A 57671-nucleotide genomic window follows, 5' to 3' on the forward strand; every position below is an offset into this window, starting at 1 on the left:
ATGACTTAATTCCTTCACTTATTTTTTTCTATTTAATTTTTTATTAATCTCTATTAAAATGTACTATTTTTATGTTTTTTTATATATTAAATCAACTTTTCCCCAAAGTAAACATTTTCATAATTAAGACAAAAAAAACGCAACCCTTGGGGCTAGGTTGCGCTTTAGCAATAAGCAATAAGCAATAAATAAAAAGGGGGCTATATAATTCCTTTTATTTATCCTTGCAAAATTATTATAGGACATTCTATATTAAAATGCAAGTAATTTTACGAAAAATATTTACTCATGCGTCTAAAATGAATTATTTTATTGCATAATCTTTTAACGTTCGTTAATTTTTATTTAAAATAGCTAATTCTTCATCTGATAATTCTCTATATTCGCCTTCTTCTAAGCTTTCATCTAGAATTAAATTACCAAATTCTTCTCTTTTTAGATATACTACTTTTTTATCACGTGCTTCAAACATTCTTTTTACTTGATGATATTTTCCTTCTTGTATAGTAATTCTAACTTCTGAACCTTCTGGTGATGCAGATATAATATCTAATTTTGCTTCTAAGCATTTATATCCATCATCTAATACTACACCTTTTTTAAATGCCTCTTGATCTTTTTCATTTACTTCTTTATCTATTTTAGCATAATAAACTTTATCAACATGCCATTTAGGTGATATCATTCTATGATTAAAGTCCCCATCATTAGTTAATAACAATAATCCAACAGTATCTTTATCTAATCTTCCTACTGGAAATGGATTAAAAATTTGATGATCTAATTCTAACAAATCAATAACAGTTTCATCTTTTGAATCATGAGTTGCTGATATTACTCCTGTTGGTTTATTCATCATTAAATATATGTATTTACGATAAAATATCTCTTCTCCATTTATCTTAACTATAGATTTTTCAGGATCTATATTTACACTACTATCTTTAATTATCTTTCCATCTACTTCAATTAATCCTTTTTTTGCTAACAATTTAGCTTCTTTTCTGCTTCCATATCCTAAATTAGAAATTATTTTATCCAATCTCTCCATTTACTTCACTCCACTCTATCATTTTATATGTCTCTCTACACAATAGTATATTATCACATATGTCAAAATAAATATTCATATAAATAAAAAATTATGTTTTAAATATATATTTATATATGCAATAGGCAAAGTGGCATATATAAAATTCTTACTAAAATAGAGCCAATAAAAAAATGAAGTTATTACTAAACAACTTCATTTTTTATTGATTCATGCTAAATTCCACTTTTATAATATCCCATTACTTTTGGAATATAGTTTTGAGTTTCTTTAGGCATTTTATATAAATGTTCAACAGAGCTAACTCCTCTTTTTTGCATTGTTCCAGGTCCTGCATTATATGCCATAAGAGCCATTTCTACATTTCCATCATACCTATCAATATATCCCTTTAATTGCTTAACTCCACCATTAATGTTTTGTTCTATATTAAAAGGATCACTTACTCCATCTTCTTCACAATTTTCCGGCATAAGTTGCATAAGTCCCATAGCACCCGCACCTGAAACTACTTTAGGATTAAAATCAGATTCCTGTTTTATTATTCCTAAAATCAAATTAGAATCTACACCATATTTTCTTGATGCTTCTTCTACTGCTCTATATATTCTTTGTTTACTTTCATCATCAGTATCTATATCGACAGTTGATGTAGTACTAGACCCATTTAATTTAGATGTTAAATTCTCATTTAAAACCATTTTCATATAATCTAATCTTTGTCCAGGTGTTGTATTTGTATTTTCCAATGATTTCATTGCTTCTAATGCACTAGAATCCTTAGTTGATTCATTAGCTGATTCATTAGATTTATCTGTTAAAGCTTGCATAACTAAGGCAAATTCTAGTCCATTAGTTCCACTATTACTTTTATCATCACTACTATTACCACTATTATTAATTGCTGTTAATGCCATTAATTCATTTGAAAATGAATTTAAATTGTCTATACTCATAACTGCCCTCCAATTTTATTATGCTATATTTTAAATAATTGTTGATATATTCATTCTAACATTCCTAAGTTCAATTACTCAGTCCACTTTGCTTATTCATATATCAATGATTTGTTTAAATAGAATCTTTTATTAAAATCACAAACTTAAATTAATCTACTATATTTATTTTCGTAACAAGTTTATAAATCTTAATCTAATACCTTAAAAGATATTTCTGCATAATCTTCATAGTTAGTATTTTTATAATAACTTTTAGATAATACTAAAATCTTATACTTTCCTTTAATAAAAGGTATAAAGCTATAGTAATTTTTCTTACTATATGATTGAACTTTATTCCAGTTACCATGTTCCATTAAATAAAATTCATAGCAGACATCTTTTCCACCTGTACTCTTTACTTCAAATGATAATTCATGATTAATTTTAACCTTCTTTTTATTTATAATTATTTCTGTATTTATAACAGGTGATGCTTCATTTATATATAAACTAACTTCTTTTTTAGAATCATATTCATCTATACATTTTATATTTTTAGCATACACTTCTATTGTATATTTTCCTGAAGTTTTAGGAACAAATCTTAATTTTTTATTTTTAATAAATTCAGTTTCTTCAACTAAATGTCCATTAATTTTAGTTACATATTTAACCAAGACACTTTTTGTATTTTGAATTATTGATTCAAATTCTATGGTATCTCCAACTACATAATTATTTTTTAAAGGTAACATTATATAATCGATTTCTCCTGGTATATACTCATTTGCTTTTAAGTAAACAAAAGTATGTGCATCAAATTCTTTATCAGAATATCTGTCCTTAATAATAATCTCTATCTCATAATCTCCTTTTTCTTCGGGAGTAAAATTAATCCAATTTTTATTATTATTATTTATTTTTTCCACCTTTATTTTATTTCTATACACTACAAATGAATAATTTAATCTAGTTCCACCTTCTGCATTAACCATTATATTAACAGGTTGTTTAATCAAAACACTTTTTTCTTTATCTATAACAACATCAACTATTTTTACTGGCTTATTGCCTCTTTTTTCTATTTCAAATTCAATTTCTTCGCAAGCTTCATATTCACATTCAGATGATGCATCTTTGGCAAAAACTGATATACTATATCTTCCTGATTCTCTAGGTTGCCATATATATTCAGAATTTCTTATAAATCCAGTATCCTCTTCATATGAACCTTTTACTTTATATCTATATAGAATATTAATTCCACCCTCTACTTCTGCTTTGAATTTTATATCAGTTTCTATAATTTGAGGTGAACTTAAATCTGCTGCAAACCCTTTAATTAATATATCCTTATATGGTTTTATATTATATAAAAGAACTGCTCTATCATCATATTCTTTATTTGAAAATATATCTTTTGCACATGCTAAAAGTCTATAACTACCATGAGTATGTTCTTTGTAATTTAAATAATTTTTAGTAGAATAATCTTGCATGCAAATTGCTTTTCCATCTTTTGAAATCTTATAAAATTTATATAAAATTGTTCTGTTACTTTCATTTTTGGTTTCTAATGTAAATTTAAGATCTTGTCCAACTATTAATTCAGTATTATGACATATAAAATTAGTTATTTCAACATCTTCAATATCATCTACATTTATTTTGACAGTAGTATAATCATCAAAATTTTCATCAGAAGTAGCTCTTTTACATTCTATTAAAAATTCTTTTTTGCCTGCATTATTTGCAGTATATAATAATGTATTATCTGTTGTATAGTCTATAATAGGTTCCCATCCTTGCTCTCCCTTTACATAAAATCTGTAAAGTAGCTCTTCTTCCGCTGCTTTTACCTCTATAGAACACTTTTCTCCAACATTTAAACTAGTTTTATCAACCTTTACCTCATCTATAAGCCTTACTAAATCTTTGTTACTAATTAAATAATCTTCTTTAGCTACATAATCGAATGATTTTTTTCCTTCCTTATCTCTTGCTTGAACCATAACCGTATATTCCCCTTCATAAACTGGCTTCCAACAGCAATTATCTTTTTCTGAATAATCTTGTATAGTTGTCCATATACCATTTAAACCAATAATAAATTTATATTCTATGTCATCCTTAGGGTTATTAACCTGACTTTTTATATTTATTTCCGTTCCTCTTGTTTGCGGTTTTTCTTTATTAAATATGAGTTCTATATTCTTTAACTGAAGCTCTTGCATCCTTCTCAAAACCCCTCTCTATATTACTCCTTAATTATATTATACAATTATTCCATTTTTTGTAAATAACTTCAGCTAATTTTTATTTAAATTATATCATATTTATATAATTCTTATCATATACTGAAAAAAAAATAGAGGTATTCTCCTCTATATATTTTTATTAACTAATTCAATTAGTTTTATTAAGTTTTTTTCTAATCTTAAATTATCCTCATTAGTCCTTTTTTTAGGATTGGAAGTTTTACCTCCACCTCTCCTAATTTTTTGGGATAAATGTCTTTCTTCTAACAATCGATCTATATTGCTTTCATCATAAATAAAACCTTTTGGATTTATTACTTTTGCTTTCTTAGGCAAACATATAGCTGCTACCCCATAATCTTGAGATACTACAATGTCATTAGCTTTAGTTTCATTAATTACAAACATATCCACACTTTGAAAACCACTATCCACAATTTTAACTTCTGAGTAATTACTTTGTATAAAATGATTTATATCGCAATAAATTATTACTGGTATATCTCTATCTTTAGCCACTTTTTCAATAATGGAGATACCTGGGCAGGCATCTCCATCAATTATAATTTTCATAAATTAAAGTCTCTTCTCTAATTCATCTTTCATATCTTCATATCCTGGTTTTCCAAGAAGCGCAAACATATTCTTCTTGTATGCTTCAACTCCTGGTTGATCGAATGGATTTATTCCTAAAAGATATCCACTTAATCCACAAGCTTTTTCAAAGAAATATACCATGTGACCAAAATAGTAAGGTGAAAGTTCTGGTACATTTAATACCATGTTAGGTACTTCACCATCATTATGAGCTAATAAAGTTCCTTGGAATGCTTTATTATTTACAAAATCCATAGTTTTTCCAGCTAAGAAGTTTAATCCATCTAAGTCGCCTTCGCTAAATTCTATTGTAATTTCTTTTCTAGCTTTTTCGACATTAATAACTGTTTCAAAAAGATTTCTTCTACCATCTTGAATATATTGTCCCATAGAGTGAAGATCAGTACTAAAGTCAACTGCTGCTGGGAATAATCCTTTTTTATCTTTTCCTTCAGATTCTCCATATAATTGTTTCCACCATTCATTGAAATAATGAATACATGGTTCATAATTAACTAATACTTCTATTTCTTTACCTTTATTATATAAAGCATTTCTTGTGACAGCATATTTATAACAATCATTTTCCTTAAGTGAAGGATTTGAATATGTTTCTCTTGCATCTGCTGCACCTTGCATCATTTCATCTATATTTATTCCAGCTACAGCTATTGGTAATAAGCCTACTGGTGTTAACACTGTAAATCTTCCACCAACATCATCAGGAATTACAAATGTTTCATATCCTTCTGAATCAGCTAAGCTTTTTAATGCACCTCTAGCTTTATCTGTAGTTGCATATATTCTCTTTCTTGCTTCTTCTACACCATATTTCTTTTCTAAGTATGATTTAAATATTCTAAATGCAATAGCTGGTTCTGTAGTAGTACCTGATTTTGAAATTACATTTACACTAACATCTTTTCCTTCTATAGCTTCTAATAGTTCTGCCATATAAGTTGAACTTATGTTATTACCTGCATAAAATATCTTTGGCACTTTTCTCTTATTGTCATCTAAAACGTTATGGAAATTACTTGTTAACATTTCTATTGCAGCTCTAGCTCCAAGATAAGATCCACCTATTCCTATAACTATTAATACATCTGAATCAGATTGTATTTTTTCTGCTGATTTCTTAATTCTATCAAATTCTTCTTTATCATAATCTACTGGCAGGTCTATCCAACCTAAAAAATCACTTCCTTGACCTGTTTTACTATGAAGTCTATCATGTGAATCTTTTACCATTCCTTCCATGTAATCTAGTTCATAGTTTTTTACGAATCCTTGTGTTTTACTTAAATCTAATGTTAATCCTTTTTTCACAACCATACCTCCATATCTTAATTACGTAAATTTCACTTTTCAATTATATCACACTTTCATTAAACATTTCTTAAACATTTATGATATTATTCAAACCTTGGAATTTTATACTAAAGATAATAATTCTTAATTATTAAAGTAGATAGATCTATATAAATCTATCTACTTTATAATTAAAAATGTCTTTATTCTTTTACCTTATTATAATACTGTAATCTTATTATATGCATTTTCCCAATCATTAATGAATTGTTTTACACTTAATTCTGTTAATGGATGTTCTATAAGTTTATCCATTATGTCGCTTCCCACTGTTACTGATTGACATCCTCTTAAAGCAACTTCATTAACTTGTTGAACATTTTTAAAAGATGCTGCTAAAACTTTAGTATTTAAACTATTAAATTCTAACAATTTAATTATTTCTCCAACAACTTCTACTCCATTTCCGCTAATATTATCTATTCTATTAACATATGGTGCAACAAAGTGAGCTCCTGCTTTTGCTGCTATCAAAGCTTGTTGTGGTGTAAATATTGCAGTAGCTGTTATCTTATATCCAGCTTTATTTAATATTTTTATAGCCTTTATTCCATCTGGAGTTACAGGTATTTTAATATATATATTTCCTCCAACTTGCTCTGCTATATACTTAGCTTCTTCAATCATGTCTTCAGCTTTTAATGATAAAACTTGTGCATGTAACATGCTATCATTACCTATTATTTCTCTTATGTTTTTTAATATTTTTATAAAATCTTCTTTTTCTTTACTTATTATAGATGGATTTGTTGTGACACCTTCCATAGGATAAAATTCATACGCTCTTTTTATTTCTTGTAAGTTTGCAGTATCTAATATATATATCATTTTTTCCTCACATCCCTATTAATATTCTTAAAATTTATTTTTATAGCATTAAAAGTCCCTGATAATATTAGGAACTTTTAATGTTTATATTTATTTAAAATTTATGAGAGAGTACTAAATTGATTTAAAATACATTTTTTGATTTTTACTAAATAAAATTAACCTCTAGTTTTTCCGCCAGCTACATTATAAGTTACTCCATGGATGTAACTTCCTCTTTCTGATCCTAAGTAACAAACTAAGTCAGCGACTTCTGATAATTTTCCTGATCTTCCAAGTGGAGTAGTTGATGTTTTGCTATATCCAGCTCTTAAATCTTCAACTGTAATTCCTCTAGTATAAGATAATGCTGTTTCATATTCTATAGTTCTTAATCCTGTAGCTTCTAATATTCCTGGTGCTACACCTACAACTCTAACGCCTTGTTTTCCTAATTCTTTAGACCAAGATCTTGTAAATGAATTTACTGCATTTTTAGTTGCTGCATAAATACTTTGACCTTCTGATCCTTCTAATCCACTTTCTGAAGACATATTTACTATTACTCCAGAACCTATCTTTACCATTTCTCTAGCAACTGCTTGTGCACAGAAAAATACACCTTTTATATTAACATTAACTATTTTATCAAAAACAGCTTCATCTAATTCGTACTTACTATTTTCTTCTTTTGGATCTACTAATAATCTAGGTATATTTATACCTGCATTATTTACTAAAATATCTATTTTACCGAATGCTTCTTTAGTTTTTGAAACCATTTCTTTAACGCTATCATAATTTGTTACATCTGTATTTACATATACCATTTTTCCACTTGTTTCATTCATATCTAATTGTGGTGCATTAGGATTCATATCACATACAACAACATTTGAACCATTATTTAAAAATTCTTGTGCTACTGCCTTTCCTATTCCTGATGCTCCACCTGTAACTATTACTGTTTTTCCTTCTAAATTTAACCATGACTTTGTCATTTTTTATTCCTCCATTATTAAATTAATAATTTATATGAATATTGTTTCTCTATATCTGATAAATAAAATAGGTTTGATTATCTTTACTTATTTCCGATATAAGTACATTTATAATCAAACCTATTTAAAATTCAAAGAACAATTAATCCTATAAATTATTTAATTATTTATATATAAGTTTGAAAATACTTTAAAACTCTTCGTTAAATTGACTTATTGTATAAATTGACTTATAATTTTCTTAAATATTATTTTTTAAATATTTAAAATTAATTTCTTATTATTTTTAAAATTGTACCAACGGCAATTGGTGCAATTTCTTTTTTTTCTAGATATAAAGTTCCACCTACTTGTGCTTCTTCTTCTCCTAGAAAATTATATGTTATATGTCCTAATTCTTTTAAATTTTTATTTACTAATTCACCTACTGCTTTTATCTCATAAGTAACATCACCTATTGAAAGTATGTCTTTTGGCATTATCTCTTCTAATAAATTATTTTCATTGTGAATAAAGCAATAATCAATTAATTCTTGAGGAGCATTGTCCTTAAAAGTTATGAACATATTTGCTGCAAAAAATTCTTCAGCATTTTCACCAATTTTTTCTATTTTAGTGCTATAAATCGTCTTCATAAAACTGTTCCCTTCTTTAACAATTAGATTCTTTAATTAATACAATTTAGCTGTATAGTCCAAAACTTACAAGCCAAGCTACTACAACTGTTGGAGCTCCTGTTAAGAATCTTGAGTATAGAACTGATGGAACACCGACTTGTACAGTGTCTGGTTCTGCTTCAGCTAATCCTAAACCTACTGGTATAAAGTCTGCTGCTGCTTGTGCATTTATTGCAAATAATGCTGGTAATGCTAAGTGTGGTGGTATAGTTCCTTTACCAATTTCAGTACCTATTAAAACACCAACTATTTGTGCTATAACTGCACCAGGTCCTAAGAATGGTGAAAGTAATGGGAATGAGCATATAAGTGCTAATACAACTAATCCGCCTACATTTCCTATTAATGGTGTAAGTAAATTTGCAATAAAGCTTCCTACTCCTGATTCATTTATAATACCTATCATTACTGCAACGAAAGCCATGAATGGTAATATTGTGTGAATTACTGTGTCAATAGTATCTCTTCCTGCTTGGAATAATGTACTACTAAAGTTTCCTATTGCTATACCAATCTTTCCAACAAGTCCCCCTGTTTGTTGACTAATCTTTTTACTAGTATCGTAACTCATTAAGTCTTCCTCCTTTAAATCCTATTCTTTATATCTTAGAAAATAAACCTATTCTATTACTTCTACATTTGCTGGTTTTACTGCTGAAACATAAATATCTTCTTTTATAAACATTGCTAAAGGTCCACTTCTACCTGTTTTCATAATATTAACTGTTGGTATCTTCTTTTGAGGATAGATTCCACATCTTAATGTTCCACCACAATTTATTATTACACAAGCAATTTCATCATCTTTAACTCCTGTTGTAAATCCATCTATTAATTCACATCCTGTTAATTCTGCTATTGTAACTGCTGTTTCTGGTTGAGCTCCTCCAGTAATATATACTACCTTGTTTCTTTTTTCTGTAGGTTCTATTAATAATGGGCCACCCCATCCGCCTGATCCTTTGTTTATCTTAACTTTTTTGTATCCCATAATTGCCAACTCCTTAATCTTTTATTTTTTTATTTATCTTATTTAACTTTAATTTTTATTCAATTAATTTTTTTATTTAATAATTATCCTAATTTAACTTCTGTGTTTAATTTAACACCTTGTTGTTTTTCTACATATGAAGTTGTGAAATCTGTTATCCAACCTCTAAAGAAGTTTGTTATTATACCTACTAATAAATATCTAACTGCTAGATCTGTAGTTGAAAAACCTAATGTAGTAATACCTGCTGCTATTCCTAAGAATACAAATAATTCACCTGGATTTATATGTGGAAATAATCCATTCATTGTGTGGCAAGAGAAACTTGCTGCTGCATAGTAACTTGGTTTATACTTTTCTGGCATAAACTTACCTAATGATAATGTCATTGGATTCGCAAATACGAATGTTCCTATAACCGGTAATAATAAGTATCTAGTTATTGGGTTTTTAGCACATTTCATAGCTAATTTTTCTACTTTCTCATCCCCAATAAATTTTATAATTGCATTCATTGTAACTAGTAGTGCTATTAGTAATGGTATTATGCCTGTTACAAAGCCCATAAATTGATTACCACCTGCTCTAAATAGATTCATGAATGAATCTGCACCTCTAGCTAATAATTCTAACATTTGTGTCATAAGAAAACCTCCTCATTATATATTACAATTCTTAAACAACCACTTCTAAGTCTGCTTCTTTTTTACTTCCCTCCTCATGTCTAAACTTTTTATAGTTTTTAACAGCATCTAAGATTGCTCTTTTAAGTGGTTTGTTAAATTCTTTTAAATCGTTTTCCTCAATACTATCTATGTACATATTTTCAAGACCTTTAAATTGCTTAACTCTTGCTGCTACTGTTACTCCCTGCATTTTTCTAGATTCTAAAATTAATCCATCATCTTGAATTCTTATAAGAACTATAGTACCTGAGTTAATCATTCCTTTTTTTCTTCCTATTGCTACTTTTCCTAATCTTCTTAATTCTATATAATTTTTATTGAAATCCTTGATTTGTATTAATCCAAAGATAAAATTAAGTATCCAAACAGCAATTCCTATAATTATTAAAAATACAACCGAATTCATAATTTATCTCCTTCCTAAAACTTCTTTAAACTCTTTATAATTTTTACTTTTTATTAGCTTTTGAACTATCTTCTTATCACTTGATAAGTCTATAATTTCTTGATATGTTTTTACTATAATATCTTGACTATTTTGGCTTTCTGAAGGTATTACAAGTAATATTATGAGTCCTACTTCCTTACCATCAACCACAAGTAATTTATCTAGTATTCCATATGAAACTATTACGCTATTTACCTTTTCATCCACTGCATGTGGTAATGCTATATTTCCACCAAATGCTGTTCCTGCTTTCTTTTCTCTTGCTATAACTCTTTTCTTATATTCATTTGATACAATATTTGATTTTATTAAGCTATCCAACATATCTTCTAAATTGTCCATGAAATTGTTTTTGTTTAAATAAAATACTAATTTTTTATCCAACATTCCATTTAAAATATATTGTTCTGTATCATTTCTTTTCTCATTAGTCTTATTTAAAAATATTTGACTTTCTATTTCTCCTTTTAATTGACATTCATCAAAAATCGAAGTGATTTTTACTATTTGTGTTTCAGTCTTTATATCTAAATCTACAAGAGTAAATATCATATCATAATTACTTGCTATTTCTTCTGTAAAATCTAAATCAGAAAATGATTTGAACTTAATTTCTTCTCCAAGTATTTTCTTTAATTTTATAATTAGTAACTTTGCTGTTCCTAACCCTGTCCCGCAAACAATTGCTGCTTTTTCTATTTGAATAAAAGATTTGCCTGCTTTTTCAACATAAGTCCCAAAATGTAATGCTAAGTATCCAATTTCATCATCTTCTACTTGTACCTGATACTTATCTTCAATTACTGAAGCAGCTATTTTAGCAACTTCATAAGGCAATTTGTACTTTTCTTTTATTTCTTTTAACATAGGATTTTTATATTTTATATTTAGTACTATTCTATTTAGTGCATAATATAAATGATATTCTAATCCTTGTATTAATTGTTCATCTTCTTCTAAGCTTAATCCAGTAAATTCAAAAACCTTGTCAAAGATTTGTTTTCTTAATAAAGTTACATTTTCACCTATTGTTAAATTTCTTAATACCTCATGATACAAAGGTGCATTTCTTCCAAGTAAAGGCATTACTATAAAAATTATTTCTAAATCATCAATTTTTTCATCTTTTAATGTTTCAATTATACCTTTTATAGTTTTTCCTATTTCATACTCTTCTGATTCCTTTATTATTTTATATTGTGATTGTAGTGAAATTATATTTTTATTATTCTTCAATCTCATTAACATTACTGCTATATATCTTATTAAGTTATTTATTAAGGCTTCAGTTACACTAAATCTATTTTCTTTTAGATTTATTACTATTTGTTCTTGAAGTTTAATAATCTCTTTTTTAGTAAGAATATTATTGCTTTCTAATAAAATTATTGAATCATTATATGTTTTACATAAATGTTCAAGTATGATTAATCTTAAATTAATTTCATCGCCTTCAATTTTTATTCCTGAATTTGTTTTTCTCTTTAATATTAATCCATACTCATCTAACTTCTGATCTACTTTTTTTAAATCTTTAACTAAAGTAGTTCTTCCTACATTCATTTCTTCTGCTAAATCATCAATTGTCACAATCTCATTAAGTCCTACTAACCTGTTTATTAAATAATCAATTCTTTCTTCTGGATTATTTAATTGACAAAATTTTTGTTTTTGTCTTCTATTTAACTCTAGCAATTGCTTAAATTTTTCATCATCTTTCACATTTAGCTTATACTGAGAATTATTAGTCTTTACTATTTCCACAACATCCTTAGGTATTTCTTCCTGTAATTGCTTTAAGTAAGTTCTAATACTTCTAGTACTAACACCAAGTTCATCCGAAAAATCTTTTAAAGCTTTTTCTTTGCTATCAGCTAACATTTCAAGTATGGTAAATAACTTTCTTTCTAATGATTGTGTAATCATTTTCAACCCCTCATTCCATCTTACAATTATATAATAGTACATTAATGTAATTTATTTAATATTCACTTTTTCATTACAGTTTGGAAAAAATGTATACTAATAAAAAAAACTTAGATAAATGTGTTATAAAACTAATTTCGCAAACCATTTCATTTTTATTATAACATGTTTGTATACATTTATACTTATTTATACACATTTATACACGTTTCATAATTTTTCTCACATTAAATAGTCCTTTTTTTACTTAAATTAAAAAAGAAGAATTTATACAGAGTATAAATTCTTCTATGATAAGATTTTAGATTATTCTATTAAATTTAATATTATAGCTCAATTACGCTTTAAAAATTTAACAGCGTGAATTATTTCTATTTAAGCATTTCATAATATCTTGTATAGCTTTTTCATATCCTTCTCTAAAACCGGCTTTGCATCCTTCTTGGAAACCTTTTTCACGGCCCTCTTTAAATCCTTTCTTATATCCTTTTTTACAGCCATCTCTGAATCCTTCTTCATATCCTTTTTTACAGCCGTCTCTGAATCCTTCTTCATATCCTTTTTCACGGCCATCTTCATATCCTTCTTCATATCCTTTTTCACGGCCATCTTTAAACCCTTTCTTATATCCTTTTTCGCAGCCATCTTTGAATCCATCTTTATATCCTTTTTCACAACCTGCTTTAAATCCTTTTTTATAACATTTTGCACATACTGAATTATTATCAGTTCCTGCTGTGTCTGAGCAATTCATTTCATTATAATCTGCTTCTTCACAATCACTAACTTCATCAAATTTACAAACTAATTCATCTTCATTACAATAATAATCGTTCATCTGTTTATCTCCTTTGGTAAATAATTATAATATATAGTATGTTAAAATTAGTGTATTGGTTAATTTTAATCAGACAAAATTTAAATATAATTTTGTATTCTTTAATAGTACTCATCATACCCTTAAAACACGGTATTCTAGAAGTTATCCTTAAATTTAAGATTTTTATAATTTCCTAAAGAAAAAAATAGTTATCATTTTGTATAATTAAATACACAAAAATCTAACTATTTTTTAATACTTGTATTCTAGATTTTATAAATAATATTAATTATAAGTTAAATTAATATTATTTATAATCTACTATTTTACTTTAAATCTCTTTTTATATGTCTTGGTTTATAAGTATAATCAACTAATACTCTGTTTATTTCATATTGATTGTCACCTTTATGTGCTTGTCCCTTTTTAACGGTAAATGCCATACTATATCCTGCTTCTTTAACAGCTTTTAAAGTCTCATCGTTATAACTACCAGAAGGATATGCAATAAAGTTAATATTTTTACCTGTTATATTTTCAAGCTTAGTTTTAGATTCTTTAACTTCTTTTAATTGTTCATCATAATTTAAAGTTGAAAGCTCTCTATGAGTAAGTGTATGACCTTCAATATCAATCCCATAATCACTCATCTCTTTTACCTGTGAAGGTAACAAATATACATCACCATCTAAATAATTACCTATTATAAACATAGTTGCATTCATTGAGAATTCTTTAAGAATAGGAAATGCATTTGTATAATTATCTTTGTATCCATCATCTAATGTTATAACTACACTTTTCTTAGGAATTTCCGCTCCATTATATAGGTAATCATATAACTCATGTAATGTTATAGTTGTATAACCTGCATCTTTTATTGCTTGAAGATGCGTTCTAAACAAATCTTTAGATACAACTAATGGATCTTTCTTAAATTCATCTCCAATAGAATGATATCCTAAAACAGTAACCCCCATATCCTCACTTGTAACATCTATACCTTGAAATGGATTTTTAATATCTTTATTTTCTAATACATCTGAATTTTCAGTTTCTAATGCTGGAGTAATTTTTCCTTTAGTATTATTTTTAATTTGAAATGTAAATAAAGAAACAATTAATAATAATATTACTACTAATAATCCTTTCAAAATTGTATTTTTTTTATTCTTCAAAACTTGCCTCCTAAAAATATAAAGTTAAACTATACCTTTTGGTAATTAAAATATCTTTTTTATATTGACTTCTCTAAATAACCTCTAAGATACTAAATCTTTTAATTCATCAACATAGTCATTAGATTATTTAAGTTAAAAATTTTATTTGTTTCAAATATTTCTGCTAATGCTTCTAAATTTTCTTCTGAATGTTCAATATCTTTAGAGTACATATGCATTATATCTATCTGATCATCTTTATTAAATTTATATCCATTATCACACCATCGTACAACATCTAATTCTTTAATAATTAGATAGCTAATAAGTGCAAGTTTTACTTTTGCAATTACATCGTAGTCATAGATAGATTTCATAAAATATCTAAATATAAAATATACCATTAAATGTTCATATTCATACATTTTGTTTACATAATATTTATCAAATTCATCATGTTTATCCACATAAAACGTAACATTATGTTCTTCATCATAAAAATATTCTGTAGTATATTTTAAAACTTTAGGCCATTCTTCATTTATATGATCAATATCTTGATATACTTTTAAACACTTAAAAATGTTTTTATATTTTTCTATATTTTTTGCTTTGTAATTATCTAATTGATCTATTAATTTTTTTATAAATTTATCATCTGAATACTTATGTCTAATGCTTGTTATTTCAGATATTTTATTTGCATCTATTTTATCTTGAATTTCTTTTGCAAAATTAAGAATTATCGCCATTCTTTTATTTAATTCAATAGATCTATCCTGTAACATATCTATGAACATTTTTCTTGAGCTAATTATTTGAATAAACATATCATAACTAATATCATTATATGTACATACCATTTCATCATTTTCTTCTAATTCAAATTCAACTTTTTTAGAATTATTTAAGATTATTCTAGCTGCTTCTGGACATGATAACGAAATCCCTATTTCTCGTGTACTTCCATACTCTTCAATAAATCTTGGATATTGTTTGCATGTATTGCATAATCTCTCTTTTCCAAGATTAATATATATATCACATTTCTTATATTTATTTAAGAAAGAGCAATTATCTCCTTTTAATACAAAAATTTTTTCTCCGTCTTCATCTGTAACTATTTCATTTTTCAACCTATCTCCAAATTCATCATTTACAGTTTTATAATACTCATATGTTTCATCATCTATCACAATTTCCCATCCTGCACAACATGTATCTTCACACTCTGATGCAATACATTCAAAATCCTTATAATAATCTGGTACTCTTATCCTCATTTTTCTACCTCTTGTTTTTATATTAATAAATTTACTATATAATTCTATCATAACTTTCCAAAAGAACAAAATCGCTAAGGCGACTTTGGAGCCGTCGATTTTTTTAGCCATGCGCCCTTTCCAAACGCAGTGCAGGAATAATGGTGCGGCATATGATTATTTTTTATTCTTTAGGGGTACTCATAATACCTTTAAAACACATTATTTTAAAAGTTATCCACAAATTTTTTAATAATATAAATTCCTAAAGAATAAAAAAACATTTCAACAAACCTACTTAATTTAGATTTTGTTGAAATGCTTATTAACTTATTTAATGTCCCAAGGCAAACCCCATTCCTCTCAAAAGGCACTCTCAAACATTCTGCCCCTGCCTTCCCAAATCCTTCTCTAACGGACTATAAACACATAAGATTTCTGGTGATTTCACTCTTTTATTCTCTATCTTTTTCTCTATTATAAATCCTTGTAATCTCTCTATTTTTCAAGGTTCATCTAACTTCCATATCTAAAAAAATAAGACCTCAAAACTGCTTATTTGATATGCTCCCTTTATAGTAGACAGTTAAAATAATAAAACTGTTTTTATAAAGGGGGTATTTTTTATGTCAAGAAAAACCAAATGTTCTCTTGATGAAAAATTAAAAGGAATTAAGGAATATCTATCAGGAGAAAAATCCGTCGTAGAGATATGCGATGAACTTTCAATTAATGGATCTACCTTTTACGACTGGGTAAAAATATATAATGATCTTGGAGAATTAAATTTAATAATTTCTACAAAAAATAAATGTTATTCTGACTCACTTAAACTTAAGGCCGTTGAAGATTATCTTGCCGGGAAAGGTTCTTTAAGAAGTATATGTAACATATATGGAATTTCATGTCCTCGTGTTCTCAGAGATTGGATTAAGAAGTATAATGGTCATAATATAGAAGAATCTCGTAAAAGGCAAGGAGATAGGATTATGACTAATGGGCGAAAAACTACTTATGAGGAAAGAATTAAAATTGTTGCATTCTGCATTGCGAATAATGATGATTATCAGGAAACTGCAGATAAATTCAAGGTTTCTTACCAGCAGGTTTATGCATGGGTAAGGAAATATAAAAATAATGGATGTGAGGCATTACTAGACCGTCGCGGTAAGCGAAAAGAAGCTATTAATCTTAGTAAATCTGAAAAATTATCTATGCAATTAAAGCTTATTGAAGCAGAAAACAAACGTTTAAAAATGGAGAATGATTTCTTAAAAAAATTAGAGCAAATAGAAAGAAGGCGATAAATTCAAGAATAAGGCAAGAAAATAAATATATAACCATAAAAGAATTGAATAAAGAAAATTGCTATCCGATAGCGGAGTTATGCATTTTAGCTAATATTGCACGTTCTTCTTACTATAAATGGCTTAACCATAAGGATACTGAATTAGATAAAGAAAATTCAATTATATTAAAAGAAATAACTAAGATTTATACAGATGTAAATGATATCTATGGATACCGTCGCATGACAATGAATATAAATAAAATTTTAAACAAACATTATAACAATAAGAGAATTTATCGTTTAATGAAATCTGTTAATCTTAAATCAGTTATACGAAAAAAGAGAGCAACTTATATTAAAAGCACTCCTCAAATAACAGCAGAAAATAAATTAAATAGAGAATTCTATGCAGATAAACCAAATCAAAAATGGTTAACTGATGTAACTGAATTTAAGCTAACAAATGGTAAAAAAGCTTACTTAAGTGCAATATTAGATTTAGGTGATAATAGTATTGTGTCTTATGTATTAGGTTCATCTAATAATAATCAATTGGTATTTAACACATTAGATAAAGCTATAGATGATAATCCCGACGCAAAGCCACTATTTCATAGTGATCGCGGTTTTCAATATACAAATAAAATATTTAAGAATAAACTAGATAAAATTAATGCAACTCAAAGTATGTCTAGGGTTGGTCGTTGCATAGATAATGGTCCGATGGAAGGATTTTGGGGTACACTTAAATCTGAAATGTATTACCTAAGAAAATTCGATACATATGAAGAACTTGAACAAGCTATTGATGAATATATAGATTTTTATAATACAAAAAGATTACAGAAAAAGTTAAAAAGTATGACTCCAATAGAATATCGAAGTCATACTTTAGTAGCATAATTTTTTATTATTTGCCCTGTCTACTTGACAGGGGGCAGTTCAATTTAACAGTTTCAAGGTCTTTGTTTTTTCTTATTTTATTCTCTTTTTTTTACAGGCTCAGAATATTTTAAAGTGCCTTTTGGGGATATTCTGGAGTGCCTGGGGATATGGAGTTTTCTCTGACCTTGTATAAATATTATAATTCAAATATTTTTTAATGTCAGCCAAATATTTTCAAAATAATTGTAATTTTGATACCTTTTATTTTTTTCTTTTCTTTATTCTTCTTTGAATATTTCGTAAACTATTTTCTAATACTTTATTTTTATTTTCCAATTCACTAATAGTTTTTTCTTGCTTTTCTAAAGTGGCTTTTATCTCTGTTAAAAAATTCGTATCATTCTTATCAATACTATCTTCTCCACTTTCTTTTTTCTTAGATATAAATGCATCTATAGATGTATATATAGCAAATACATAGATTATTCTATCTTTTAATTGGATTAATATAAATTGTGTATTTGCATCAAAATTAAAATGTTCAATATTAACGAAATAAATAACAGCTGTTCCAAATGCTATTATTAAGAAATTATAAATATATATAATTTTCTTCATATATTTATAATCTTCTTCAAACATCATTTTCTTATCCTTTTTAATTTTTCCTACTATTTTAAAATACATCCATATTAAAAGTTTTAATACCATATAATTTAATATAAAAACAAGAAATAAAGTTATCGTAATTACATCTAGAAAAGCATAACGACCAACAATACCCAATATTAAAACAAATGAAAAACTATCAACAATCAAAACCACTATATATATTGCAAATAATAAAATATTATCTATATTTAATTTTAATAATCTTACCTTATTAATTCCTGCTAACATAACTGCTACTGGCAATGCTGTAATAATCATTAAAATTACAGATATAATAAACATAAAATATTTTATAAATTTATATTTTTCTGAATTTTTCTTTTTACAAAAGAAATAACTTGAACTAGTAAATATTGATGCAACTATATTGATTATAGGTATATATGCATATGCTATTAATTCAAATTTAGTATATATACCTTTATTTTTTATATATAACCAGCCAAAGAAAAGTCCAATTCCCAAAAACATTGCAGAAATTGCCAATATATACTTATCAATATTTTCTTCTGCTCCATACATTTTATTTAATTCATCTTTAATTTTAATAAGACCTCATTCCTTTCAAAAAAACTCAAATCATATTGTTGATATTGGAACCTCTATCCTATCTCTAGCAACGCAAACTCCATTTTTGACTAAATAACATTCAACATAATGCTCTCCTCTAAAATCCGTTGATTCATGATGCTTCTTATTATTAGTTCTTACTATCTGACCTCTAATCAAATCTCTTCTTTCTGCTTCATCTCCAACATTTCTAACCTTCCAATAGATATCATAATTACCTTTTATCTCAGTTTTATCTATAAAGAAATTGAGTTGTTTATTTCTGCTAAGCCAACTATTTTGTTTAATAATTGCGCTTAATAACTTATCTAAAAATCCATCTTGAGTTACTTTGCAATCAATGGTCAAATTATATCTAATATCGACTGGAAACAAGTCTTCAATAAATTGTTCTGTGTCTCTATATAAACTAGATGCTCTTGAGTTTTCAGATACGGTTTGCTTTTTAGGAAATTTACTTCCAAATATTTTTCTTAATTCTTTATTTAAACCAGTTGATTCTTCAGTTAAATCTTTTATTTGGTTATAAGCTTTTTTTGCTTTAGTTACAAATTTTCCATCATCACAATTGTTTACTTGTTGATTACTTCCTAATGCATACCAATAAGATTGGTCTTTATTTTGATTTTTTAAATACTTAAATAATTCTTGAACCATTTCAAAATAATCATCAAAATCAATCTTTTTATAGTCTTCATTATCATTTAAAAAATTGTATGATAATGTGTCTATTAATAATCCACCAAATTTAAAACCCTGCTTATTCTTCCAAGCTCGTAGCATATTTGCTATGTATTTAAAATTATTATCTGTATCTTCTGCTGTCTTTTTACTCTCTTCTTTTTCTGCTAATGGTTTAGTTGTTTTCCATTTTCCCCCATCATGTGTATCTGGATATTTAAAACTATCATCAGATTGTTTGAATCCTGGAACTAATTCTACAGTATAGTTACTAAAGTTAATTACTACTACTTGTCCATCACCACTTATGTCTGTCTTAGGATAACGTTCTTTTAAAACATTTTTTATATCTTGTAATAATGCTGATTGACCATTACTTTCACGGTCATCATATTGCTTATATATTTCATCTGGTAAATCAAATAATAAATCTAAATCACTTACACCTTTAATAGCAGTTTCTCTTCCTACTGACCCTACAATATACATATGTGTTTCTTTGTCATTCTCTAATTCATAGTAATTATTATTTAATTTTTTCGCTATTTCTCCAGTTGTGGTTTCCATGTCACTTAAATTATCTAATTGTATATTGTCAATAAAAGTCTTAAAATCATCTTTAATCGCCATATTTTCCTCCTTTATACTATTGATTTTTTCTTGCTAGAACAGGTAAAAAACTATCAATCTCATCATCAGAATAAGTATTATCTTGCCTATTTTTTAAATTATCTGATGCTTTATTTACTGCTTCTTCTTCAGTATCTAAACATTTTTTATAAATATCTATTTGTTTCTTTAATATTTCATCTCTCTTGCTTCTTAATGAATCTTCTGTATACTTACCTAATTTAATATCACATAATACTGAGATTAATTCTTCTCTTAATTCAAGTAAATCTAAAGCTGATTTTTTATGTTGTTTATGCAATGATTTTAAGTCATACGTTTTAAAATACGTATTAATAAAGAATGAAATTGCAGATATTATAGCTGTTACTACTTTTAATGCAAATTCATCAATAAAAACTACAGCAAATATTCCTGATGTAGTAATTGCAGATAAAGCTATTCTCGAATTTTCTAATTTTTTATACCTATCTAGGCATATATCACTCTGTTTTTCTTGTATTTTATGAGTCCATACTGTTCCTGCAAATATCTGCCTTAGTTGACCTTCAATAATATCTATATTATTCATAACTATATCCCCCCTTTTGTTAGCACTCACATAATAAGAGTGCTAATAAAAAATATTCTATTCCTATTTTTTCCCACAATCAACTAGCATTTATTCCACTTTATCTTAATTATTTAAATATTCCCCAGTATATCTTCCATATTATTTCTCACACTTGTTTTTCCTATATATTGTGGTTTTTATGCCACAATATACATGATATTGTATCAAAAGATTATTTTCATTCTAGTTACATATAAATAAAAAGTACTATCTCTTATAATAATAGCTATATTTTTTAACTATTATTCAAAAGATAATACTTTTATTTATCAGCATAAATTTACTTATATAGGCTTAAATTATATTTACTTGTGAATCTTCTGCAACACTATATTTACCAGAACATTTCAATTTTTTAACAACGCAATTATGACCTATCTCAGCATTGTCACAAATTAATTCATCTATTGTACAATCTTCTATAAATATTTCTTTTCCAATTGCTTTCGCAATCTGTAGACTATCACTTTTATTATCACTAAAATCTAGCTCTATTTTTTTATTTAAAACAAAACTTAATAAATTATTTAACTGAGTTTTGCTTTCTCCATTGTCCTTTGTTATTTTAGCTTCATTAAATAGAAATTCTTTTACAACAGAGTCCCCACTAAATTCCCATTTAATATTTTTTTTTACTTCAAGTGTGTTTGTATTAACACTTCCATACAATTTACACTCTTCAGCTTTTATTGAATCTTGTATATTTAAAGAACCTTTTGAATCTATAGTTCTTGAATTCAAACAAGATTTACATTCTACTTTTCCTTTTACAGTTAACTTTTCTATATTTATGTTTCCATCGGAATACAACTTACCTTTTATTTCAAGTTCATCTGTATCTATTCCGTCTTTAAACACTCCTTTTCCTTTTATAACCATTTTCATCATCCATTCTCTAAATTTATTTTTGCAATAAAATAATTTTCTTATTAATAAATGACTTCTATTAATTATCTATTATGCAATCTATGTCTACACATCCAATATCTACAGTGCATATATCATTTGATTCTAACTTGTCCATATCAAATTCATTAGCAACTATTACTTCCATTTTTATCTCTCCTCCACTTTTAACCATTAATCATTGTCGACAATGCATCCAATATCTACACATCCAATGTCTACATAGCAAATGTCATTTGATTCCAACTCACTCACATTATATTCATTAGTAACTATTACTTCCATTTATCTTTCTCCTCTAATCCTTTATTTAATTATCAACAATACATCCAATGTCAATATTGCATCAAACATCAAACGTGCAATCATCAGAATATATTGTTTTTTCAACATTATATGAGTTTTTCACTATTATTATCCTCTTCCCTTCTTATAACAATAAATTTCTTTCATCAATTCTTTTATCCCATATTTACTTTGTTGGCAATCTAATTGTTTATATATATTACTTAAATTAGGACATCCCCCTCCACATATCGGTAAAACATTGCACTTAATGCATTCTTTATTTTTATATGGATTCCAATCTGCATATTTATGATTGTTTCCATCATAAACATCTAATTGCTCAATTGTACACATCCTAGCATCTCTATTACCTATCTCATTCCAGCACTTATATATATACCCATCATTATCTATAACAAACGAATTATTTTTAGTAGCTCCACAATAGTTTATTCTTATTTTAGGATATTGCTTTTCAATTCCATACGTAAATTGTTTGTCTGTTATTTTTTTATAAAAATCAATATATCTTTTAGAGTATTCTTCTTTTGTCAAACACTTATTACTACAAAACTCCAACTTATTATTAAAACTTTGAATATATCCTAAATAAATATGTACATCATCTAACTTCTCACATTGTAAAAACTCTATTAAATCATCTAAGCAGTGACTATTAGCTCTACTAACATTTACTCTTACTATAGTTTTTATTCCATAAGATTTAACTTTTTTTATATTATTTAATATTATGTCAAAAGTAGGTTTGTCATTGTTAAATTTTTTTACTTTATTATGAAACTCTCTTGTTCCATCTAATGTAATTTGAAAAAAATTAATCTTATATCTTACTGCTTGTACCAAAAAATCATCATCTATTAAGCACCCATTAGTAATTATTCCAGCTTCATACTTTATATTATTATTTTCACACAATCCAATAAGTTTTTCTGATAAATCATATATTATATTCTTTGCCATTAATGGTTCTCCACCAAACCATTTAATTGATATTTTTTTTATTTTTCCATTAATAATAGTATTTTTTACAAAAGTAACAATATTATTAAGCGTATTTGTATTCATTATTCCCACTTTTTTTTCTTCAAAACAATAACTACAATTTAAATTACAGTTTAATGTAGGCGCTATTGTTAGTGATAATATAGATTCATTCTGTATTATTTCGTTTCTTTTTCTCTCCAATACTTTTATTTCATCTACTGAATCTTCCACTAATAATCCAACATTTTTTAGCTCATCTATGATTTTACTCTTTTCATTACTTACTTCTAAATTATTTAATATTTTATAATATTCTTCATTCAAATTTACAAGTGCACCACTAAAACTATTATAAATCAAATTATTGTTATAACCTTCATTGATAATAATGTTATATATAGATTTTTTCATAGTATTCTCCTATTATGAAATATATTATATATTTACATTTTATAACACTATTTGCTTTTATTCAATATACATAGCTATATTTTTACATTACATAATTTAAACCTATCTTTATAAACGAAAACATTTCTTTTCATTTATACTTTTTCAGATACTAAAATCAGCTCTATTTCCCCTTAAATCAGCTAAAAAATATAAACAAAATTATTAATCCCCTTTTGTTTACATATAATATATTAAAATTGAAAACAGGAGGTTATTTAACTATGATTTATGGATATGCTCGTTGCTCCACAAACGAAAATATGCAAGATATTACAAGGCAGATAAGAGAATTAAAAGAATTGGGAGTAACAGATACAACAAAAATATATAAAGAATACTGACCTACGGACAGTTATTTGTAATACATTTAAACAAAACCATAATAATTGATTAAATTACTTATTATGGTCTTAAACTTATTCTTCTAATAATATTTTATTACATAACTGAATTAATTTGTAAGTGAATAATTAAAACCATTCAAGTGTATTGTGTTAATGGAATTTTTAAACATTATTTTTCATAAAGTGTAAAGCAAAATTTTAGATAATAGTCATTTCTCTTTGAATAATAACATCTTTTAAACCATTTTAGTCCAGCTCTAAATAGGCTATAAATTCTTATTTTCTTACCATTTAAATTTTTAACAACTCCAATAATAGTGTTATTTTTATCTTTACCACAGGAAATTCCTAATGTTATTATGAAGCAATAAGCTATTGAAATACAGAAATAAAGCATCTTTATATATTGAATATTCATACTCCAAGTAGATTCTAAATTAAAACCACCACTTTTAAAGTCTTTAAACATTTCTTCAATTTGAAATCTTTTTTTATATTCTCTTATTGCAAAAGATTTTTCTAAATTATGTGCTATAAACCAAATTTCTTCCGCGTCTTTTGCAGGACAAACGCATGAATAAATTTTACTACAATATCATCCCTTCTCTATGATAAAATCATAGAGAAGGAAGGTGAATATTAATGAAAAAAATTTCAGATATAATAAGTTTAACAAAAAAAATTGAAGATCCAAGACAAATAAAGAAAGTCAAGTATCCGATCAACGAAGTTATTAGCATGGTATTATTTGCATCTTTAGGGAATGCTAATGAATGGACTGAAATAGAGGTCTTTTGCAATTCACATGAAGAATTTTTAAGAAAATATTTTAAAATGCAACAAGGTATATCATCTCATGATACATTTCAAAGAGTTATGGGTATTATTGATCCTACAGTTATTCAACAATTACAATTAGAATGGAATGAATACTTAGCTACTAATGATGGTGAAGGTTTAAAGAAAATTTTAAACATTGATGGTAAAACTATGAGAGGTAGTAGAACCGAAGATAAGAAACCGTTACACGTAGTGACAGCATATTGCGATGAAGATGGGTTTTGCCTTGGACAAAATGTAGTTAAAGAGAAAGAAAATGAAATAGTAGCAATTCCTGAATTGTTAGATACATTGCAAATAAAGGGATACGTGGTTACTATAGATGCTATGGGCACTCAGGTTAAAATTGCAGAAAAAATAGTAAAAAAGAAAGCTGACTACGTCTTAGCGGTAAAAGGAAATCAAGAAACTTTATACAAAGATTTGATAGATTACTTTAATGAAAATGATTTTAAAAAGGACATTGAAAGTGTTGGAAACTACAAAAAAACTATTGAGAAAAGTCATAGTCAAATTGAGATAAGAGAATATTATCAGACAGATGATATAAAATGGTTGACTAATAAAAGTAGATGGAAAGGGCTAAAAAGCATTGGTATTATAGAAAAAACTATAAAGAAGAATGATAAAGAAACAAAAGAAATACGTTACTATATAAGTAGCTTATCACCTGATATAGAGCTATTTTCAAAATCAGTAAGAGAACATTGGAAAATAGAAATAATGCATTGGCATTTGGATGTTACATTTAAAGAAGATCATAATAAAACTATTGAAGAAACAGCAAATAAGAATATGAATATTATCCGTAAATGGGCATTATCAATACTAAAACTTTTAGATATGGGAAAAAAGATGAGCTTAAAACTAAAGAGATTTGCAATATGTTCAAATCCAACTAACTATATAAGTAAAATTATGGAAATTTAGTTTTTTAGTAATTTTACTTATGTAGTTATAAACTTTCATGCGTTTGTCCTGCGTCTTTTGCTTTGCAAACGGATAAATTGCAATTATAATTTTGAGCAGTTAGTTTTATATTATAAAAGTTTTTTCCTTTATTATTTGATGTTTTTATATCTTCTAACTTCTTTATTTTAAGTTTTCCATTTATGGTTACACATAAATCTTTAGTACATTAATACAATATTTCCACTTAAGCTTTTCATCTATAAATTTAAATAAATCTACACTTTTAAATCCTCTATCTGCAAGTAGTGTTACATTATAACCATAAGGAGCCAATACTTTATGTGAAAAATTAAGACCTTCTTTTACATGTTTGAAATCTTTGTTACCATTTTCCTTATATCGAAACACTTTGTACCAAAGCGGAATAGTTCTTTTACCTACCTTTAGAGAAAATTGCAATATTACAAATTTATCTTCAATAGTGGTGTGATCAAATATTATATATATCGAATTTGAAGTACTTTTATATTTCTTTAGGAATTTATATATATAAAATTCATATAACTTTTCTGGATTAATAGATTTATTACTTATAAATCTTTGAAGTCTCTTAATTTTACTTTCTTCTGTGCCAGAAGAGTACGAATCTTTAAGTTCTTGAGCTATTTCAGATAATACAACTGTTTTTGAAATTATAATTCCAATAATCATATCAACTAAATTATTTAATCTTTTTGAAGATAAAGGTATCATTTTCTCTAGTGTTTTTTTCAATTTTGTAGTAATATATTCTTGATCATTGATCATAAATAAACCACCTTTCTTTTGTGAATTGGCTGTTGCAAATCAATTTTACACTAGAATGGGTGGTTTTTTATTATTTTCAGATTAATTTTTTTCTCACAATTAATTTTGGAAATTATCTGGTTATTAACTGTCCGTAGGTCAGTCACATAAATACTTTCTTACTGTCTGCTTTGTAACTCCATTTGATTCTGCAATTTTATTTATAGCATCTGCTCTCATTTCTTCGTTTGCTATAAAAGGTATAATCCCAGATATCATATTATATCTCTGGTATGCAGTCTTACGTTCTTCTACATACATATTTTCAAGAGTATTAAAAACATCTATTTCTTTTTCTTTTTGAAGCTCTATAAAATCATTAAAAAAATCAAAGTTTCTCCATACTGGCATATTCTTTTTAATACAATCAATAACAAGAACTTCTTCCGTCATATCTAGAACTCTGTAAATACATTTTGCACCTTCATCTTCTTTTATAATAAGCATATGCTTTTTAATTTCATCTTTCTTCATCAACATCAACCTCTCTCTCAACTACAATGCCCCAGTCAGATACTCCATGAGATATCCAGTAATTCCGACTGACATCAAGTAACTTAGCAGTTAAAGGTTTTGTTATATGATTTCTGTTGACACATTCTCTAACCATTATGTTTCCATCAGCTTTAGTAATAATAAAATCAGATGTATACTCTCCAATATCAAGCCCTTCAAGCAAAATATTTACCTGAAATGATTCAACCTCTTCTGATTCTGATAATAAATCAGCATACAGATACTGAATCTTATCAAAGGTACGACAGACATCTTCACATTTATTGACATTTCTCTTTTCAACCCTGCCTTTATAATTTTTCTTTCTCATCTGAATACCTCCAAATTTTAAGTTCATACAAGTATTTATAAATCTCCAAAAATAGCATTTCATTTTTGGGAAAATTCCCAAATTCATGATTTTTTAATTTTTGGGGAGAAAATGAGAAAAAATAAAATCTCTAAACCTCCTATTTTAGCCACCTCCCAAAAATGAAATTTAGGAATTTTCTCCTTCTCCATGTCCCAAGGCAAACCCCATTCCTCTCAAAAGGCACTCAAAAACATTCTGCCCCTGCCTTCCCAAATCCTTCTCTAACGGACTATAAACACATAAGATTTCTGGTGATTCCCCTCTTTTATTCCTCTTCTTTTTCTCTATTATAAATCCTTGTAATGCCTCTATTTTTCAAGGTTCATCTAACTTCCATATCAAAAAAATAAGACCTCAAAACTGCTGATTTAACAGTTTCAAGGTCATTAATTATTTTTCTTATTTTATTCTCTTTTTTTCCACAGGCTCAGAATATCTAAGGTTGCCTTTTGGGGATATTCTGGTGTGCCTGGTGATATTAATATTATTCAAATTCTATAGTTGCTGGTGGTTTTCCTGTACAATCATACATTACACGGTTAACACCTTTTACTTCATTTACAATTCTAGTTGTTACTTTTCCAAGTACTTCCCATGGAAGATCTGCGCTTTCAGCTGTCATGAAATCACTTGTAGTTACAGCACGAAGTGCAATTGCATAATCATAAGTTCTTTCATCTCCCATAACGCCTACTGAACGCATATTAGTAAGAGCTGCAAAATATTGACCAATTTCTTTATCAATACCTGCCTTTGCAATTTCTTCACGATAGATTGCATCTGCATCTTGAACTATTTTAACTTTTTCAGCTGTTACCTCTCCAATAATACGTATTCCAAGACCTGGGCCTGGAAAAGGTTGTCTGAACACTAATTTTTTAGGGATTCCAAGTTCTAATCCAGCCTTACGAACTTCATCTTTAAATAACAATCTAAGAGGTTCTATTATTTCTTTAAAGTCAACATAATCAGGAAGTCCTCCAACATTATGGTGAGATTTTATAACTGCTGATTTTCCAAGACCACTTTCAATTACATCTGGATAAATAGTTCCTTGGACAAGGTAATCAACTACACCTATTTTTTTAGCTTCTTCTTCAAATACTCTTATAAATTCTTCACCAATAATTTTTCTCTTTTGTTCTGGTTCTTCTACGCCAGCTAACTTTTCATAAAATCTTTCTTGTGCATTTACACGAATGAAGTTTAAATCATACTGACCATTAGGTCCAAATATTTCTTCAACTTCATCGCCTTCATTTTTACGAAGTAACCCATGATCAACAAATACACATGTTAGTTGCTTTCCAACAGCCTTTGAAAGCATTACTGCTGCTACTGATGAATCAACTCCACCTGATAATGCACATAATACTTTACCATTTCCAACTTTTTCACGAATTTCTTCAATTGTCTTCTCAACAAATGAATCCATTTTCCAATCTCCAGTACATCCACAAATATTATATACAAAATTTGAAAGCATCTTTGTACCTTCTTTTGTATGCATAACTTCTGGATGGAATTGAACTGCATATAAATTCTTATCTTCACATTCCATAGCAGCAACAGGACAAACAGGAGTATTACCTATTACTTTAAATCCTTCTGGTGCTTTTTCTATGTAATCAGTATGACTCATCCAACAAATTGTTGAAGGTGATACTCCTTCAAAAAGCTTAGATTCTACCTTTACATCAACTTTTGTTTTTCCATATTCACTTACAGGTGCAGTTGCCACTTTTCCTCCAAGCATATGAGACATAAGTTGAGAACCGTAACATATACCAAAAATAGGTACTCCTATTTCAAATATAGCTTTATCACATAAAGGAGAATTTTCACCATATACACTGTTTGGTCCACCTGTAAAAATGATTCCCTTAGGATTCATTTCTTTTATTTTATCAACACTTAAATTATAAGGATGAACTTCGCAATATACATTACACTCTCTCACTCTTCTAGCAATCAATTGATTGTATTGTCCACCAAAATCTATAACTAAAACTAAATCTCTCTTCATCATTTCCTCCTAAATTGTTCTTTATAAATTTAATTATCTAACAACTAAGAACATTACTCAATAAAAATTAATAATTATATATATTTTTTATTGTCCTACACTATAATTTGGAGCTTCCTTAGTTATATTTATATCATGTGGATGACTTTCTCTATATCCTGATGCTGTTTGAACAACAAATCTAGCAGTTTCATATAAAGTATCTAAATCCTTTGAACCTAAATATCCCATTCCTGATTTTATTCCACCTATTAATTGGAATATTGTATCTGAAACATATCCTTTATACGCTACTCTACCTTCAACACCTTCTGGTACTAACTTTTTGTTTCCATCTTGGAAATATCTATCTTTTGATCCACAAGCCATAGCTGCTAATGAACCCATTCCTCTATATACTTTATAACTTCTTCCTTGATATATTTCCATTTCGCCTGGTGCTTCTTCACAACCTGCAAATAATGATCCCATCATTGCTACAGATGCACCTGCTGATAAAGCTTTTACTATATCCCCAGAGTACTTTAATCCACCATCAGCAATTACTGGAATTCCATATTTTTTACCAACTTCTGCACAGTCCATAACAGCAGTTAATTGAGGTACTCCAACGCCCGCAACTACTCTTGTAGTACATATAGATCCAGGACCTATACCTACTTTAACACAATCTGCTCCAGCTTTTATTAAATCTTCTGTTGCTTCTGCTGTAGCAACATTTCCAGCTATAACTTGTAATTCTGGATGCTTATTTTTTATTTGTTTAACAGCTTCCATAACTCCTCTTGAATGACCATGAGCAGTATCTACTGTAATAACATCTACTTTAGCTTTTACTAATGCATCAACTCTATCCATCATGTCTGCTGTAACACCAACAGTAGCTCCACATAATAATCTACCATTTTCATCTTTTGCAGCATTAGGGAATTGTTTAGCTTTATCAATATCTTTAATTGTTATTAATCCCTTTAAATTTCCTTCTGAATCAACTAAAGGTAATTTCTCTATTTTATGTTTCTTTAAAATTTCCTTTGCTTCATTAATAGAAGTATTCTCTGGAGCTGTAATTAAGTTTTCTTTTGTCATAACTTCAGATATTTTTTTAGTAAAATCAGTTTCAAAAGTCACATCTCTATTTGTAAGTATACCAACTAATTTACCATTTTCAGTTATAGGTACTCCAGATATCCTATATTGAGCCATTAAGTTTTCAGCATCTTGAAGTGTATTTTCTTTTGATAAAAATATTGGATCAGTTATGATTCCATTTTCTTGTCTTTTTACCTTATCTACTTCTTTTGCTTGCTCATCTATGCTCATGTTTTTATGGATAATTCCGATTCCACCTTCTCTTGCCATGGCAATAGCCATTTTAGATTCTGTTACTGTATCCATTGCAGCACTCATTAAAGGTATATTTAAAGATATTTTCTTAGTTAATTTTGTCTTTACACTTACCTCTCTAGGTAATATTTCTGATTTATTAGGTACTAATAATACATCATCAAATGTATAAGCTGTTTTTATTATTGTAGCCATAATTATGCCCCCTTGATTTTTATATTTCATATTTTTTGTTTTATGAATTTTTTCTTGCATTTTTTTCATATTTTTATGTATAAAAAAAAACGCATCAACCCCGTAAGTGAAGTTAATACGTTAATATATTTTAAATATACTAATATATTAATATCACTCATAGTCAGAAATTTAAGGTTTCCGGTAGATACTCCTTGCCATATCCAAGGTATATACGAGTTTTAAAATATTTTCTTTGTTTGATTAAAAATATTATAATGTATGCTATGCCCAAAGTCAATGAAATTGAAATTAAAATTGCAAAAATAGAAAAATTATTTTATTTAACCGATTTCATTAATTAATTGTAGATAAATCTAATATTTCACTATCCGTTTTTAATTTAAATTCTTTTCCATTTAACACATCATAACAATTTTGAATTGTTGTAGTTAAATCCAAATTATTAAATTCAACACCTTCTAAATATTTACTTACACTTTTATCTTCTTTAATATTAGATATATTTTTAGTTTTTTCATAATTGGACGAATGTGTTAAATTATATGATTCTACTGCCATTACAACTTTTCTACATTGATCTAAGACCTTAGTTTTTTTAGCTTCATTTATATATCCAGTTACTTTAGGTAAAATAGCAGTTGCTAAGATTGTTATAATAGCCATTACTGCTATAAGTTCCAATAAAGTAAATCCCTTATTCTTCTTATACTTATCATTTAAACAAAATTTGTTTTTCATAATATTATCCTCCAATAATTAAAATATAATTATTTTAATTATTGCTATCTAAGTTAGTTAATATACAAATTTTGTTAATATATCTCTAAATAAAGCTATTTTCAAATAAATACTTACCTAAAACTAGATTTCATCAGCTTTTCAATCTTAAAAAGTTATATAATTTTCTATACACAAAAGAGACTACCAAAGTTAGGTAGTCTCTTTTTATTACATTAATACATGCCGTCCATTCCCATTCCTGGTGCTGGCATTGCTGGTTCTTTTTGAGGAATATCAGCAACTGCAGCTTCTGTTGTTAAGAATGTTGCTGATACTGATGCTGCATTTTGTAAAGCTGATCTTGTAACCTTAGTTGGGTCAACAATACCAGTCTTTATCATATTTACATATTTTCCATATAGAGCATCATATCCAGTTCCTACTTCACTATTTTTAACTTTTTCTATAATAACAGATCCTTCAACTCCAGCATTACTAGCTATTTGTCTTAATGGTTCTTCTAATGATTTTACAATTATTTTTATACCAAGTTCTGTATCTTGAACATCAGATGTTAATTTTTCAACTTCTTTTATTACATTAATATATGCAGTTCCGCCACCTGGTACTATTCCTTCTTCAACTGCAGCTTTTGTAGCAGCTAAAGCATCTTCTATTCTAAGCTTTCTTTCTTTTAACTCTGTTTCAGTTGCAGCACCGACTTTGATTACAGCAACTCCACCAGCAAGCTTAGCTAATCTTTCTTGTAATTTTTCTTTATCAAATTCAGAAGAAGTTTCTTCTATTTGAGCTTTTATTTGTGATATTCTATCTTTTATGTTTTCAGGATTACCTTTACCATTAACAACAACAGTATTATCTTTACTTACTTTAACACTCTCTGCTTGACCAAGCATGTCAAGAGTAACTTCTTTTAAATCTCTTCCTAATTCTTCAGCAATTACTGTTCCACCTGTTAATATAGCTATATCTTGAAGCATTTCTTTTCTTCTATCACCAAAGCCTGGTGCTTTTACAGCTACACAAGTAAATGTTCCTCTTAATTTATTTACAACTAATGTTGCCATAGCTTCGCCTTCAATGTCTTCAGCTATAATCAATAATTTTCTACCAGCTTGAACTATTTGCTCTAATATAGGTAATATTTCTTGAATATTTGAAATCTTCTTATCAGTTATTAAAATATATGGATTATCTAATAGAGCTTCCATCTTTTCTGTATCTGTAGACATATAAGGTGATACATATCCTCTATCAAATTGCATACCTTCAACTACATCTAATTCTGTTCCCATAGATTTAGATTCTTCTATTGTAATAACACCCTCATTACCTACTTTTTCCATAGCATCAGCTATTAACTTACCAATTTCTTCATCTGATGCTGAAATAGCTGCAACTCTTGCTATATCTTCTTTTCCTTCTACTGGCTTAGAAATTTTCTTAATTTCTTCTACTGCTTTTTCAACAGCCATTCTTATACCATTTCTAATTAGCATAGGATTAGCCCCTGCAGTAACATTCTTTAAACCTTCTCTAATAATAGCTTGAGCTAATAAAGTTGCTGTTGTTGTACCATCTCCTGCAACATCATTGGTCTTTGTTGCTACTTCTTTAACTAGTTGAGCTCCCATATTTTCATATGGATCTTCCAATTCTATTTCTCTTGCAATAGAAACACCATCATTAGTTATTAATGGTGAACCAAATTTCTTGTCTAAAACAACGTTTCTTCCTTTTGGTCCTAATGTTACCTTAACTGTATCAGCAAGTTTATCAACTCCAACTTGCATAGATCTTCTTGCATCTTCTCCAAATTTCAACATCTTTGCCATTTATACCACTCTCCTATTCAACTATTGCTAATATATCATCTTGTTTTAATATCATATATTCTTCACCGTCTAATTTTACTTCAGTACCAGAATATTTAGAATATAAAACCTTATCTCCTACTTTAACTTCCATTTCTATTTTTGTACCATCAACAATACTTCCTGGACCTACTGCTACAACTTCTGCTTCTTGTGGTACTTCTTTAGCAGTTCCAGTTAAAACTATACCGCTCTTTGTCTTTTCTTCTGCTTCTAATCTCTTGATTACTACTCTATTTCCAAGTGGTTTTATTCTCATATAAGTCCCTCCTATATTTTAAATATTAAATATTTTTTAATTAACTATTAGCACTCGATAGCATTGAGTGCTAATACAATTATTATAATATCCTTTATGACCATATAATTCAAATATTTTTTATAATATTATATAGCTTTATAAGTTTAAAATTTGTAATTATATATATATTGCTCCTATTTACTTATATTTTCTCTTATTTTCTTTTTTAATTTCAATAATATGTTTTTGTGTATTATTTCTATTTATGTATTTTATTGTTTGATTGTATTTTTATTAATAAAACTAGCCTATTAATTAGTTTTTACTTCTAACAATTAATATATACATTAATATTTAAGGCATCATTAGCTTAACGATAAATTAGGATATTAAATATATCAATGATTTTATTTAATATCCTAATTTTCTTATCACATTATTTCTTCTAAATCTTCTAATAGTTCTTTTCTATCTTTAGCTGCTTTTTTAAAATCATATTCTTTACTCAATTTGTATGAAGTAAAATCTTTTTCTATGTTAGGATAATTAACACCTGGTATTGTTGAAAATCCCATAGAAAAATCTTTAAGCGATATCCCTGCTTCTTTAGTTACACAGTAATTCATAAATGCTTCAGAAGCCTTCTTATTCTTTCCATCCTTTATTTTAGCTATAGGACATATTGTCCATCCTGTATTTTCTGGAACAATAGATTCTACATTAAATCCTGAATTTCTAACTATAAGTTGTTGATTTATAAAGTTTACCGTTATTAAATATTCCCCCACTCCAACTTTTTTAGCTGGCGTAAATCCACTATCAGTAAATTGCCCTACATTATTTTTTAACTTCTTAAAAAATTCCAATGCATTATCTTTTCCCATAGTTTGTACTAAGTAAGATAAAAAAGTATATCCTGTTCCTGATGTCCTTGGATCAGCAAGTACTATCTCACCTTTAAATTTAGGATTTATTAGTTCCTCTATTGTTTTAGGTTTCTCAACATCTTTAAATTCTTCATTCCATCTTTCTTCATTTATAGCTATAGATAAAGCCTCGACGTATAATCCTATCCAATACCCATCACTATCCATATACTCTATAGGAATTTCACTTGAACTGTTTATAGTATATTTTTCTAGACAATCATTCATTTTTAATAGTTCAACAGCATCAGCTGTTCCCCCTAAAAATATATCTGCTTCTCCTAAAATTTCTTTATTATTAATCTTATCAGCTAGTTCTTCTGTTGGATATCTTAAAAATGTATAATTGCACCCAGTTTTTTCTTTAAATCCATCAAGTAAAACTTTAGCTTCATCTTCATTAAACGCAACATAAACTACCAAATTATCATTTTTAAGATTTGGTAGTTCCTTACTACTAGACATATTATTAGAGCATCCATTAAGAATACAAAGCATAAATAAAATAAATATTAATAAAATACCCCTTCTTTTATTTAACATATTTTTACCTCCAATAAATATTACTGATTAAACAAATTGTTACATATATTATTCAAATCTCCCTCCATATAGAAAGAATTTACTATTTCATCACCATAATCTCTAACAATTACATAATCATTCTCATAAATATCAAGACTTATTACATCATAACTATTTATATCATCTTCTATTTTATTATCATAAAATTCCTCAGATTCTTCTCTGTAAATTCTAATATGATAATTCAAATCGCCCTTATTAGCTACAGCCCATTCTAATTTTTTATTATCTGTAATTCTTTTTAAATTCATAACTTCATCTTTTATTAAAATTTTATCATTACTACCACACTTTTTAGTATTATTATAAATATCTACAATGGTTATTTTATTCTTATCATTTATAAGTTCTGACAATACTGATGGTGTACAGAAAATATCATTAATGTAATTTTTAATTCTATTTATATATGCAGAACTTTCATTACCACCATAATAAATATCATCTATTCTAAGAGTATTATTTAAATATAATGTACCTTTTTCACCATCCAAATAATATATAGTACCTGTTATTTCATTAAAAGAATTTTCTATTTTTGAATTATAAAAATTATTACTTTTAGGCATAGATTCAACTATGTTCCAAAACTCTTTTATTTCATCATTAGAATTTATAACTAGCTTACCCCATCTTTTACTATATAGTTCTACTTTAACAGGTATTGAATGACTTGAATACTGCATAACCTGTTCTTTATCATCTAAAATAATTAAATTGTTATAAATGCTACTTTTTAAATATACATATATACTAGCTAACAATATAACTAGTATAACAAATAGATTTATAACTATCTTGTAGTTAAAGTTTATCATAAATTTGTTTCACCCTACTTTGTATAATTTTAAATTGCATGTTTGAAACTTAATTTTACAGTAGTTCCATTTAAGCTACTTATTTCAATTTTTCCAGATTGCTTTTCCATAAATTCTTTACATATTGATAATCCTAGTCCACTTCCACCATATTTTTTTTGTAATGCTTTATGTGCTGTATAAAAATTTTCAAATACGTTTTTTAAATCTTCTTTTGGTATACCTTGTCCATTATCAATAATATATATTATTACATAAGATTCATTATATTCCATATATATATTTATCTCAGTACATTCACTATATTTAATTGCATTATCTAATAAATTAAGTATAACTTGTTCTGTTTTTTCTTTATCTGCATAAACATTTTTGCTAACTAAATTCATATTAAGTTTAATCCCAAATTTACTCATTCTAGGATTTAACATTATTGCAGCACTTTCAACCACAGATTTTATATCAACATTTTCATTTTTTATTTCTATTTCATTTTTATTAAGTCTTGATAAATCAAGAAGTTGTTCAACAAGTTTTAATAATCTATTACTACTTTGTACTATATATTTTACACATTGTTCAATATCTTTTTTTTCTTTTACTCTTAGTAACAAATCTGAATATCCTAGAATTGCTGCTAATGGAGTTTTAAATTCATGAGTGACATTATCCAAAAACCTCTTTTGAGTGTCTTTTTCTTCTTTTAAATTTTCAATCATTATTTCTATATTATTAGACATTATATTAAAAGAATTAGACAAATCTTCTATCTCGTCTTTACTATTTATACTAATTTTCTTAGAAAAGTCTCCAAATGATACTTTCCTTGCAATATTTTTCAGACTAACTATTGGTCTAACTATTCTATTAGAAAATGAATTACTCATTATACTAGAAAATATTATTGCTACTATAGCAAATAAAACCATACTAAGAATCGTATTAGTTATAATTGTATTTTCATTATCAAGATCATATACATATCTTATACACCCTATAGTACCATCTGAATAATAAATCGGGCTTGAAAAGAGTATGTAAGAAGATTCTTCAATTCTTCTTATAATATATGATTTATTTCCTTTTAATGCTGTTACCACATCATCATCTTTGCTTATATTAGGATAATTATCTGAATCTCCAATTAAAGATGAATTATTATAAATTTGAACCCTAAATTTACAACCATTAGATAAGTATGTTGCAATAAAAGGGCTCATCTCATTCAAAACGTTTTCTACATGAAAATCATCTTCCGTCTCTAAATATTTCATAATAAATGATTGACTTGTATAACTTTCTTTTTTTAGCATATCTATTGAATTATTTATTACTCTACTATACAGAGTATAAATTGTTACTGCATATATACTTAATATAGCTATTATCAATACAACTATATTCATTATTACTATTTTTCCTTTAATACCCAAATTCATCTATTATACCTCTAACCTATATCCTACTCCATATATTGTTTTTATAACGTCTTCATTTCCTGCGAGTTTTTGTCTAATTCTCTTTATATGAATGTCCACAGCTCTAGTATTTCCTACAAAACTATACCCCCATATCTTGTCCAATAATTCTTCTCTTGTAAAAACTTTATATGGATTTTGCACCATTAATAAAATTATTTCAAATTCTATATGTGTAAATATAACCTCTTTTTCCTCAATAAAAACTCTTCTTTCCGGAACAATTATTTTTATAAACCCTTTTTCTATAATATCATTTGTTTTATTTTTAACTTCATTTTTTCCAATGGCCTTAGCTTTATTTATTCTTCTAGATATAGCTCTAATCCTTAATATAAGTTCTCTACTGTCAAATGGTTTTGTTATATAATCATCAGCTCCAAGCTGAAGACCTAAAAGCTTATTATTTAATTGATCTCTTGCACTAAGTATAATAATTGGAACTTCACTATTTATACCTTGAAATTCATGTATAACTTCAAACCCATCTTTGTCAGGAAGCATTAGATCTAATACAATTAAATCAGGAGATTCACTTTTAAATAGGTTTATGGCATCTATTCCACACTCCGCAGTTATTACTTCATAATTTTCAAATATAAGATTCATTTTTATTAAATTTAATATTGATTCTTCATCATCAACCAACAAAATTTTCATAAATCTACCCCCTAAACATACCTATAATTTATATAATACACCTTTTAATAATTATATAGTAACTTTTTTTTTACTTAATGAATATTTTTTAATATTTTAGTTTAAAAAATATATAATTACGTTTTTTCTTTACATATAATTACCAATTTATTTACAAAAAAAGAAGTCCTAAAAGGGCTTCTTTTTTGAATTAAACTCTATCTTTCTAAATTTATATCTTTATAATCATCTATTTTAGAATTTTCCAATACATTTTTCATGCTTGCTTGCTGATTAATTTTGTTAAATGATGCTTTAGCTTTCATAGGTGATAATATTTTTCCTGACCCATTAATACATCCACCTTCACACATCATTCCTTCTATGAAGTTTCCAGATAATCTCCCCATTTTGGCCATCATCATAGTTTTCTTTATATCAGCTCCACCAGAAACTTTAACTGGTTTAAAATCACACTCTATCCCTTTATCTTTTATATAATTTTCAATAGCAGCAGTTAAACCACCACCAGCTCCAAATCCTCTACCAAAGATTGAAGCTTCATCAACAACAATGTCATCAAAGTTAATTGGATCTATATCAAATCCTTCAAATAATGCTAATAATTCCTCAAATGTTAATACATAATCAACAGCATCCTTTATCGAGTCTCTTAAAATTTCTGATTTTTTTGCAGTACATGGTCCAATGAATACTACCTTTGCGTCTTTATCATTAGCCTTTATAAACCTTCCTGCTGCAACCATTGGAGAAACTGTTTCTGATATTCTCTCTACTTGATCTGGCATCATTTTTTCTATATAACTTAAAAATCCTGGACAACATGAATTAGTCATGTATGGGTCTCCATTCTCCATTCTATGAACAAATTCATTACTTTCATGTACAGTTACTGCATCAGCACCACACGCTGCCTCTACCATATCTGTAAATCCTAATTTCTTTATTGCGTTTTTAACTTGTCCATAAGTAGTTTTTGGACCTAATTGGCCAGTTATTGCTGGAGCCACAACAGCATATAAATTTCCAGTGTTAGTTAATTCTTTAACAACTTTAACTAAAAGACTTTTATCTTCTAATGCACCAAAAGGACATGCAGCCATACAAGCACCACAATTAACACATTTTTCTTGTTTTATCATAGCTCTCTTATCACTATTAATATCTAATGCTCCAGTTGGGCAAGATCTTTTACAAGGTCTCATATCTTCTGCAATAGCATCATAAGGACATGCTTTTTTACACATTCCACATTCTTTACATTTATCAGGATCTATATAAGCTTTACCATCTACATAAGTAATAGCTCCAAAATTACAAACACTTTGACATTTATGTGCTATACAATTTCTACACGCATCAGTTACTTCAAACTTTTTAGTTGGACACATATCACATGCATTCTTTATAACATATAATATTTGTTTTTCATCTTCTATGTTAATTAATTCATCTGTACCTTTTCCATTTGGAATAAATCCAGCTGCTAGTTTCAATCTTTCTAATAATACTTCTCTTTCATGTATTACACTTTCTCTGTATTGAGGTTCATCCCCTGGTAACATATCGTAAGGTATTCTATCTAGATTTTCCTTCGTAATTTTATCTTCTTTAGCTAATCTTACAATATTACTTAATACATCATGTTTTAACTTTATAAGTTGATTTTCAAATTTGAACATATTACGCACACACTCTCCCAGCAAATTATTATATTAATGTAATGATAGGATAATTATACCATAGTACTAATTAGATTCATGTCATAATCATATTATTCAAATTTTTCTGAATTTGCTATAAAACTTACCAAATTAAAGTTATTATATAAATAACCCTTAGCTATTAATTTCTATACCTTTATATTATTTTCTCTTGCATAATAAAATAAGTATTGTTGGGCAAATCCTGATAACTTTCCAAATTTATTTCTTGCAAATACTCTAATTTTATTTAATGAGCCTTCTTCTGCGTTATAAAAATGCATCATTGCACGTTTAACCCAAACATCTACTGGAAAAGCTGATGTTTTTCCCATTGAAAACAACATTATACAATCAGCTACCTTTGCACCAACTCCTTTAAATTCTTGAAGAGCTGTATGGCAGTCATCATCACTTAAACTTCTTATATAATTTAAATCATATTTATTTAATATATTTCTTTCATCATCTGATGATTTTGGGTCATTATTAATAGACTTATATATATTTTCAATTGTATCTAATAAATACTTACTTCTAAATGATGCCCCTGTTTCTTTTATCTCATCTAATTTAGCATCTTTTATTTGTTCTATTGTAGGAAATGCATAATATACTTTTCCTTTGTATTCAATTTTGCTTCCCCATTGTTCTGATATTTTATTTACTGTCTTTCTTATAGATGGAATACTATTTCTAGCTGAAATTATAAAGCTAATAAGCATTTCAAATGGATCTTGATTTAAAACTCTAACACCACTTCCAAATTCTATGCTTTGTTTTAATAATTCATCTTTAGATAATTCTTCTTTTATAAGAGAATAATCCCTATCTAAATCAAAATAATTTAACCATATTTCTTTAAACTCTTCTTCTGTTGTATTATATATAAATACATCATCATTTTTTTGAACTAATTCAATTAATTTACCAAATGCAATAACTATAAAATTATTCTCTTGAATTTCTTCAAATCTAAAAACTTGACCACATTCAAAAATATGTTTTAGCTTAAAATTTTTAACCCCTCTTATAATCACACCATTTTCACTAGTTTCTACACTTTTATAATCCATTAAATAATATTCTCCTTCTTTTTTAGACTTTCTATATTCTTTCCTTAATTCAATACAATTATTACTTCCAATCTTATTTTTAAATTTATTTATAAAATCTATAGTCATTTCTTTAACAATAGAACTTTTATGTCCACTTACATCTGTAAACATAATTCCAATTACAGTTGTAGAAAATTATTCTTTCTTAATATATTATATCACTTTAATATATTATTTAAAAATATTATAAGGCAAAAATTCACACCAAAGTAAAATTAAATATAAATTCCCAAACAATAAAAAAAAGACCCAAGCATAATGCTTGAGTCCAAAAATGTAATATTATCTTGAATAGTCGTAGAAACCTTTTCCAGTCTTTCTTCCTAACCATCCAGCTCTTACATATTTTCTTAATAAGCTATGAGCTCTGTATTTAGTATCTCCTGTTTCATTATATAAAACATCCATGATAGCTAAACATACGTCTAATCCGATAAGATCTCCTAATGCTAAAGGTCCCATTGGATGATTTGCGCCATATTTCATAGCTGTATCTATATCTTCAACTGAAGCTATACCTTCTGCTAATATTCCAATTCCTTCGTTGATCATTGGAATTAATATTCTATTTACAACAAATCCTGGAGCTTCTGCAACTTCTACTGGATTCTTTTCAATTGCTACTGTTAATTCTTTTATAGCATCGAAAGTTTCTTGTGAAGTAGCCATTCCTCTGATAATTTCAACAAGCTTCATTACTGGAGCTGGGTTGAAGAAATGCATTCCGATAACTTTATCAGCTCTCTTAGTTGCTGAAGCAACTTCAGTTATTGATAAAGAAGAAGTGTTAGATGCTAAGATTGTTTCTGGCTTACAGATTCCATCTAATTCAGCAAATATTTCTTTCTTTATTTTCATGTTTTCAATAGCAGCTTCTACTACTAAATCGCAGTCAGCAGCTAATTTCATATCAGTAGTTCCTGAAATTCTTGAAAGAATTTCTTCTTTAACTTCTTCAGTCATTCTTCCTTTAGCAACTTGCTTAGTTAAACCTTTGTTGATTCCAGCTATTCCTCTTTCAACAAATTCATCTTTTATATCTCTTACGATTACTTCATAACCATGTTGTGCGAATGCTTGAACTATTCCAGCACCCATTGTTCCAGCACCAAGTACAAAAACTTTTTTCATTGATAAATCCCCCTTAAATGTTTTATAAATATCCTTCATTAAAAGAAATATCTTTTAATGAAGGATTAAAATCTATAATAATTTTACACTATAATATTTTAATTATTCAGCACTCTTTACAGCTTTAGCTTGAGCTATTAATTCAGGTAAAACCTTCTTAACATCTCCAACTATAGCATAATCTGCAACTTGCATTATTGGTGCAGTTTCATCTTTGTTGATAGCTATAATCATATCTGATTCTTGCATACCAGCAACGTGTTGAATTGCTCCTGAAATACCACAAGCAATGTAGATTGATGGTCTTACAGTCTTACCAGTTTGTCCAACTTGGTAATCTCTTTCTAACCAACCATTATCAACAGCAGCTCTTGATCCAGCTACAGTTCCGTCTAAAACTTCTGCTAATTCTTGTAATAAAGTAAAGTTTTCTTTTGAACCCATTCCTCTACCACCAGCAACAAGTATTTTAGCTTCTGATATATCTACAACATCTTTGTGTGCTTTAATGATTTCTACAACTTTAGTTCTAACATCACTATCAGCAAGTTTAACTTCTACTTTTTCTACAGTACATTTGCTTCCATCAGTATTTACTTTACCGAAAACTCCTGGTCTTACTGTAGCCATTTGTGGTCTATGTTCTGGACAAGCGATTGTAGCCATTAAGTTACCACCGAATGCTGGTCTAGTAGCTAATAAAGCTCCATCTTCAACTTCAACGTCTAATGATGTACAGTCAGCAGTTAATCCAGTTGATAATCTAGCTGCAACTCTAGGACCTAAATCTCTTCCGATGAAAGTAGCTCCTATAAATAATATTCCTGGTTTTCTTTCATTTGCTAAATCACAAATAACTTTTGTATAAGCATCAGTAGTGTAGTGTTCTAAGTTTTTGTCATCTGCAACTAAAACTTCATCTGCACCATGTTCTGCTAATGTTTTAGATAAGTTTTCAATATTATTACCTAATAATAATGCTGTTAACTTAACTCCTAGCTTATCAGCAATTTTTCTACCTTCGCCAAGTAATTCTAAAGATACTTTTTGTAATTCGCCTTCTCTTTGTTCTGCAAAGACCCAAACGCCTCTGTAATCTGCTATATTCATAATAAATTACCCTCCTATTATCCTAGATGTAGTGTTTTTCTTGTAATTTGCCTAAAACGTAAGTTACTGCTTCTTTAGCTGGCTTGTTAACAACTTCGCCTGCTCCCTTAACTTCTTTAGTCATTGACTTTTTAACCTTTGTAGGTGAACCCTTAAGTCCTAATTCAGCCTTATCTACATCTATATCATCTGCACTCATAACTTTGATTTGATCATCGTTAGTTGAGAATATGTTTGCAACATTCATATATCTTGCTTCATTTAATTCTTCAATTGCAGTTAATAGACATGGAGTCTTTATTTCAATTTTTTCATATCCATCTTCTAATGCTCTGTTTACTAATAAAGTTCCTTCATTCTTAGCTTCAACGCCTTGAACATAAGTAACTTGAGGTATGTTTAAATGTTCAGCTATTTCTGGTCCAACTTGAGCAGTATCTCCATCGATAGCTTGTCTTCCTGCAAATACTAGATCATAATCTAATTTAGCTATAACTCCTGCTAATGCTTTTGAAGTAGCTAAAGTATCTGCTCCTCCTAATGCTCTGTCTGTTAATAGGATAGCTTCGTCAGCTCCCATGCATAGTGCTTCTCTTAATGTAGCCTTAGCCATTGGAAGACCCATGCTTATAACAGTTACCTTTGCACCTAAAGTCTCTTTTAATTGTAATGCACCTTCTAATGCGTGCTTATCTTCTGGATTCATAATTGATGGAACACCATCTCTTATTAATGTACCAGTCTTAGGATCAATCTTTACAGCTGTAGTATCTGGAACTTGTTTTACACAAACTACTATATTCATTATAAAAGTCCTCCCTCTATTATCTTAAAATGCTTCCTGCGATAACCATTTTTTGAACTTCTGAAGTTCCTTCATAAATTTCAGTTATCTTAGCATCTCTCATCATTCTTTCTACTGGATAATCTTTAGTGTAACCATATCCACCAAAGATTTGAACTGCTTTAGTTGTAACATCCATTGCAACTTCTGCAGCAAATAACTTAGCTCTTGCAGCATCTACTGAGTATGGTTGTCCATTTTGTTTCTTGCAAGCAGCTTTATATACTAAATGTCTTGCAGCTTCTATCTTAACGTCCATTTCAGCAATATACCATTGTAAACCTTGTTGAGCTGATAATGGTCTTCTGAATTGTTTTCTTTCTTTCATGTAGTTAACAGCTTCTTCAAAAGCACCTTCTGCGATACCTAAAGCTTGAGCAGCTATACCAATTCTTCCTCCATCAAGAGTCTTCATTGCTATACCAAAACCTTTACCTTCTTTACCGATTAAGTTTTCTTTTGGTACTATACAATCTTCCATTACAAGTTCAGTAGTAGAAGATCCTCTGATTCCCATTTTATCTTCTAATTTACCGATTGAGAATCCTGGGAAAGATTTTTCAACTATGAAAGCTGAAATTCCTTTAGTTCCTTGGCTCTTATCAGTCATAGCGAAGATTATGAAAGTTTCAGCAACTCCACCATTAGTTATGAAGATTTTTGATCCATTTAATACATAGTGATCTCCATCTAATACAGCTGTTGTTTGTTGTCCAGCAGCATCTGTTCCAGCACCTGGTTCAGTTAAACCGAAAGCACCTATTTTCTTACCTTGACAAAGATCTGGTAAGTATTTTGCTTTTTGGTCTGGAGTACCATGTTCGTTTATTACTGATGCACATAATGAAGTATGAGCTGAAACTATAACTCCTGTTGTTGCACACACTTTTGACAATTCTTCAACTGTCATTATATATGAAAGAACATCTCCACCTGCTCCTCCAAATTCTTTAGCAAATGGTATACCCATCATGCCTATTTTACCCATTTTTTCAACGTTTTCCATTGGGAATCTTTCAGTTTCATCTACTTCAGCAGCAATTGGTTTTACTTCGTTTTCAGCGAATTCTCTAACCATTTGTTGTACTAATTCTTGTTCTCTAGTTAATTGGAAATTCATTAAATTACCCTCCTTATTGATTACACTCTATTGATGATGAATATATATAAATCTGCAATAGATTTTTAACTTATTTTATAAATATTATTTATTTTTGAAGTTCTTTTCTCTTCTTTCTAAGAATGCAGTCATTCCTTCTGTTTGATCTTCAGAAGCAAAACATTTTCCAAAATCTTCAGCTTCAATTAAGACTGCTTTATCTATAGAAACTTGCATGCCTCTATTGATTGCATCTTTACAAAGTTTAACAGCTATTGGAGCGTTTGCTATTATTTTATTAGCCATAGCTTTTGCTTCATCCATTAAACTTTCTAATGAAACTACTTTATTAACTAATCCTATTCTATAAGCTTCTTCTGCTTTGATTATATCGCATGTATAAATCATTTCCTTAGCTTTTCCTAGTCCTACTATTCTAGCTAATCTTTGAGTTCCACCAAATCCAGGTGTTATTCCAAGACCTGCTTCTGGTTGACCAAATTTTGCTTTTTCTGAAGCTATTCTTATATCACATGACATAGATAATTCACATCCGCCACCTAAAGCGAATCCTGAAATAGCTGCAATTACAGGTTTGTCTAAATTTTCTAATCTTAGGAATACTTTATTTCCCAATTCTCCAAATTCTCTACCTTGTTCTTCATTAAGGTCTTTCATTTCTGATATATCTGCTCCAGCAACAAAAGATTTTTCTCCTGCACCAGTTAAAATAACTGCATATATATTGCTATCGTTTTCTAAATTTTCTAAAACTGAGTCTAAATCTTTTAATGTTTCTGAGTTTAATGCATTTAAAGCTTTTGGTCTATTAATTGTAACAATTGCTAAATGATCCTCTTTTTCAAGAATTACATTTTTTAATTCCATCTTTATAATCCTCCCTTAAACTTATATATTTAAATTTATGTTTTTTACTTAAATAAATTTGTATTTTTAGGTTTTAGATATGGTAAAAATTAATTCTAAACAATTCTTAACAATTTATTTTTAAATTAAAATTGTTATAATATTAACAATTAAATTTAAAAATAAAAGGCTTGTAATAGTCTTATAATGTCAACAATTGTTATAATATTAACAATTGCTTGCAAAAAAAATATGCAACCAATATCTTTCTTTTCTTAAATTATAATACTTATAATTATTATTTGCAATAAAATATTGTATTATTAGCATATTTTTTATATAACCCCTCAAATTCTCACTCTATCTTTGCTGATGTAATTGATAAATCAATGTCGATACACTCTCACTTAAATGAACATTTTCAACTTTTACATCTTCTGGCACAACCAAATCTATAGGTGCAAAATTCCAAATACCTCTTATTCCTCCATTTATCAATTCATCACTAACCTTTTGTGCACTTTTTTTAGGCACACATATAACTCCAATATCTATTGAATCTGACTTAAGAAAACTTCCTAATTCATCAATATCCCTAATTTCAATATCTCTAATTTTTATGCCTATAAGTTTAGGATTTGCATCAAAAATAGCTGTTATCATAATTCCTAATTTATCAAATCTAGTATAATTAGCTATTGCCTGCCCTATATTACCTGCCCCAATTAAAACAGCATTATATTCCTTATCTAATCCTAATATTGAGTTAATTTGCGTATATAATTCTTTAACGTTATACCCATATCCTTGCTGACCAAAATCGCCAAAACAATTCAAATCTTGTCTGATTTGAGATGCTGTAAACCCTATTTTTTCTCCAAGTTCCTTTGACGATATTCTATCTACATCATTTTTCATAAGTTCATTAAGATACCTATGATATTTAGGCAATCTCTTTATAACTGCCATAGATATATTCTTATTTTTATCCATATCATTACTCCTTATTTTTTATTTATACTTAATCTTTTCTCTAAAAGTCCAATTTATTGCTATTTATTCTAATAAATCTTAAAATCTAAACTTTAAAGTATTAGAAAAATATTATTTTAACATACTAGTTAATAACATAAATGTTATTTTAATAACTTACTAAAAACACATATACAATATACTTAAAACACCTGTAAATCATTATCATCTAAACAAAATTATAAGTTGATATAAAAATCACCTATATTTTATCATAATATAAAATTTTATTTTTTTCTAGGCTTATCTTTAATAATTATTTTTTATAAAAATTAAAAATGTTTACATAAGTAGTATTAAATTAAAATTCAAAAAATTTAAGAGCAGCTACATTAAAAGCTGCTCTTATTATTATTTTATGATTTATTATAAAATATAACTCTTTTTTTAATTTGTCTCTGTTTTATCAGAGTGTTGATATATGCATAAGCAAAGTAAGCGGAGTAATTGAACTTAGGAATGCTAAAATGAGTATTGTCACATTTAAAACAGAGCCTTTAATTTAATTAGTTTTTTAAACTCCTCATAGAATTTAATATAGCAATTAAAGTAACACCTACATCAGCAAATACTGCTTCCCACATATTTGCAATTCCTAATGCACCTAATAGTAATACAAATATCTTTACTCCAAGAGCAAAAATTATATTTTGCCATAGTATAGAATTAGTTTTCTTTGCTATTTTTATTGCATCAACTAATGCTAAAGGATTATCTTTCATAAGAACAACATCTGCTGCTTCTATTGCTGCATCAGATCCTATACCACCCATTGCAATACCTATATCAGCTCTTGCAAGAACCGGTGCATCATTTATTCCATCACCAACAAACATTACTTTACCTTTTGAAGTGCTACTAGATATTAACTTTTCAATCTCTAATACTTTATCCCCTGGTAAAAGCTCACTCTTCACTTGATCTACACCTATATTTTTTGCAACACTGTTTGCTACACTCTTATTATCACCTGTAAGCATTACTGTTTTCTTTATTCCAATCATTTTTAATTTTTTGATTGCTTCAATTGAATCTTCCTTTATTTGATCTGCTATTACTATATTCCCACTATATTTATTATTTATTACAACATATACTACAGTTCCTGTTTTTTCTACTTTTTCTATATTAATATCATTATCTTCAAGTAACTTATAATTACCTAATATAACATTTTTCCCTTCAATTGTAGCTTTTACTCCGTGTCCAGATAATTCTTGATAATTTTCTACCTGTTTCTTTTCTAATTTACCTTTAAATTCTTTTACTATTGATTGAGCAATTGGATGATTAGAAAAACTTTCACCTAAAGCCACAATTCTTAAAAAGTCTTCTTTATTCATATCTATTGAATTAATTTCTGTAACTTTAAATACTCCTTTTGTTAAAGTTCCTGTTTTATCAAATACAATAGTTTCAACATTTTTTAAAACTTCAATATAGTTTCCACCCTTTATTAAAATCCCCTTTTTAGATGCCCCTCCAATTCCTGCAAAAAGTCCTAATGGAACAGAAATTACTAGTGCACATGGACATGATATTACTAAAAAGATTAATGCTCTATATATCCAATCTGAAAATACTTGCCCTGGAATTATAATTGGAGGAATTATCGCAACAGCCATTGCTAAAAACACTACTATTGGAGTATATAGTCTTGAAAATTTAGTAATAAACTTCTCTGTCTTAGCTTTTTTACTACTTGAATTTTCTACTAAGTTTAATATTTTAGACACTGTTGATTCACTAAAAATTTTAGTGACTTTTAATTTTATAACTGAACTTAAGTTTATGCTTCCTGATAATAATTCATCACCTATATTGACTTCTCTAGGAAGTGATTCCCCTGTTAATGCTGATGTATCTATACTTCCTTTTCCGTCTGTTACTATACCATCAAGAGGTATCCTTTCTCCAGGTTTTATAACTATAAAATCATTAATTTTAACTTCCTCTGGAGATACCCTTTTTTCTCCATGTTCAGTAATTATATTTGCATACTCTGGACGTATATTCATAAGTGATGTTATAGATTTTCTTGATTTATTGACTGCATATCCTTGAAATAATTCCCCTATCTTATAAAACATCATAACTCCAACAGCTTCTGGATATTCACCTATTGCTAATGCTCCTACTGTTGCTATAGTCATCAAGAAATTTTCATCAAAAATTTCACCTCTTAAAATATTTTTAAAAGCAGTTTTTAATACATCACCACCAATTAAAATATAACTAAGAACAAATATAGAAATGTCTAAATAACTATTTTCTTTAAACAAAATAGCAATTAAATATAAAATTAATCCTATTATAAATATTTGATTTTCATAAAAAAAATTCTTTTTATTAAAGAAGCCTGTCTTCTCATTTAATTCGTGACTATGTGAGATATTTTCAATATGATTATGCTCATTATCATGAGAATGTGTTTGCTTAGCAATATGATTATGAGCTGAACAATGATCATGACTACAACAAGATTTATTACATTTTTCACCATAATCTAATTTTTTTATATTTAAATTATTATTAAAATTATTTTTTTCATGAATTACAATTACATCTGGTTCTAATTTATTAATTATATCTTTAATAACATTAAAAACTTTATCTTTATCCTTATTTTCATGCAATTTAACAGTTAATTTTCCTAAAGAAAAATTCATATTAGCTTCAATAACCTCTTCTATATCATTAACTTTTCTTTCAATTTTATTAGCACAATTAGCACAATCCAAACCTTTAAGTAAAAGTTTAAGTTCATTTTCCATAATTAATCTAATCCCCCTTATTCAGTAATATGTTTAAATCCTTCGTCAAATATATGTTTTATATGTTCATCATCTAATGAATAATAAATTACTTTTCCTTCTCTCCTAAATTTAACTAATCTAGCTGATTTTAATGTTCTTAATTGATGAGATATGGCTGATTGAGTCATTCCTAAAAGAGCTGCCATATCACAAACACACAATTCCGATTCAAATAATGCACATATTATTTTAATTCTTGTAGAATCTCCAAAAACCTTAAAGAATTCCGCTAAATCATATAACGTTTCTTCTTGTGGTAATGAGTCTTTTACCTTCATTACTGTATCTTCATGTATAATATTACATTTACAGCTTTCTACAAAATTACTTTCGTTATTCATAATTGATTCCTCCGTTCACTTGTTCATATGTTTAATCATTCATATGTTTTTTTATATTATATTCCTATATTTCCATTTATGCAACTAAAAAAGAAACTTATAAAAATAAGTTTCTTAATCACAATCTAATTATACTACTTTTGATAAACTGCACTCATTTAAAAATACTTTATTTAAAACCATATTCACTATACTATTACAAACATAATAGGCATATGTTAAATCATTCTTAAAATCTAAAGAGCCATCATATTGATTTTGTAAATCGTAAATAAATTTTTTAATATTATCTACATCTACATTGGAAGTTATAATTCCCTTTGAATTAAATTCTTTGGCAATTTTAGCTAAATCTTTTTCATAGATAACATGATTTTTAACTTGACTTGTACTCTTAAATTCCCATCTATAATAATGAGGAGCACAAAAAAAATCGCACATAAAGTGACAAATAACACCAAGTTCTTCACTAAATTTATTAACAGACATTTTATAATAAACATCTTGTAAAGATAGAGAACATAACTTTTCAATTTTTTTAATAATAATATCTATACTCTCAATAAAATAATGTTTTATCATTTTATATTTAAGCACACAATCTGGTTTTATATTACCCCATATAAATCTATAATCATTGATTAAATAAATACTCTTACTATTTGTGTAATTTAAAATACTCTCTGCAATAACTTTATGAGTATTGATCATCAATTCTATACACACCCTCTCACTTATTATTATTAATAAAAACATTTTTTATTAATAATAAATAGTTAATCTATTCTTATAATAATATTATATAATTCAATTTACAATGCTTTTATAAGTATTTTTTTATGTTATTTTTAGAATTATACTATATAATTTTTATAATTTTCTATTTATTCATAAATTTATTATGAAATTAAAAATAAGAGTGTTAAAAAGCATAGGTACTGATTTTAAGAAATCTATCCTTTTTAATACTCTATATTTTTAAATATTATAAATTTAAATATCATAAAAATTCATTATATTTATTTTCATCACTCAATTTATTTAGCAGATGCTTTATCTCTTGATCTTTGTTTTTATCCATAACTAAAATAACATCTCCAGCATCCACTATTACCAAATCTTTTATTCCAAAACCTATTATTAAATTTTTTTCTCCAAATACGGAGCAACTTTCACAGTCTTCCATATAAACATTTTTAGATATGCTATTACTTCTATATTTACCTAAGAATCTACTCAGAGCATTAAAACTTCCTATATCATCCCAATTAAAATCGCACTTTATTACAAAGGCTTTTCGTGTTTTTTGCATAACTCCAAAATCTATTGATATTCCATCAATAATATCGTATTCTTCTTTAATTATTTGTTCTTCATCCTCTTCTCCTATATGCTTATATATTTCCATTAATGATCTGTGCATTTTAGGAATATATTTTTCTATTTCTCTTAAAATAACATCTGCTCTAAAAACAAACATACCGGAGTTCCATAAATAAGTTCCCTTTAATAAAAAGTCCTTAGCAACTTCTAAATTTGGTTTTTCTGTAAATCTAGCAATTCTATAAGTAGATATATTACCTGTTGATCTATCTCCCATTTCTATATATCCATATCCTGTCTCTGGGCGTGTAGGCTCTATACCTAAAGTTACTATGCACCTTCTTCTATTAGCCATTTCTACTGCTTGTGATAGGGTATCTAAATATTCTTTCTCACCTTGGATATAGTGATCTGATGGTAACACTACCATAACTGCATCTGCATCTTGTTTTAAAAGCCTAACTGCAGAAAGCCCTATACATGTAGCAGTTTCTTTATTTGCAGGTTCTATAAAAATATTTTCTTCTTTAATATCTTTAACCTCTTCTTTTATTTTATCTTCATAATCTTTATTAGTTACAACATAAATATTTTCTCTATTTATTAATGGCTTTATTCTTTCTACTGTATTAACTAAAAAGCTCTTTTCGTTAATAATTTTCAAAAATTGTTTTGGTTGATTATTTCTTGATAATGGATATAATCTACTTCCTTTACCGCCAGCTAATATCAGCCCGTATATCACGAATTTTCAACTCCATGTAATGATACTAATTCAATATATGTTTAAATATTAACATTTGTGAAAAACAATTTATTTACAAATAAAAGCCATAAAAATATTACTTTCTATGACTTTAAAAATAATTTATTAATAAATTCTTATTTAATTTTTTCCACAGCATTTTTTATATTTTTTTCCACTACCACAAATACATGGATCATTTCTACCAATAGTTACTTTCGGTTTTACTTCTATAACTTTCCCACTTATTTCATTAATTGTAGCACCTTTATATTTCCAAAGTCTTATATTACTTAAAAATTTAGTTGCTACACCTTTTACATAAGTTCTAAGTTCTAAGTTATTTGCATTTATTAATTCTAGCAAACTATTTATCGTATCATCTATATCATTATCTTGAATATCAAATGATAAATCATCCATTATTTGATATACCATTTCTTTTTCTATTTCAAATATACTAGTAAACTCTTTAAAGAATGACTTTCCAAATTTACTCTTATATATGAATTTTGAATCAAGCATATCCAATAATTCATTTTTATCTATATTATAATATTCTAAATTTTTATTATCTTTTTCTATATCCTTTAATAAATCTGACCAATTTTCTATATTATTATTTATAAAAATTCCTTTTTCTTCTCTATATTCTCTGTAATAATATTGAGCTTCTTTTATTATTTCATTAATATTACATTCATCTGAATCTTCTATATCATATCTTCGTAATAGCGCTATAACATCCTTAGTATTTACGATACCATATGTTTTATTTAATCCTCTATATACATCTAGCACTTCTTTATTTCTTTTTAATCTCTCTATATATTCAGTAGTATCTTTTTTCATTATTATATCTTGAACTATTTTTGGCATTAAAAATACTGCTTTTTCTTCTTTTGTTGACGGAAATATAATTCCTTGTTGCATAAAATATGCTGTTCTACTAAGTTCATAAGCATCAATATCATCAAAGATTTTTACTCCATCATTATTAAGATAACTCTTTAGAATATTAAATCTTTCTTCTTCAAAATATATAAATTGTTTTGCAATTATTTGAGTATATTCATTAAGAACTTTTTCAATTAAAGCATCTTTATTTAATGTTGAAATTTTACTCATACCTAAATTTCTAGCTATATTATATACAGCTTCCTTAGATAATGATTTTAATTGATCCGATACTTCAAAAGAATATACTCCTTTTACAAACATTTTATTCATTTTATTTTCATATTTCTCAAATAAATCATCCATCATATTATCATATAATTCTGCTGATTCATCAGTTTCTTTATTTTCAATAAATTCGTTATTTGTATCTTTATTAGAACATTCTTTATTAACCAAGTAACTATTTCTCCTTTTTATCTAATTTTTATCTGTTAAGTATACATTTTATTATATAAATTAAATTTTATCTAAACATTATATGTAAATAAATAAAAATCCATTTACTTATTTACTTATACTTTTATTGCAACTACCTAATTGAATATGGTTTTAAATAAATTCAATACCATATTATTTTTAATCAATAAATTTTATTAACTCATCTTTAATCTTCATAGTTTCATTATATCCATTATTATAAATTGCTTTTAGTTTATCCTTATTTCGTTCAAACCTTCCTACATCCATCCTTATTGTTGGTCTAATAACTATAGCTTCATTTTTATTTTCCAATTCTTTACAATAATCTAATTGAGCATTATATGAAATATGTCTGTTTCTTAAAGCATTGGCTAACTTAGGATACTTTTTCTTATATAACTTATATGCAAACTTATTTCCCCTTGATTCATACTTTCTATAACCTTCGTTTCTTGTCAAAACTATTATATTTTTATTATTACCATCAGAAATAGATTTTTTTATAGGTATAGCATCTACTAATCCTCCATCAGCATAAAGCTGATCTTTTATTTTTACAAATTGAAATAAAAGTGGAATTGAACATGTAGCTCTAAGTATTGTATTCTTTTTTTCTAAATAATCTTTATCAAAGTACTCTACTTCACCAGTATTTACATTAACACTTCCTGCTAAAACTTTCCCATCAAATTTATTAAAAGTTTCATAATCAAAAGGACAATATTCATTAGGAATTTCATCAAAAACAAAATCCATGTCCATTATTGATCTACATTTTAATAAATTATTATACCCAACATATCTTTTATGATTTATGAATCTTTCCATAACTTCTAAATTTCTTCCTCTTTGTTTTGAAACAAATGAGTAACCATTAGTAATCCCCGCTGATACACCTACTATATATTTCATATCAATATTTATATCTATCAAAGCATCTAAAACCCCTGCAGTAAAAAGCCCTCTAAATGCTCCACCTTCTAAAACAAGACCTATCATAAACTATTTGTCTCCTTTTTATTATTGGCTCTGTTTTAGCAGGGTGTTTATATATGCATAAGCAAAGTGGGCGGAGTAATTGGACTTTACCTATTGCATATATCAACACACATTTAAAACAGAGCCTTATTATTCTGTATTATGTTACTACCAATATAGAAATTATAAGACAATTTTCATTTTTTTTCTATAATCTAAACCTCTTAAACTTAAATTTTATCAATTATTTAATATTTATATAATTTCTTCTCTTACTTCTAACTTTTAAACAATATTTGCTTTTCCCTATTTTTAATAAAATTTTGGTAATTTAAAAAGAGTTTAATTTCTGCACCAGAAAAAACAAGAGTGTATCAAAATTTGATACACTCTTTAGAAGAAAATTTATTTAAATTGAGAGGTAATTTATTTAAATATTTTTCCTGGATTTAATATATTTTTAGGATCAAATGCTAATTTAATTCCTTCCATTACTGAAAGTACATCATTTGAAAGTGATTCCTTTAAATATGGTTTCTTAGCAAAACCTATTCCATGCTCTCCTGAAACTTGTCCTTTTAATTCTTTTGACTTATCATACATATCTTTCATAACTAATTCAAGTTTTTCATGCCATGTATTTTCGTCTAATTGATCTTTTAAAATATAAATATGCAAGTTTCCATCTCCAGCATGTCCAAAGCTCTTTATTCTAATATTAAATTTACTTTCAAGTTCATGAGTAAATTTAACAAATTCACCTATTTTATTTCTTGGAACAACTACGTCAACTTCATCCATTTCTGTAGTTAATGCCTTTATCGCTTCAAGGAAACATCCTCTAGCTGACCAAATTGATTCTTGTCTTTCTTCTGTATCAGATATAAATACATCTATTGCATCTGCATCTAAACATATATTAGCTACATTTTCATATGCTTTTTCAATTTCTTCTGTTGAATTTCCATCAAAAGTTAATAGAAGATATGCATCTGATGATTTATCTGGGAAACTCTTTCCTAAAAATTCTTCAGCTGCTAATATAGCTTCTCTTTGCATAAACTCAATAGCTGTTGGTATTGTTTTTGATTTAATTATTTTAGGTACTGTATCTATAGCATTCTCTAATGTTGGGAATGGTATAAGTAAACTTAATGATTTTTTAGGAAGTGGTAATAATTTTAGTATAGCTTTAGTTACTATACCTAAAGTTCCTTCTGATCCTATTAATAGATCTTTTAATGAGTAACCAGAACTATTTTTAACTACCTTTCCGCCTAACTGTACTACTTCTCCATTTGGCATCACTACTTCTAGTCCTCTTACATAATCTCTAGTAACACCATATTTTACTGCTCTCATTCCACCTGCATTTGTACTTATGTTACCGCCAATAGTTGCTGATTTTTCACCTGGATCTGGTGGATAAAACAAATCAAATTCTTCAACATATTTGCCTATTTCCATAAGTAATACCCCTGGTTCTAATGTAAGAGTAAGATTTTCTTCATCTATTTCTAATATCTTATTCATTCTACAAAGATCTATAACTATTCCACCTTTAATCGGAACAGCTGCACCTACAAGACCTGTACCTGAGCCTCTTGGAGTTACTGGAATAGAATTTTCATAAGCATATTTCATTATCTTTGATACTTCTTCTGTACTTATAGCTTGTACTACTATATCAGGCATTTTCTTTATTCCACCTAATTCATCATGGCTATAATCTTCGTTTATTTCATCTCCAAAGAAAACTCTCTCTTTATCATTTTCAGCAATAGATAGTATATATTCATAGTCTTTAACATCAATATTTTTATAAGTCATAGCCTTATGCCTCCTTGCTCATTTTTATTTTTTCTATAAGTTGTGGAATAATTTCATATATATTACCTACTACTCCATAATGAGCAACTTTAAATATAGGAGCTTTATCGTCATTATTTATAGCAAATATATGTTCTGAATTATTCATTCCAGCTGAGAATTGAACTGCACCTGAAATTCCACAAGTTATTATAAGTCTTGGTCTTACTGTTCTACCACTTAATCCAATTTGTCTTTTAGCATCAACCCATCCTGCTTCAATTAAAGGTCTAGTACATGCAAATTCTGCACCTAATAACTCTGCAAATTCTTTTATCATATTTAAATCTTTTTCTGACTTAACACCTCTACCAGCTGCTACTATTACTTCAGCATCACTTATTCCTACCTCTGTATTTTTTTCTTTAATTTCAAGAACATTAATACCAGATTTAAGCTTATCCTTTTTAATGTCACATTTAATTATTTCACCATTAATATCATCTGTTCTTTCTGGTGCTGTCATTACTTTATATCTTACTGTCGCAAGTTGTGGTCTTGAATTAGGTGTAACTATTTGTGCCATTATATTACCACCAAATGCTGGTCTAATTTGTACTAAGTCTGTATCTTCTTTTATATCAAGGATAGTACAATCAGCTGTAAGACCTGTTCTAAATC

At 27.4% G+C, this 57671-nt stretch carries 52 protein-coding genes, 1 pseudogene and 1 riboswitch (1 of these 54 cut by a window edge); of the genes and pseudogenes, 4 read left to right on the forward strand and 49 right to left on the reverse strand.

Going from position 1 to position 57671, the window contains the following annotated elements; all coding sequences use genetic code 11:
• Positions 1–334: 334 nt before the first annotated feature.
• The 15 genes and pseudogenes from NG904_RS03520 to fliB form a co-directional block, all read right to left on the reverse strand.
• Positions 335–1051, reverse strand: coding sequence for a pseudouridine synthase (locus tag NG904_RS03520; RefSeq protein WP_252215308.1), 717 nt, complete (start codon positions 1049–1051; stop codon positions 335–337).
• A gap of 215 nt (positions 1052–1266) precedes the next feature.
• Positions 1267–2007: a lytic transglycosylase domain-containing protein gene (locus tag NG904_RS03525; RefSeq protein ID WP_252229796.1), complete on the reverse strand. Its 741-nt coding sequence runs from the start codon at positions 2005–2007 to the stop codon at positions 1267–1269.
• Positions 2008–2198: 191 nt separating this feature from the next.
• Positions 2199–4226 (reverse strand): triple tyrosine motif-containing protein, encoded by a 2028-nt coding sequence (locus NG904_RS03530; RefSeq protein WP_252229798.1) that lies wholly within the window; start codon positions 4224–4226, stop codon positions 2199–2201.
• Between the two features lie 150 nt (positions 4227–4376).
• Complete coding sequence (locus tag NG904_RS03535; RefSeq protein WP_252229800.1) at positions 4377–4823, reverse strand: YaiI/YqxD family protein; 447 nt, start codon at positions 4821–4823, stop codon at positions 4377–4379.
• A gap of 3 nt (positions 4824–4826) precedes the next feature.
• On the reverse strand, positions 4827–6176 hold the full coding sequence (locus NG904_RS03540; protein WP_252229802.1) for a glucose-6-phosphate isomerase: 1350 nt from the start codon (positions 6174–6176) through the stop codon (positions 4827–4829).
• Between the two features lie 201 nt (positions 6177–6377).
• Entirely contained in the window at positions 6378–7046 is a 669-nt protein-coding gene (fsa, locus tag NG904_RS03545) for a fructose-6-phosphate aldolase (protein ID WP_252215293.1), read from the reverse strand.
• Positions 7047–7204: 158 nt separating this feature from the next.
• Entirely contained in the window at positions 7205–8026 is an 822-nt protein-coding gene (locus NG904_RS03550) for an SDR family oxidoreductase (protein WP_252229804.1), read from the reverse strand.
• Positions 8027–8295: 269 nt separating this feature from the next.
• On the reverse strand, positions 8296–8661 hold the full coding sequence (locus NG904_RS03555) for a PTS glucitol/sorbitol transporter subunit IIA (RefSeq protein ID WP_252224931.1): 366 nt from the start codon (positions 8659–8661) through the stop codon (positions 8296–8298).
• Between the two features lie 46 nt (positions 8662–8707).
• Positions 8708–9697 (reverse strand): annotated as a pseudogene (gene srlE, locus NG904_RS03560) (PTS glucitol/sorbitol transporter subunit IIB).
• Positions 9698–9777: 80 nt separating this feature from the next.
• On the reverse strand, positions 9778–10338 hold the full coding sequence (gene srlA, locus NG904_RS03565; protein ID WP_286673952.1) for a PTS glucitol/sorbitol transporter subunit IIC: 561 nt from the start codon (positions 10336–10338) through the stop codon (positions 9778–9780).
• 31 nt (positions 10339–10369) lie between these two features.
• A complete protein-coding gene (locus tag NG904_RS03570; RefSeq protein ID WP_252215288.1) occupies positions 10370–10786 on the reverse strand; it encodes a transcriptional regulator GutM in 417 nt (138 codons plus the stop codon).
• A 3-nt stretch (positions 10787–10789) separates the two neighbouring features.
• On the reverse strand, positions 10790–12754 hold the full coding sequence (locus NG904_RS03575; protein ID WP_252229806.1) for a BglG family transcription antiterminator: 1965 nt from the start codon (positions 12752–12754) through the stop codon (positions 10790–10792).
• A gap of 352 nt (positions 12755–13106) precedes the next feature.
• Positions 13107–13592, reverse strand: a complete 486-nt coding sequence (locus NG904_RS03580) for a Yae1 family protein (protein ID WP_252229808.1) — start codon at positions 13590–13592, stop codon at positions 13107–13109.
• A 308-nt stretch (positions 13593–13900) separates the two neighbouring features.
• Positions 13901–14752, reverse strand: coding sequence for a polysaccharide deacetylase family protein (locus NG904_RS03585; RefSeq protein WP_252229811.1), 852 nt, complete (start codon positions 14750–14752; stop codon positions 13901–13903).
• Between the two features lie 101 nt (positions 14753–14853).
• On the reverse strand, positions 14854–16017 hold the full coding sequence (gene fliB / locus NG904_RS03590; protein ID WP_252229813.1) for a flagellin lysine-N-methylase: 1164 nt from the start codon (positions 16015–16017) through the stop codon (positions 14854–14856).
• Positions 16018–16622: 605 nt separating this feature from the next.
• Here fliB and NG904_RS03595 point away from each other — a divergent pair.
• Both NG904_RS03595 and NG904_RS03600 read left to right on the forward strand, forming a co-directional pair.
• On the forward strand, positions 16623–17303 hold the full coding sequence (locus tag NG904_RS03595) for a helix-turn-helix domain-containing protein (RefSeq protein ID WP_252229815.1): 681 nt from the start codon (positions 16623–16625) through the stop codon (positions 17301–17303).
• Positions 17304–17347: 44 nt separating this feature from the next.
• On the forward strand, positions 17348–18190 hold the full coding sequence (locus tag NG904_RS03600; protein ID WP_252229817.1) for an IS3 family transposase: 843 nt from the start codon (positions 17348–17350) through the stop codon (positions 18188–18190).
• Between the two features lie 243 nt (positions 18191–18433).
• On the opposite strand, the gene NG904_RS03605 is transcribed toward NG904_RS03600, so the two are convergent.
• From NG904_RS03605 to NG904_RS03625, 5 genes are all read right to left on the reverse strand, one after another.
• Entirely contained in the window at positions 18434–19366 is a 933-nt protein-coding gene (locus NG904_RS03605; RefSeq protein WP_252229819.1) for a hypothetical protein, read from the reverse strand.
• A gap of 57 nt (positions 19367–19423) precedes the next feature.
• Positions 19424–20725 (reverse strand): nucleotide-binding domain-containing protein, encoded by a 1302-nt coding sequence (locus NG904_RS03610; RefSeq protein WP_252229821.1) that lies wholly within the window; start codon positions 20723–20725, stop codon positions 19424–19426.
• 16 nt (positions 20726–20741) lie between these two features.
• On the reverse strand, positions 20742–21296 hold the full coding sequence (locus tag NG904_RS03615) for an SLATT domain-containing protein (protein ID WP_252229823.1): 555 nt from the start codon (positions 21294–21296) through the stop codon (positions 20742–20744).
• 336 nt (positions 21297–21632) lie between these two features.
• Positions 21633–22217 carry a hypothetical protein gene (locus tag NG904_RS03620; protein WP_252229825.1) on the reverse strand — a complete coding sequence of 195 codons (585 nt, stop codon included), beginning with the start codon at positions 22215–22217 and terminating at the stop codon, positions 21633–21635.
• 441 nt (positions 22218–22658) lie between these two features.
• Positions 22659–23948 (reverse strand): radical SAM/SPASM domain-containing protein, encoded by a 1290-nt coding sequence (locus NG904_RS03625; protein WP_252229828.1) that lies wholly within the window; start codon positions 23946–23948, stop codon positions 22659–22661.
• 263 nt (positions 23949–24211) lie between these two features.
• Here NG904_RS03625 and NG904_RS03630 point away from each other — a divergent pair, with 263 nt between their 5' ends.
• Complete coding sequence (locus tag NG904_RS03630; protein ID WP_353846044.1) at positions 24212–24331, forward strand: recombinase family protein; 120 nt, start codon at positions 24212–24214, stop codon at positions 24329–24331.
• 172 nt (positions 24332–24503) lie between these two features.
• Here the strand turns inward: NG904_RS03630 and NG904_RS03635 are convergent, their stop codons facing one another.
• The gene (locus NG904_RS03635) at positions 24504–24803 is read right to left on the reverse strand and encodes a hypothetical protein (protein WP_252229830.1); all 300 of its coding nucleotides are present in this window, start codon (positions 24801–24803) and stop codon (positions 24504–24506) included.
• A 173-nt stretch (positions 24804–24976) separates the two neighbouring features.
• On the opposite strand from NG904_RS03635, the gene NG904_RS03640 reads away from it, so the two are divergent.
• Positions 24977–26104: an ISAs1 family transposase gene (locus NG904_RS03640; RefSeq protein WP_252229833.1), complete on the forward strand. Its 1128-nt coding sequence runs from the start codon at positions 24977–24979 to the stop codon at positions 26102–26104.
• 186 nt (positions 26105–26290) lie between these two features.
• On the opposite strand, the gene NG904_RS03645 is transcribed toward NG904_RS03640, so the two are convergent.
• The 28 genes from NG904_RS03645 to NG904_RS03780 form a co-directional block, all read right to left on the reverse strand.
• Positions 26291–26893 (reverse strand): transposase, encoded by a 603-nt coding sequence (locus NG904_RS03645; protein WP_252229836.1) that lies wholly within the window; start codon positions 26891–26893, stop codon positions 26291–26293.
• Between the two features lie 138 nt (positions 26894–27031).
• Positions 27032–27406, reverse strand: a complete 375-nt coding sequence (locus NG904_RS03650; protein ID WP_252229838.1) for a hypothetical protein — start codon at positions 27404–27406, stop codon at positions 27032–27034.
• Positions 27393–27821: a hypothetical protein gene (locus NG904_RS03655; RefSeq protein WP_252229841.1), complete on the reverse strand. Its 429-nt coding sequence runs from the start codon at positions 27819–27821 to the stop codon at positions 27393–27395. Before NG904_RS03655 ends, NG904_RS03650 begins: the two co-directional genes overlap by 14 nt.
• A 463-nt stretch (positions 27822–28284) precedes the next feature.
• Entirely contained in the window at positions 28285–29826 is a 1542-nt protein-coding gene (guaA, locus tag NG904_RS03660; RefSeq protein ID WP_252215278.1) for a glutamine-hydrolyzing GMP synthase, read from the reverse strand.
• Positions 29827–29913: 87 nt separating this feature from the next.
• On the reverse strand, positions 29914–31368 hold the full coding sequence (guaB, locus tag NG904_RS03665; protein WP_252215276.1) for an IMP dehydrogenase: 1455 nt from the start codon (positions 31366–31368) through the stop codon (positions 29914–29916).
• A gap of 140 nt (positions 31369–31508) precedes the next feature.
• A riboswitch (purine riboswitch) is annotated at positions 31509–31606 on the reverse strand.
• A gap of 98 nt (positions 31607–31704) precedes the next feature.
• Positions 31705–32109 (reverse strand): type II secretion system protein, encoded by a 405-nt coding sequence (locus NG904_RS03670; protein WP_252229844.1) that lies wholly within the window; start codon positions 32107–32109, stop codon positions 31705–31707.
• Positions 32110–32324: 215 nt separating this feature from the next.
• On the reverse strand, positions 32325–33947 hold the full coding sequence (groL, locus tag NG904_RS03675; RefSeq protein ID WP_252229846.1) for a chaperonin GroEL: 1623 nt from the start codon (positions 33945–33947) through the stop codon (positions 32325–32327).
• 13 nt (positions 33948–33960) lie between these two features.
• Positions 33961–34245 carry a co-chaperone GroES gene (gene groES / locus NG904_RS03680; RefSeq protein ID WP_252215270.1) on the reverse strand — a complete coding sequence of 95 codons (285 nt, stop codon included), beginning with the start codon at positions 34243–34245 and terminating at the stop codon, positions 33961–33963.
• A gap of 413 nt (positions 34246–34658) precedes the next feature.
• Positions 34659–35696, reverse strand: a complete 1038-nt coding sequence (locus tag NG904_RS03685) for an ABC transporter substrate-binding protein (protein WP_252229849.1) — start codon at positions 35694–35696, stop codon at positions 34659–34661.
• A 20-nt stretch (positions 35697–35716) separates the two neighbouring features.
• Complete coding sequence (locus tag NG904_RS03690; protein WP_252229851.1) at positions 35717–36556, reverse strand: DUF3919 family protein; 840 nt, start codon at positions 36554–36556, stop codon at positions 35717–35719.
• Between the two features lie 29 nt (positions 36557–36585).
• Entirely contained in the window at positions 36586–37995 is a 1410-nt protein-coding gene (locus tag NG904_RS03695) for a sensor histidine kinase (protein ID WP_252215265.1), read from the reverse strand.
• Between the two features lie 3 nt (positions 37996–37998).
• Positions 37999–38694 carry a response regulator transcription factor gene (locus NG904_RS03700; RefSeq protein ID WP_252215263.1) on the reverse strand — a complete coding sequence of 232 codons (696 nt, stop codon included), beginning with the start codon at positions 38692–38694 and terminating at the stop codon, positions 37999–38001.
• 197 nt (positions 38695–38891) lie between these two features.
• Entirely contained in the window at positions 38892–40376 is a 1485-nt protein-coding gene (locus NG904_RS03705; RefSeq protein ID WP_252229854.1) for a 4Fe-4S dicluster domain-containing protein, read from the reverse strand.
• 170 nt (positions 40377–40546) lie between these two features.
• Positions 40547–41473, reverse strand: coding sequence for a DNA-3-methyladenine glycosylase family protein (locus NG904_RS03710; protein ID WP_252229897.1), 927 nt, complete (start codon positions 41471–41473; stop codon positions 40547–40549).
• Between the two features lie 324 nt (positions 41474–41797).
• Complete coding sequence (locus tag NG904_RS03715; protein ID WP_252215254.1) at positions 41798–42646, reverse strand: 3-hydroxybutyryl-CoA dehydrogenase; 849 nt, start codon at positions 42644–42646, stop codon at positions 41798–41800.
• A gap of 102 nt (positions 42647–42748) precedes the next feature.
• Positions 42749–43756 carry an electron transfer flavoprotein subunit alpha/FixB family protein gene (locus tag NG904_RS03720; protein WP_252215251.1) on the reverse strand — a complete coding sequence of 336 codons (1008 nt, stop codon included), beginning with the start codon at positions 43754–43756 and terminating at the stop codon, positions 42749–42751.
• Positions 43757–43778: 22 nt separating this feature from the next.
• Positions 43779–44561: an electron transfer flavoprotein subunit beta/FixA family protein gene (locus tag NG904_RS03725; RefSeq protein ID WP_252215248.1), complete on the reverse strand. Its 783-nt coding sequence runs from the start codon at positions 44559–44561 to the stop codon at positions 43779–43781.
• Between the two features lie 19 nt (positions 44562–44580).
• Positions 44581–45720 carry an acyl-CoA dehydrogenase gene (locus tag NG904_RS03730; protein WP_252215245.1) on the reverse strand — a complete coding sequence of 380 codons (1140 nt, stop codon included), beginning with the start codon at positions 45718–45720 and terminating at the stop codon, positions 44581–44583.
• An 84-nt stretch (positions 45721–45804) separates the two neighbouring features.
• Positions 45805–46587, reverse strand: coding sequence for a short-chain-enoyl-CoA hydratase (locus NG904_RS03735; protein WP_252215242.1), 783 nt, complete (start codon positions 46585–46587; stop codon positions 45805–45807).
• A 339-nt stretch (positions 46588–46926) separates the two neighbouring features.
• Entirely contained in the window at positions 46927–47559 is a 633-nt protein-coding gene (locus NG904_RS03740) for a redox-sensing transcriptional repressor Rex (RefSeq protein WP_252215239.1), read from the reverse strand.
• Between the two features lie 545 nt (positions 47560–48104).
• On the reverse strand, positions 48105–50372 hold the full coding sequence (locus NG904_RS03745) for a heavy metal translocating P-type ATPase (protein WP_252229856.1): 2268 nt from the start codon (positions 50370–50372) through the stop codon (positions 48105–48107).
• A gap of 17 nt (positions 50373–50389) precedes the next feature.
• Positions 50390–50755, reverse strand: a complete 366-nt coding sequence (locus NG904_RS03750; RefSeq protein ID WP_252215234.1) for an ArsR/SmtB family transcription factor — start codon at positions 50753–50755, stop codon at positions 50390–50392.
• 129 nt (positions 50756–50884) lie between these two features.
• A complete protein-coding gene (locus NG904_RS03755; RefSeq protein ID WP_252229899.1) occupies positions 50885–51466 on the reverse strand; it encodes a zinc dependent phospholipase C family protein in 582 nt (193 codons plus the stop codon).
• A 289-nt stretch (positions 51467–51755) separates the two neighbouring features.
• Positions 51756–52823 (reverse strand): mannose-1-phosphate guanylyltransferase, encoded by a 1068-nt coding sequence (locus tag NG904_RS03760; protein ID WP_252229858.1) that lies wholly within the window; start codon positions 52821–52823, stop codon positions 51756–51758.
• A 141-nt stretch (positions 52824–52964) separates the two neighbouring features.
• Positions 52965–54179 carry an SEC-C metal-binding domain-containing protein gene (locus NG904_RS03765; protein WP_252229861.1) on the reverse strand — a complete coding sequence of 405 codons (1215 nt, stop codon included), beginning with the start codon at positions 54177–54179 and terminating at the stop codon, positions 52965–52967.
• A gap of 180 nt (positions 54180–54359) precedes the next feature.
• On the reverse strand, positions 54360–55202 hold the full coding sequence (locus NG904_RS03770) for a patatin-like phospholipase family protein (protein ID WP_252229863.1): 843 nt from the start codon (positions 55200–55202) through the stop codon (positions 54360–54362).
• Between the two features lie 405 nt (positions 55203–55607).
• Positions 55608–57011, reverse strand: coding sequence for an FAD-binding oxidoreductase (locus NG904_RS03775; protein ID WP_252215221.1), 1404 nt, complete (start codon positions 57009–57011; stop codon positions 55608–55610).
• A gap of 4 nt (positions 57012–57015) precedes the next feature.
• A protein-coding gene (locus NG904_RS03780) for an electron transfer flavoprotein subunit alpha (RefSeq protein ID WP_252215218.1) crosses the window boundary here: on the reverse strand, positions 57016–57671 show its 3' portion. 535 nt of this gene lie beyond the right edge of the window; the window shows 656 of its 1191 coding nt (coding positions 536–1191); the start codon falls outside the window, past its right edge; its stop codon occupies positions 57016–57018.

The organism is Clostridium sp. ZBS15, assembly GCF_023845705.1.
Taxonomy (GTDB): domain Bacteria; phylum Bacillota; class Clostridia; order Clostridiales; family Clostridiaceae; genus Clostridium; species Clostridium aquiflavi.

What these genes read in the sequence shown, in the direction of transcription:
- fsa (WP_252215293.1), bottom strand. Translation starts at nt 7,046, where the DNA reads ATGATATATATATTAGATACTGCAAACTTACAAGAAATAAAAAGAGCG.
- NG904_RS03615 (WP_252229823.1), bottom strand. Translation starts at nt 21,296, where the DNA reads ATGAATAATATAGATATTATTGAAGGTCAACTAAGGCAGATATTTGCA.
- NG904_RS03715 (WP_252215254.1), bottom strand. Translation starts at nt 42,646, where the DNA reads ATGAAAAAAGTTTTTGTACTTGGTGCTGGAACAATGGGTGCTGGAATA.
- NG904_RS03640 (WP_252229833.1), top strand. Translation starts at nt 24,977, where the DNA reads ATGAAAAAAATTTCAGATATAATAAGTTTAACAAAAAAAATTGAAGAT.
- guaA (WP_252215278.1), bottom strand. Translation starts at nt 29,826, where the DNA reads ATGAAGAGAGATTTAGTTTTAGTTATAGATTTTGGTGGACAATACAAT.
- NG904_RS03535 (WP_252229800.1), bottom strand. Translation starts at nt 4,823, where the DNA reads ATGAAAATTATAATTGATGGAGATGCCTGCCCAGGTATCTCCATTATT.
- NG904_RS03650 (WP_252229838.1), bottom strand. Translation starts at nt 27,406, where the DNA reads ATGAAGAAAGATGAAATTAAAAAGCATATGCTTATTATAAAAGAAGAT.
- NG904_RS03550 (WP_252229804.1), bottom strand. Translation starts at nt 8,026, where the DNA reads ATGACAAAGTCATGGTTAAATTTAGAAGGAAAAACAGTAATAGTTACA.
- guaB (WP_252215276.1), bottom strand. Translation starts at nt 31,368, where the DNA reads ATGGCTACAATAATAAAAACAGCTTATACATTTGATGATGTATTATTA.
- NG904_RS03645 (WP_252229836.1), bottom strand. Translation starts at nt 26,893, where the DNA reads ATGATCAATGATCAAGAATATATTACTACAAAATTGAAAAAAACACTA.
- NG904_RS03620 (WP_252229825.1), bottom strand. Translation starts at nt 22,217, where the DNA reads ATGGTTATAAAAGGAAAAGGAGTGTTTAAAGACGGAATAGATACAGAT.
- NG904_RS03610 (WP_252229821.1), bottom strand. Translation starts at nt 20,725, where the DNA reads ATGGCGATTAAAGATGATTTTAAGACTTTTATTGACAATATACAATTA.
- NG904_RS03625 (WP_252229828.1), bottom strand. Translation starts at nt 23,948, where the DNA reads ATGAAAAAATCTATATATAACATTATTATCAATGAAGGTTATAACAAT.
- NG904_RS03530 (WP_252229798.1), bottom strand. Translation starts at nt 4,226, where the DNA reads ATGCAAGAGCTTCAGTTAAAGAATATAGAACTCATATTTAATAAAGAA.
- NG904_RS03770 (WP_252229863.1), bottom strand. Translation starts at nt 55,202, where the DNA reads ATGATAGGTCTTGTTTTAGAAGGTGGAGCATTTAGAGGGCTTTTTACT.
- NG904_RS03580 (WP_252229808.1), bottom strand. Translation starts at nt 13,592, where the DNA reads ATGAACGATTATTATTGTAATGAAGATGAATTAGTTTGTAAATTTGAT.
- NG904_RS03750 (WP_252215234.1), bottom strand. Translation starts at nt 50,755, where the DNA reads ATGAATAACGAAAGTAATTTTGTAGAAAGCTGTAAATGTAATATTATA.
- NG904_RS03570 (WP_252215288.1), bottom strand. Translation starts at nt 10,786, where the DNA reads ATGAATTCGGTTGTATTTTTAATAATTATAGGAATTGCTGTTTGGATA.
- NG904_RS03520 (WP_252215308.1), bottom strand. Translation starts at nt 1,051, where the DNA reads ATGGAGAGATTGGATAAAATAATTTCTAATTTAGGATATGGAAGCAGA.
- NG904_RS03630 (WP_353846044.1), top strand. Translation starts at nt 24,212, where the DNA reads ATGATTTATGGATATGCTCGTTGCTCCACAAACGAAAATATGCAAGAT.
- NG904_RS03720 (WP_252215251.1), bottom strand. Translation starts at nt 43,756, where the DNA reads ATGAATATAGCAGATTACAGAGGCGTTTGGGTCTTTGCAGAACAAAGA.
- NG904_RS03775 (WP_252215221.1), bottom strand. Translation starts at nt 57,011, where the DNA reads ATGACTTATAAAAATATTGATGTTAAAGACTATGAATATATACTATCT.
- NG904_RS03525 (WP_252229796.1), bottom strand. Translation starts at nt 2,007, where the DNA reads ATGAGTATAGACAATTTAAATTCATTTTCAAATGAATTAATGGCATTA.
- NG904_RS03555 (WP_252224931.1), bottom strand. Translation starts at nt 8,661, where the DNA reads ATGAAGACGATTTATAGCACTAAAATAGAAAAAATTGGTGAAAATGCT.
- srlA (WP_286673952.1), bottom strand. Translation starts at nt 10,338, where the DNA reads ATGACACAAATGTTAGAATTATTAGCTAGAGGTGCAGATTCATTCATG.
- NG904_RS03575 (WP_252229806.1), bottom strand. Translation starts at nt 12,754, where the DNA reads ATGATTACACAATCATTAGAAAGAAAGTTATTTACCATACTTGAAATG.
- NG904_RS03605 (WP_252229819.1), bottom strand. Translation starts at nt 19,366, where the DNA reads ATGTATGGAGCAGAAGAAAATATTGATAAGTATATATTGGCAATTTCT.
- NG904_RS03635 (WP_252229830.1), bottom strand. Translation starts at nt 24,803, where the DNA reads ATGTTTAAAGACTTTAAAAGTGGTGGTTTTAATTTAGAATCTACTTGG.
- NG904_RS03700 (WP_252215263.1), bottom strand. Translation starts at nt 38,694, where the DNA reads ATGAAAATTTTGTTGGTTGATGATGAAGAATCAATATTAAATTTAATA.
- NG904_RS03685 (WP_252229849.1), bottom strand. Translation starts at nt 35,696, where the DNA reads ATGTTAAATAAAAGAAGGGGTATTTTATTAATATTTATTTTATTTATG.
- groL (WP_252229846.1), bottom strand. Translation starts at nt 33,947, where the DNA reads ATGGCAAAGATGTTGAAATTTGGAGAAGATGCAAGAAGATCTATGCAA.
- NG904_RS03705 (WP_252229854.1), bottom strand. Translation starts at nt 40,376, where the DNA reads ATGTTCAAATTTGAAAATCAACTTATAAAGTTAAAACATGATGTATTA.
- NG904_RS03670 (WP_252229844.1), bottom strand. Translation starts at nt 32,109, where the DNA reads ATGAAAAACAAATTTTGTTTAAATGATAAGTATAAGAAGAATAAGGGA.
- NG904_RS03730 (WP_252215245.1), bottom strand. Translation starts at nt 45,720, where the DNA reads ATGAATTTCCAATTAACTAGAGAACAAGAATTAGTACAACAAATGGTT.
- NG904_RS03725 (WP_252215248.1), bottom strand. Translation starts at nt 44,561, where the DNA reads ATGAATATAGTAGTTTGTGTAAAACAAGTTCCAGATACTACAGCTGTA.
- NG904_RS03695 (WP_252215265.1), bottom strand. Translation starts at nt 37,995, where the DNA reads ATGAATTTGGGTATTAAAGGAAAAATAGTAATAATGAATATAGTTGTA.
- NG904_RS03755 (WP_252229899.1), bottom strand. Translation starts at nt 51,466, where the DNA reads ATGATCAATACTCATAAAGTTATTGCAGAGAGTATTTTAAATTACACA.
- NG904_RS03655 (WP_252229841.1), bottom strand. Translation starts at nt 27,821, where the DNA reads ATGAAATGCTATTTTTGGAGATTTATAAATACTTGTATGAACTTAAAA.
- NG904_RS03595 (WP_252229815.1), top strand. Translation starts at nt 16,623, where the DNA reads ATGTCAAGAAAAACCAAATGTTCTCTTGATGAAAAATTAAAAGGAATT.
- fliB (WP_252229813.1), bottom strand. Translation starts at nt 16,017, where the DNA reads ATGAGGATAAGAGTACCAGATTATTATAAGGATTTTGAATGTATTGCA.
- NG904_RS03745 (WP_252229856.1), bottom strand. Translation starts at nt 50,372, where the DNA reads ATGGAAAATGAACTTAAACTTTTACTTAAAGGTTTGGATTGTGCTAAT.
- NG904_RS03735 (WP_252215242.1), bottom strand. Translation starts at nt 46,587, where the DNA reads ATGGAATTAAAAAATGTAATTCTTGAAAAAGAGGATCATTTAGCAATT.
- groES (WP_252215270.1), bottom strand. Translation starts at nt 34,245, where the DNA reads ATGAGAATAAAACCACTTGGAAATAGAGTAGTAATCAAGAGATTAGAA.
- NG904_RS03710 (WP_252229897.1), bottom strand. Translation starts at nt 41,473, where the DNA reads ATGGATTATAAAAGTGTAGAAACTAGTGAAAATGGTGTGATTATAAGA.
- NG904_RS03740 (WP_252215239.1), bottom strand. Translation starts at nt 47,559, where the DNA reads ATGGATAAAAATAAGAATATATCTATGGCAGTTATAAAGAGATTGCCT.
- NG904_RS03690 (WP_252229851.1), bottom strand. Translation starts at nt 36,556, where the DNA reads ATGATAAACTTTAACTACAAGATAGTTATAAATCTATTTGTTATACTA.